Source organism: Pseudomonas atagonensis, assembly GCF_011369485.1.
GTDB classification, from domain to species: Bacteria; Pseudomonadota; Gammaproteobacteria; order Pseudomonadales; family Pseudomonadaceae; genus Aquipseudomonas; species Aquipseudomonas atagonensis.
This window is the reverse complement of record NZ_VXCA01000009.1, coordinates 114,089-171,759: the sequence shown is the minus strand read 5'-3', so window position 1 is coordinate 171,759 and position 57,671 is coordinate 114,089. Positions and strand designations below refer to the sequence as shown.

The following is a 57,671-nucleotide window of genomic DNA, read 5'->3' as shown; positions in this document are numbered from 1 at the left end:
AAAAGCACTGGGCCGACCGCGAAGAACGCGGCAGTTTCCTGCTGATGAAATTCACTGCGCTCGCTGCCAAAATCCTTGGCCGACGCCTGTTGAGTCCGTTGCTGTACGGCATCGTCCTGTACTTTTTTCTGTTCGGCCGCACCGCCCGACGCAGTGCCTGGCAGTACCAGCAACGGCTGGCAGAGTGGAGCAAGCGTGACGATCTGCGCCCGAGTCACTGGCGGGTATTTCGTCAGTTCATGGCGTTCGCCGATTCGATGCTCGACAAGCTCGACGTGTGGAACGGCAAGATCCGCATCGAACAGATCGAAATCATCGACCCGGCCCTGCTGCGCAATCAGTTGCGTGGCACTCGCGGGCAACTGCTGGTCGGCGCGCATCTGGGCAACCTTGAGGTGTGCCGGGCGCTGGCGGAGATCGGCGAAAAGGTCACCATGAACGTGCTGGTGCACACCAAGCACGCCGAGCAGTTCAACCGTTTGTTGGGTGAGGCCGGGGCGACCAATCTGCGCCTGATTCAGGTCAGCGAACTCGACCCGGTGATCATGCTGCAACTGCACGAACGCCTGGAGCGCGGCGAGTGGCTGGCGATTGCCGGCGACCGTGTACCGCTGCATGGCGGACGCAGCGTGACCGTGGACTTTCTCGGCCATCCGGCGCCGTTCCCGCAAGGGCCATGGCTGCTGGCAGGTTTGCTGAAATGCCCGGTCAACCTGCTGATGTGCCTGAAACAACCCGACGGCCACTATCGCCTGACCCTCGAGCCTTTCGCCGATGCCGTGACGTGGACACGCCGCGAGCGCGAGCAGGTCATTCATCAGTGGGCCACCCGCTATGCGCAGCGCCTGAGTCACTATTGCCTCGAAGCCCCGCACCAATGGTTCAACTTTTACCCTTTCTGGAAGACCGATGACGACGCCAACCCATGAGCCGGTAACCTTCGGCGAACGCCCTTTGCGCATCGAAGACGTGCTGGCCCTGGCCAACCGTCAGGCGCCCGTGCAGTTGCAAAGCGACGCGGCTTACCGCGAACGCATCGCCAAGGGCGCGCGGTTCCTCGATTCGCTGCTGGACAAGGAAGGCGTGATCTACGGCGTGACCACCGGTTACGGTGATTCCTGCGTGGTCGCGGTGCCGCTGCATCACGTCGAAGCGTTGCCGCGTCACCTCTACACCTTTCACGGTTGCGGACTGGGCAAACTGCTCGATGCGCAAGCCACCCGCGCAGTGCTGGCGGCACGTTTGCAGTCGCTGTGCCACGGCGTGTCCGGGGTGCGAATTGAACTGCTGGAGCGTCTGCACGGGTTTCTCGAACGCGACATCCTGCCGCTGATTCCGGAAGAAGGTTCAGTCGGCGCCAGTGGCGATCTGACGCCGCTGTCCTACGTCGCCGCGACCCTGTCCGGTGAGCGCGAAGTGATGTTCCGTGGCGAACGCCGCCAGTCCGCCGACGTGCACCGCGAGCTGGGCTGGACACCGTTGGTGCTACGCCCGAAAGAAGCGCTGGCATTGATGAACGGCACGGCGGTGATGACCGGCCTCGCCTGCCTCGCCTACGCCCGCGCCGATTATCTGTTGCAACTGGCCACGCGCATCACTGCGCTGAACGTGGTGGCGTTGCAGGGTAATCCGGAGCATTTCGACGAGCGCCTGTTCGCTGCAAAACCGCATCCGGGACAGATGCAGGTCGCCGCATGGCTGCGCAAGGATCTGGCAATCGATGCACCAACTGCACCGCTGCATCGCTTGCAGGATCGTTACTCGCTGCGCTGCGCACCACACGTGCTCGGCGTACTGGCCGACAGCCTGAACTGGCTGCGTTGCTTCATCGAGACCGAACTGAACAGCGCCAACGACAACCCGATCATCGACGCCGAAGCCGAGCGCGTATTGCACGGCGGGCACTTCTATGGCGGTCACATCGCCTTCGCCATGGACAGCCTGAAAAACCTTGTGGCCAACGTCGCCGACCTGCTCGATCGTCAGCTCGCGCTGCTGGTCGACGAGCGCTACAACCACGGCCTGCCGAGCAACCTGTCCGGCGCCCCGGCGGATCGCGCGATGATCAACCACGGCTTTAAGGCCGTGCAGATCGGCACCAGTGCGTGGACCGCCGAAGCGCTGAAAAACACCATGCCGGCCAGCGTCTTCTCGCGCTCTACCGAGTGCCACAATCAGGACAAGGTGAGCATGGGCACCATCGCCGCCCGCGACGCCATTCGTGTGCTGGAGCTGACCGAACAGGTCGCCGCCGCCACGCTGCTCGCGGCCAATCAGGGCGTGTGGCTGCGCGGTCGCGATGCAGACGCGCGTCCGCTGCCACCGTCGCTGGCCGCCATGCACGAACAACTGGCCCAGGACTTCCCGCCGGTGATCGAAGACCGCGCCCTGGAAGATGAATTGCGCCTGTGTCTGCAACGCATCGCCGAGCAACACTGGAGGCTGCATGCGTAGTGCCGGAGTGATTCACGCCGACACGGAAGTTCTCGTGCCGTTTTTCGACGTCGACACCATGCACGTCGTCTGGCACGGCCACTACGTCAAATATCTCGAAGTCGCACGCTGCGCGCTGCTCGACAAGATCGGCCACAACTACAACCAGATGGTCGACTCGGGTTACGCCTGGCCGGTGATCGACCTGCAACTGCGTTACGTGCGCGGCGCGGTGTTCGGCCAGCGTCTGAACGTTCGCGCCAGCCTGGTGGAATGGGAAAACCGCCTGAAGATTCATTACCTGATCACCGATGCGCAAACCGGCGAACGCCTGACCCGCGCCAGCTCCGTGCAAGTGGCGGTCGAGGTCAGCAGTCGCGAGATGCAACTGGCCTCGCCGAAAGTCTTCACCGAAGCCGTGGAAAGGATGCTGCGATGAACCTGATCTCCAGAAGTCTTGCTGCTTTGGCCCTGCTGGCCGTATCGACGCTGGCCAACGCCTTTGACCTGCAACAACTCAGCGAGCAACTGGCGAAACCGGACGTGATCCACGGCCAGTTCATCCAGGAAAAACACCTGCGCGCCCTGCCCCAACCGCTGGTCAGCAAGGGAAGCTTCGTCCTCGCGAAAAATCACGGCCTGCTCTGGCTGCTGAAAACCCCGTTGCAGCAGGATTACCGCATCACCGCCAAAGGCATCGCCCGGCGTGACGGCGATGCCTGGCAACTGTTGCCGAGCAAGAGCGCCGGAGCCGAGCAGAACCGCTTGTTCCTCGCCGTGCTGCAAGGTGACAGCAGCGGTTTGCAACGGGATTTCGAACTGGCCCTGCGTGGCGATGCGCAGAAATGGCAACTGACCCTGACCCCACGCTCGCTGCTGCTCAAGCAAGTGTTCAAGCAGATCAACATTGACGGCGGCGCGCTGGTGCAAACCATCCAGTTGCTGGAAACCCAGGGCGACAGCACGTTGCTGCGCATGCAGGACAGCCACGCTGACCAACCGTTGAGCGACGCGGAGCAACATGACTTTGCCGAGTGAACGCAGGCTGCCCTGGCTGTTTCTGATTCTGCTGCTAGCCGTTATTGCTTTGGCTGGCTGGCAATGGCGCGACGGCGCGCCGCTGTCAGCCAACCTGATGGAACTGGTACCCGGAACCCATCCTGACGCCCTCGAACTGCGCGCCGAACAACGCATGCAGGAACCGCTCAATCGCGAAATGCTGGTGCTGGTCGGCCACACCGATCGTCAGCAAGCGGTGGCCATGGCGCAAACCCTGGGCGAGCAATGGCAGGCCAGCGGACTGTTCGAAAAAGTCCAATGGAACCTGCAAGCGGACTTGCCCGCCCTGCGCACGCAGTTGCTGCAGGGGCGACTGGCGATGCTCGCGGCGGATGATCGACAATTGCTGATCGAGCACCCCGATGCGTTTATTCAACAACGGGTGCAGGCACTGTTCGATCCCTTTACCGGTTTCAGTCTGGTGCCGAGCCAGGACGACTGGCTGGGCCTGACCGGACGCATCCAGAACAGCCAGCCGAAACACGGCGCGGTGCAACTGGACATCGGCAGCGGCGCCTTGGTCGCCGATGCCGACGGCAAGAGCTGGGTGATGCTGCGGGCGCGCACCACGGGCAACGCGTTCGACATGAACCTGCCGCTGCAAGTCGCCACCCTGCTACAACACAGCCGTGAGCAAGCGGCGAAATCAGACGTGCAATTGCTCGCGGCCAGCGGTTTGCTGTACGCGGCCAACGGTCAGCAGCAAGCAACCCGGGAAATGACCTGGGTAGGTGGCGGCGCGACGCTCGGCATCTTGTTGCTGCTGTTGCTTGCCTTCCGCCGTTGGCGCGTGTTGCTGGCGTTTGTGCCGGTGCTGGTCGGCATGTTGTTCGGCGCGGTCGCATGCGTGGCGTTGTTTGGTCACATGCACGTAATGACGCTGGTGCTCGGTTCCAGCCTGATCGGCGTGGCGGTGGATTACCCGCTGCATTACCTGTCGAAGAGCTGGAGCCTCAAACCGTGGCGCAGTTGGCCGGCGTTGCGCCTGACGCTGCCCGGGCTGACCCTGAGCCTGCTCACCAGCACCATCGGTTATCTGGCGCTGGCGTGGACGCCGTTTCCGGCACTGACGCAAATCGCCGTGTTCTCCGCCGCCGGGTTGCTCGGCGCCTATCTGTCGGCCGTGTGCTTGCTGCCGGCGCTGCTGAAAAACGTCGAACTGCGCCCCGCGCAATGGCCACTGCAAGTGGCCGAGCGTCTGGTCAACCTGCGCGAAAAACTGCTCGAACGCGTTCGCACGCCGGTGTTGCTGGCGCTGTTGATCGCCTTCTGCGCTGGCGGTCTGGTGCAACTGCAAAGCAAAAACGACATTCGTCAGTGGGTCGGTGCGCCGCAACAACTGACCGATGAAGCGCAGACCATCGCGCGGATCACCGGTTATCAGCCGACCAGTCAGTTTTTCCTCGTCCGTGCGGCCAATCAGCAAGAGCTGCTGGCGCGACAAGCAGCGCTGAGCGAGCGTCTGGAACAACTGGTCAATCTCGACAAACTGCAGGGCTATCTGGCCCTCGATCAACTGGTCAGCCCTCCTGGCCAGCAACAGCAAGTGCGCGACGCACTGAACAAACTGCCGCAGTTCTGGCAGCCGTTGCTTGACCTCGGCGTGCCATTAGCCGCGCTGCAAAACGAGCTGCAACAGCTGCAGACGCTGCCGCTTGAGGACATCGACGCCGCGTTGGCCGGCCCGCTCGGTGAACCGTATCGCCCGTTGTGGCTCGGCCCGACCGAAGATGGCGTGGCGGCGATGACCAGTCTGCAAGGTCTGAATAATCCGTCGTTGCTGCGGGTGCAGGCGCTGGATCTGCCGGGCGTGGAGCTGGTGGACCGGCTCGGTGATCTGAACAATGTTTTCGCCGCAACGCAGATCAGCGCCGCCGAACTGAAACTCGCTTCCTGCGTGTTGATCGTGCTGGTGCTGATCCTGCCATTCGGTTTCGGCGGCGCTCTGCGCATTGTGGCGCTGCCGCTGCTGGCGGCGCTGTGCAGTCTGGCAAGCCTTGGCTGGCTCGGTCAGCCCCTGACGCTGTTCAGCCTGTTCGGCCTGCTGCTGGTGACGGCGATCAGCGTCGATTACGCGATTCTCATGCGTGAGCAGGTCGGCGGTGCGGCGGTGAGCCTGCTCGGCACGCTACTTGCGGCGGTGACGACCTGGCTGTCGTTCGGTCTGCTGGCGGTGTCCAGTACCCCGGCCGTAAGCAATTTCGGCCTGTCGGTGAGCCTCGGCCTGGCGTTCAGCTTCATGCTCGCGCCGTGGGCCGGGCGACACAAACACGCCACTGCGGTCGCGGAGCCGGCAGTATGATGGTCATCGGTTTCTGGCTGCTGGCGCTGGCGTTGTTTGCTGTTGCCACGCGTGTCGGTCGACATTTCGGCCTGATTCCGATCGTCAGTCAGTTGCTGCTGGCGAGTTTTGGTTTGCCGCTGTTGATGTACTTCTGGATCGAGCCGGGCTGGCAGCTCAGCGGCGCTGAACTGATCGCGCCAGACTGGCTGAAAAACCTCTACAGCCTGAGTTTCGCCTTGCTGCTCGGGCACATTCTCAGCGACGTGATCGACCTGCGGCTGGATCGGCAGAGCGTGAAAATCGCCCTTCCGAGTTTCTTTGTGCCGTTCGCCTGCGGCCTCGCTGTCGCGTACGGGTTACTGCCGGCGCAACCGTGGCTCAACTCACTGGCCATCGGTCTGGTGTTCGCGATTACCGCCATTCCGGTGCTGTACCTGTACCTGCGCCACATCGATTACCCGCCCGCCGCCACCCGACGTCTGGTGCAGACCGCGATCCTGATCGACCTGACCTGCTGGACGCTGTTCGGCCTCGCTCAAGGCAGTCTGCAGTTGAGCAGTCTGTTGCTGCCGCTGGGCCTCGCTTGCGTGCCCGTCGTGCTGCGCTTGTTCGGCGTGCGCCGACCGCTGACCTACAGCCTCGGCTTCTTCGCCCTGCTGGTGATGGCCGAGCACTACAAACTCAATGCGCTGATTTTCGGCATCGGTTATCTGCTGTGCATGGCGGCGCTGAAAGTACCGCTGGTGCTACCGCTGCCGGCACGCTGGATGAGCCGTTTGCAGACATGGGTCGCCATCCCGTTGATCCTCACCTTCGGCATTGTTCAGATCGATGTACACAGCGCCCTCGCCAGCCTCGGCGCGGTGCAATGGGCGGCGCTGCTGCTGTTGCCGATTGTCAGTAAACTGCTCGGCAACTGGCTCGGCCTCGGCTGGGCCGGCGCCTCGTTCGAGGGCGCCAGCCGCTGGCGTGAAAGTGTGTTGCTGAACATTCGCGGCCTCAGCGAAATCGTCTTCCTCAATCTGCTCCTGCAACAACAGCTCATCACGCCGGCGCTGTACTTCGCGCTGATGCTGATGGGCCTGATCGCGACGCTCTTGCCAGCCCTGATCGGCCTGCATCGCGCGCCGCTGAATGCGAACAGTCACTTGCCCCGGAGCCCCCGTGCCCAACGTTGAAATGCAATCCCGCCAAGTGGTGATCATCGGTGCCGGCCCGTCCGGCGCCATCGCCGCCGCACTGCTCAAACGCAAGGGCCACGATGTACTGGTGATCGAGCGACAGCACTTCCCACGCTTTTCCATCGGCGAGAGCCTGCTCAGCCATTGCCTCGATTTCGTCGAAGAGGCCGGCATGCTCGACGCCGTCAACGCCGCCGGATTCCAGCGCAAGACCGGCGCCGCGTTTGCCTGGGGCGAGCGCTACAGCGCGTTCGATTTCAGCGACACCTTCAGCGACGGTAAACCGACCACGTTCCAGGTGCAGCGCGCCGACTTCGATAAATTGCTGGCCGATCAGGCCGCGTTGCAAGGCGCCGAGATTCGCTACGGCGATGCTATCGTCAGCGTCGATTTCGACCGCGCAAAACCCCAGCTCGATGTACGTCGCGAGGACGGCAGCGAATACCGCGTCGAGGCGGATTTCGTACTCGACGCCAGCGGTTACGGGCGCGTCTTGTCGCGTTTGCTCGATCTGGAAGCACCATCGAATTTCCCGGTGCGCCAAGCGGTGTTCACCCACGTCGAAGACCACATCGACAACCCGGCGTTCGACCGCGAAAAAATCCTCGTCACCACCCATCCACAGCATCGCGATATCTGGTTCTGGACGATTCCGTTCAGCAACGGTCGCTGCTCAGTGGGCGTGGTCGCTGCGGCGGAGCATTTCAACGGTCGTGATGCCGACCTCGATGCCTGTCTGCGCGGTTTTATCGCCGAGACGCCAAGTCTCGCCAACGTTCTGAACAACGCCGTTTGGGACACCCCGGCGCGTACGCTGGGCGGCTACGCGGCCAACGTGAAAACCCTGCACGGGCCGGGTTTCGCTTTGCTCGGCAACGCGGCGGAATTTCTCGATCCGGTGTTTTCCTCCGGCGTGACCATCGCCATGCGTTCGGCGAGCATGGCCGCGGCGGTTCTGCACCGTCAGTTGCAAGGCGAGAGCGTCGATTGGCAAAGCGAATTTGCCGAGCCGTTGAAACGCGGCGTCGACACCTTCCGCTGCTACGTCGAAGGCTGGTACGCCGGAACCTTCCAGGACGTGATTTTTTATGAAGACAGCCAGGTGGAGATTCGCCGGATGATCTGCTCGATCCTCGCCGGTTACGCCTGGGACGAGCGCAACCCGTTCGTCAGCGAAGCACGCCGCCGCTTGAAGATGATTTCCGAACTCTGTGCAAAGGACGCCCCATGAATTACTTGAGCGACAGCTACGTCGAGGAAACCCGCTTCGGTTTCTGGTTCCTGCGCAGCCATACCTGGCAGCACCATGTGTTGCGCGTGGCAATCAACGATCTGCGTGGCTTGTTCAGCGAATCGCTGCCGGTCAATCCGGTATTGCTCGACGCCGGTTGTGGCCAGGGCAAGTCGTTCCGGCACTTGCGCCAGATCTTCGCCCCGCAGCGTCTGATCGGCATCGACGCCGACCCGCACAGCCTCCAATTGAGCGGCGAAGAAGCGGCGCGTCAGGGTCTGCAGGTCGAGTTGATCGGCAGCGACTGCGCGACGCTCAAGGTGCCGGACGCCAGCGTCGATCTGCTGTTCTGCCACCAGACGTTTCACCATCTGGTCGAGCAGGAAAAAGCCCTCGCCGAGTTCTATCGGGTGCTCAAGCCGGGTGGTTATCTGCTGTTCGCCGAGTCCACCGAGGCCTACATTGATACGTGGGTGATTCGCTGGCTGTTCCGCCATCCGATGCATGTACAAAAGAGTGCTGCGCAGTATTTACAGATGATCCGCGAGCAGGGTTTCGAGTTCGGCGAGCGCAACGTTTCATACCCGTATCTGTGGTGGAGCCGGTCAAAGGACTTTGGCCTGCTGGAGCGGTTTGGGCTGCGCAAGCCGAAACCGTTTGGGCAGCGGGAAGAGACGTTGGTCAACGTCGTCGCGCGCAAACCGCTTGAAGGTGCCGTGTGATGTACCACTTTCGACCTGCATACATCGAGCCCTGTGGGAGCGGGCTTGCTCGCGAAAGCGGAGGGTCAGCTAGCATTGATGTCGGATGTGCCGATGCCTTCGCTGGCAAACCAGCTCCCACAGTGTCTACGGTGTGGCGATTTTTTGTGCTCGGCATGCTGCTGTTGTTGAGCGCCTGCGCTAGCCAGGCACCTTTGCCAGCGGGCAACCCGACATTGCCCCTGCCACTGCAATTGCACATTCAGCGCCAACTGGCCGATCAGCGCCAGGACTGGCTGCTGGTGATCCAGCGCGAAGGCCCCGGCATTCGCTGGTCGATGATGGACCCGTTGGGTATCCCGCAGGCCCGTCAGCAGTTGATCGACGGGCACTGGCAGGCCGACGGTCTGCTGCCGCCCAACCCGGAAGCCCGGGAGCTGTTCGCTGCGTTGCTGTTCGCTTTGACGCCGTCCGGCGAACTGTCGCGCAATTACCCGACCGCGCAACAACAGGGAGAGCACCGTTCGTTGCCCGCGCGCTGGGACATCCGTTATGCACAACCGCTGAGCTTTCAATTGAACCTGCCCCAAGGCCCGCACTATCGCGTGTCCCCTCTCGGTGAACCGACACCATGACCGCTTACCTGAATGCCCTCGGTGTGATCAGCGCCCTGGGCCGCGACAAAGCAGAAGTGGCGCGCAATCTGTTTGCCGGCGACTGCTCGAGGATGCGCCGCGAATCCGGCTGGGTGGCGGAGCGCGACCTGCCGGTGGCCGCCGTACACGGCGAGCTGGCGCCGATCCCGCTGGCGCTGGCCGACCAGAGCAGCCGCAACAACCAACTGCTGCTGGAAGCTGCGCTGCAGATTCACGACGACATCGACCTCGCGATCCAGACCTACGGCCGCGAGCGTATCGGCGTAGTGCTCGGCACCAGCACTTCCGGTATCGATGAGGCCAGTCGCGGACTGGCGCACTACCTGCGCGATCAACAGTTTCCCAGCGACTACGACTACCGCCAGCAGGAGCTCGGCGCGCCGGCAAATTTCCTCGCCGAATGGCTGCAACTGAGCGGCCCGGCCTACGTGATTTCCACGGCGTGCACCTCCAGCGCCCGGGCGCTGATGAGTGCCCAGCGCCTGCTCGACCTGGGATTGTGCGACGCGGTGCTGTGCGGCGGTGTCGACAGTTTGTGCAAACTCACCCTCAACGGTTTCACCGCGCTTGAAGCGGTCTCGGATCAGCGCTGCAATCCGTTTTCGGCCAACCGCAACGGCATCAACATCGGCGAAGCGGCGGCCCTGTTCCTGATGACCCGACAGCGTGGCGAAGGCCCGGCCATCGCCCTGCTCGGTGCGGGCGCCAGCTCCGATGCGCACCATATTTCCGCGCCGGAGCCCAGCGGGCGCGGTGCGCTGCAAGCGATGCAAAAGGCCTTGAGCCGCGCCCGACTGCAAGCGGTGCAGATCAACTATCTGAATCTGCACGGCACCGCGACCCCGCACAACGACGCCATGGAAAGCCTGGCGGTTGCCACGCTGTTCCCTGAAGGCGTTGCCTGCTCGTCGACCAAACCGATGACGGGCCACACCCTCGGTGCCGCCGGGGCGCTGGAAGCGGCGTTCTGCTGGTTGAGCCTGAGCGCTGACAACCGTGAACAGGCCTTGCCGCCGCACGTCTGGGATGGACAAGCCGATCCTGATTTGCCGGCGCTAAAGTGGGTGACCGCGAGCGAACGCCTGTCGTCCATTGCTCCCCGCTACCTGATGAGCAATTCGTTTGCCTTTGGCGGCAACAACGTCAGCCTGATTATCGGAGACGCCCCATGACCGACTGGCCGCTCGCCGAACTGTTACCCCACGCGGGTGACATGATCCTGATCGATCACATCACAAGCTTCGACGAAGAACAGATTTACACCCGCTCAACGATCAAGCCGGACGGCCTGTTCAACCTGCCGGACGGCAGCCTGCCAGCGTGGGTCGGCATCGAGCTGATGGCGCAGAGCGTCGCCGCGTTTGCCGGTTGTCACGCACGGCTGAAAGGCAATGCTGTGGAACTGGGTTTCCTGCTTGGCACGCGCAAATTCGAATGCAACGTTGCCGCGTTTCCGGCCGGCAGCGAGCTGACCATCCACGGTATTCGCTCGCTGGAAGACGACAACGGCATGGGCGTTTTCGAATGCCATATCAACGCGCCGGGCATCGAAGCCAGTGCCCGCTTGAACGTGTTTCGCCCGCCCGAAGCGGCGCAGTATCTTGAACAAACCAAGGAGTCGAACGATGACTGAATCCGTACTGGTCACCGGCTCCAGCCGTGGCATCGGCCGCGCCATTGCCCTGCGTCTGGCGCAGGCCGGCCATGACATCGTCGTGCATTGCCGCAGCGGCGTAGTTGAAGCACAAGCGGTGCAGGCCGAAATCGAAGCACTGGGGCGCAACGCGCGCGTCCTGCAATTTGACGTAGCTGACCGCGAAGCCTGCAAAAGCATTCTCGAAGCCGATGTCGAAGCCCACGGCGCCTATTACGGCGTGGTGCTCAACGCCGGCCTGACCCGCGACGGTGCATTTCCAGCGCTGAGCGACGACGATTGGGACGTGGTGCTGCGTACCAACCTCGACGGCTTCTACAACGTTTTGCACCCGGTGATGATGCCGATGATCCGCCGCCGCGCCGCTGGTCGGATTGTTTGCATCACCTCGGTGTCCGGCCTGATCGGCAACCGTGGCCAGGTCAACTACAGCGCCTCGAAAGCCGGCGTGATCGGCGCCGCGAAGGCGTTGGCGATCGAACTGGGCAAGCGCAAAATCACCGTTAACTGCGTCGCGCCGGGCCTGATCGACACGGCGATGCTCGACGAAAACGTGCCGGTGGAAGAACTGATGAAAATGATCCCCGCGCAACGCATGGGCACCCCTGAAGAGGTGGCCGGTGCGGTGAATTTCCTGATGTCGGCGGAAGCCTCGTACATCACCCGCCAGGTGCTGGCGGTCAACGGAGGCTTGTGCTGATGAAGCGCGTCGTCGTCACCGGCATGGCCGGCATCACCTCGCTGGGCAGCGACTGGGAAACCATCGCCGGCAACTTTGCGGCCAACCGCAGCGGCATTCGCCGGATGGACGAGTGGGATCGTTTCAGCGAGCTGAACACGCGTCTGGCCGGGCCCATCGATGACTTTGTCGTGCCTGCGCACTGGACCCGCAAGCAACTGCGCAGCATGGGCCGGGTGTCGCGGCTCGCTGTCGGTGCGGCTGAGCGTGCGTTGGCCGATGCCGGTTTGCTCGGTGACGAATCGATCAAAGACGGGCGCATGGGCGTGGCCTGCGGCTCGTCCACCGGCAGCACTGACGAAATCAAGGCGTTCGGCAACATGCTGCTCAACTCGGTGGCCGAGGGTCTAAACGCCAACTCCTACGTGCGGATGATGCCGCACACCACCGCGGCGAATATCAGCATCTTCTTCGGCCTCACCGGTCGCCTGATCCCGACGTCCAGCGCCTGCACTAGCGGCAGCCAGGGCATCGGCTACGCATACGAAGCCATCAAGTTCGGCCGCTTGCCGTTGATGCTCGCTGGCGGTGCCGAAGAGCTGTGCCCGACCGAAGCCATGGTCTTCGACGCGCTCTACGCCACCAGCCTGAAAAACGACGCGCCGCAGACCAGCCCGCGCCCCTACGACAAGGGCCGCGACGGTCTGGTGATCGGTGAAGGCGGCGGTATGCTGGTGCTCGAAGAACTGGAACACGCCCTCGCACGCGGGGCACACATCCATGCCGAGATCGTCGGTTTCGGCAGCAACGCCGACGGCCAGCACACCACGCGTCCCGAGCAGGTCACCATGCGCCGCGCCATGGAGCTGGCACTGGAAGACGCCGGGCTGACGCCGGATGCCATCGGTTACGTCAATGGTCACGGCACCGCTACAGAACAGGGCGACATTGCCGAAACACTGGCAACCAGCAGTCTGTTCGGCGAGCGCATGCCGATCAGCTCGCAGAAGAGTTTCCTCGGCCACACGCTCGGCGCCTGCGGAGCGCTGGAGTCGTGGTTCAGCATCGAAATGCTTAACCGCGACCTGTACGTGCACACGTTCAACCTCGATGAGGTCGATCCGCACTGCGGCAAGCTCGATTACCTGCGTGGTGAATTCCGCTCGATGCATCACGAGTACGTGATGAACAACAATTTCGCTTTTGGTGGCGTCAACACCTCGTTGATTTTCCGCCGCTGGCACTGACCGCAACACGTTTGGAGTGAAGGGAATGACTCAGTTTCACCGCATCGCCGCCCTGTTGGCCCTGGCCCTTGTGCTCGGCGGTTGCACCAGCAAACCGGTGTACAACGCCAAAGAAGAGTTTTCGCCAAACCTCGGCTTCACCGCCCCACAGATGAGCCGCGCCATCGTCACCGCCCTGAACGACCGCCAGTGGGTCGTGCAATCGGTGCGTCCGGGCATGATCAAAGCCGCGATCACCGTGCGCGGTCGCCACCACGCCGAAGTCGATATCCCGTTCACGCCGACCTCGTTCGAAATCGACTACCGCAGCAGCTACGGCCTCGACGCCAAGGACGGCAAGATCCACGGCAACTACAACCGCTGGGTCAACCGCCTGCGCGACAACGTGCTCAAAGAGCTGTCGATCAACCCGGACATCGAAGCGGTGAACAACCTGGGCATTATCAAACAGGGTGCGGACGAACCGACTTACCTGAGCTTTCGCGAGGGCGTCAAACGCGCCACCGATGCCGGCCTGCTCGACGGCAGCGTGAAGTTCTACCTGGCCGGCGAAACCCTGCCAAAACAGGTGCGCAAGCTCGACACCGTGAGCAGCAGCCGCAAGACCAACGGCTCGAACAAGTCCGACGAAGACGCCTGCTTCTGGGCTTTGCAATCGGCCCTCGCGACCCTGCAGAACGCCGCGAAAAAAGCTGATGCCAACGCCGTGATCAACATCGCCAGCGTCGACCAGCGTGACCTCTACAAAGACACCGAAAAATTCCAGTGCCGTGCGGGGTTGGTGGTGTCGAGTGTGGCGTTGCGTGGAGACCTTGCGCACGTCGACTGACTGACTGAGTGAATCCAATCCTGTGGCGAGGGGATTCATCCCCCATGGACTGCGCAGCAGTCCCCATCTGGACAATAAGGGGGCGCCATTGGGCGCCCCCTTCATTTTCAGCATCTACACTCGCTCCATAACGCCTGCCGGAACGGCGGCCCCATCGTTCGAACAATCGCGGTTCTCTTTCATCGTCAAGGAGATGACCATGCACCTGAAAGCTCTGATAGCTGCCACGCTTTTTGGCCTGCTGCCCACCGCCAGCCACGCCACCAACCTTATGTATATGCCCTTCGAGACAGTGCTGTCGGATGCAATTCGTGCCGGGCGGCTGGATGGCAGTGTGAAGTTTTACCTGATCGGCAATGGGCCGCAGGGCACCCAGCAGCTGTTGCGCCGAGGTGTGGTGAGTGATTTGCGCACCAACGGGTTCAACAAGAGCGACCACGATTCCTGCGAATGGGTGTTGCAGTCAAACCTGATCAAGTTGCAGGCCGATGCCAAGCGGGTCGGGGCGAATGCGGTGGTCAATATCGTCAGTTATTACGACCAGCATGTGCGCAAGGATCTGAATACCTATGAGTGTCGCGCAGGTGTGTTCGCGACGCGGGTGGCATTGCGCGGGGACTTGGTGCGATTGCCTTAGACATTCTGCAAAAGTGCGGGCGTCGCTGCCGGCGCTTTCGCGGGCAAGCCCGCTCCCACAGGGGAAATGCATTCCAATGTGGGAGCGGGCTTGCTCGCGAAGGGGCCCGCAGCCGTCACGCAGTCAACGGTTCAACCTTGCGCGTGAGCAATTCGACAAATGCCTTGGCCATCGGCGATTTCTGATCCTTGCGTTGTACCAGCCACACCGCAGTGACCGCTTCAGGGTCGAGCAGCCGGCGATAGACCACGCCGTCGATGCGCATCCGCTGGTACGAGGCCGGCATCACCGACACGCCCAACCCTGCCGCCACCAGGCCGATGATGGTCATCGCTTCACCCGCTTCCTGGGCAAAGTGCGGGCTGAAACCGGCGTCGCGGGCCAGGCTGATCAATTGCGCGTACAGCCCGCTGCCGTAGCTGCGCGGAAAAAAAACGAAGGGTTCGTGGGCCAGCGTCGAGAGCAACAGGCCTTCCTCGGAGCCCTGCGCCAACGGGTGTTTGGCGCTGAGCACCGCCACCAGAGGCTCGCGCATCAACTCCACCACACTCAATGAGTCCGGCAGCCCGAGCGGGCGCATGATCCCGACCTCGATCGACTCATCGATCAGCGCATCGGCGACCTGGGTACTGCTCATTTCCCGAAGGTTCAGGTGCACCGCCGCAAAGCGCTGACGAAACGAAAAGATTGCCTGAGGGATGGTCGAATTGAACGGTGCCGACGATGTGAAGCCGATTTTCAATTCGCCCAGCTCACCCAACTGCGCCCGTCGCGCGACATCTGCAGCCTTGTCGACCTGCGCCAGCACCAGCCGCGCCTCTTCCAGAAACAATCGGCCGGCCTCGCTCAGCTCGACCCGACGATTGGTTCGCTCGAACAAACGCGCACCGACCTCCTGCTCCAGCGCTTGAATCTGCTGGCTCAGCGGTGGTTGAGAGATGCCCAGCGCCAGTGCGGCGCGGCCGAAATGCAGCTCTTCGGCGACGGCGATGAAGTAGCGCAAATGACGCAATTCCATGGAAACCCCATTAGGTCGTTAAAGCTATCAAACAGGTCGAACAATATATTGGATAGAAACATTAGCCAGCTATATGATTTTTTCATTGCCTGCCTGGCCGTGCCCTCCGAGGTCTGAAGTGAAAACTGCTGTCGCGCCCCTTGCCCATGAAGTCCCGCCTGCTGCGGCAGATGATGTCATCGCCGAGCTGCAGGAAATCTACATCGAAAAAGGCACGCCGGCGTTCATGCGCACGGTATTGGCGCTGTTCTGTGGCGGCTTCGCGACGTTTGCCCTGCTGTACTGCGTGCAGCCGATGATGCCGCTGCTGTCCCACGAATATTCGATCAACGCGGCGCAAAGCAGCCTGATCCTGTCGGTGGCCACAGGCATGCTAGCGTTCGGTCTGCTGATCACCGGCCCGATTTCCGATCGGGTCGGGCGCAAACCGGTGATGGTCGCCGCGCTGTTTGCCGCAGCCCTGTGCACCATCGCCAGTTCGATGATGCCGAGCTGGCACGGCGTGCTGATCATGCGCGCGCTGATCGGGCTGTCGTTGAGCGGTCTGGCGGCGGTGGCAATGACTTACCTGAGCGAAGAGATTCACCCGCAACATATCGGTCTGGCGATGGGGCTGTACATCGGCGGTAACGCGATTGGCGGGATGAGCGGGCGGCTGATCACCGGTGTGCTGATCGATTTCGTCAGCTGGCACACGGCGATGCTGGTGATTGGCGGTCTGGCGCTGATCGCCGCGGCGGTGTTCTGGAAAATTCTCCCCGAATCGCGCAACTTCCGTTCCCGCTCGCTGCACCCACGCAGCCTGCTCGACGGCTTCACCATGCATTTTCGCGATGCCGGGTTGCCGCTGCTGTTTCTGGAAGCCTTCGTGTTGATGGGCGCGTTCGTCACCCTGTTCAACTACATCGGCTACCGCTTGCTGGCCGCGCCGTATCAACTGGATCAAGTGTTCGTCGGCCTGCTGTCGGTGGTGTATCTGTCGGGCATCTACAGCTCGGCGAAAATCGGGTCACTGGCGGACAAACTGGGGCGACGCAAAGTGCTCTGGGCGACGATTGCGCTGATGTTCGCCGGCCTCGCACTGACGATGTTCACGCCGCTGCCACTGGTGATCATCGGCATGCTGATTTTCACCTTCGGCTTCTTCGGCGCACATTCGGTGGCGAGTAGCTGGATCGGCCGCCGTGCGCTCAAAGCCAAGGGGCAGGCGTCGTCGCTGTATCTGTTCAGCTACTACGCCGGGTCGAGTATTGCCGGTACGGCGGGCGGGGTGTTCTGGCATTTGGGCGGGTGGAACGGGATCGGGCTGTTTATCGGCGCGCTGCTGCTGGTGGCACTGTTGGTGGCTTTGAAGCTGGCGAAGTTGCCGCCTCTGGGCGGCGTCAAAGCCTGACAGAAATACCCTGTGGGAGAAATACTCTGTGGGAGAGGGCTCGCTCCCGAATGCGGTGGATCAGCCGATGTAGATGTTGGCTGACCCAAAGCCTTCGGGAGCAAGCCCCCCTCCCACAATTGATCTCTGTCTGCCATTGAATTGTGCAAACAAAAACGCCCGGTATAAGCCGGGCGTTTTTGTTTTCTACCATTAGAGCTGAGCGCCGATCACTCGTGATACTGCGCCGACAACTCGTGCACCGCACGCAGGAAGGCCCCAGCGTGTTCCGGATCAACTTCAGGCGTGATGCCGTGGCCGAGGTTGAACACGTGACCGTTGCCCTTGCCGTAGCTGGCGAGAATACGCCCGACTTCGGTGCGGATCGCTTCCGGTTTTGCGTAGAGCACGGTCGGGTCCATGTTGCCTTGCAGCGCAACCTTGTCGCCAACGCGGGCACGGGCGTTGCCGATGTCGCACGTCCAGTCCAGGCCCAGCGCGTCGGCGCCGGCCTCGGCGATGCTTTCCAGCCACAGGCCGCCGTTTTTGGTGAAGAGGATCACCGGCACTTTGCGACCGTCGTGTTCGCGGATCAGGCCGCTGACGATTTTCTTCATGTAGGCCAGCGAGAACTCCTGATACGCCGCCGCCGACAGGTTGCCGCCCCAGGTATCGAAGATCTGCACCGCTTGCGCCCCGGCCTGGATCTGGCCGTTGAGGTACGAAGTCACCGACTGCGCCAGCTTGTCCAGCAGCAGGTGCATGGCTTGCGGATTGTCGTAGAGCATCGCTTTGGTCTTGCGGAAGTCTTTCGACGAACCGCCTTCGACCATGTAAGTGGCGAGAGTCCACGGGCTGCCGGAGAAACCGATCAGCGGCACACGGCCGTTCAGTTCGTGGCGGATGGTGCTGACAGCGTCCATCACGTAACCGAGGTCTTTGTGTGGATCGGGGATTGGCAGGGCTTCGATGTCGGCCAGGGTGCTGACGACTTTCTTGAAGCGCGGACCTTCACCGGTCTCGAAGTACAGGCCTTGGCCCATCGCGTCGGGGATGGTGAGGATGTCGGAAAACAGGATCGCCGCGTCCAGTTGCGGATAGCGGTCGAGCGGTTGCAGCGTGACTTCGCAGGCGAATTCCGGATTCATGCACAGGCTCATGAAATCACCGGCCTGGGCGCGGCTGGCGCGGTACTCCGGCAAGTAGCGGCCGGCCTGGCGCATCATCCACACAGGGGTGACGTCTACGGGTTGCTTGAGCAGGGCGCGGAGGAAACGGTCGTTCTTCAGGGCAGTCATGTCGGCATCCGGAAAAAAAGTGCGGGCATTTTCTCAGAGCGCGACGCAAAAGGCACGGTTACAGGTCAGCCTTTTGTCTATCGGGTCAATTTGTCGCGGAAATGAAAGCGCCGCAAAACAAATGTGGGAGGGGGCGTGCTCCCGAAAGCGGTGGGTCAGTCGATACATCTGGCGACTGGTAAACCGCATTCGGGAGCAAGCCCCCTCCCACATTTTGATCCCATTTCAACCCGGGATCAGGATCAGACCTGAAGGTAATCCAGGATCCCTTCGGCGGCATTGCGGCCTTCGAAGATTGCCGTCACCACCAGGTCGGAACCGCGCACCATGTCGCCACCGGCAAAGATTTTCGGGTTGCTGGTCTGGTGCTTGTACTGACCTTGCTCAGGCGCAACGACGCGGCCCTGGCTGTCGGTCTGGATCTCGAACTGTTCGAACCACGGCGCCGGGCTCGGGCGGAAACCGAAAGCGATGACCACGGCGTCGGCCGGGATGATCTCTTCGGAACCCGGGATCGGCTCGGGGCTGCGACGGCCACGGGCGTCCGGTTCGCCGAGACGGGTCTCGACCACCTTCACGCCTTCGACCTTGTCCTCGCCAACGATGGCGATCGGCTGGCGGTTGTAGAGGAATTTCACGCCTTCTTCCTTGGCGTTCTTCACCTCTTTGCGCGAGCCGGGCATGTTCGCTTCGTCACGGCGATAAGCGCAGGTCACCGACTTGGCGCCTTGGCGGATCGAGGTTCGGTTGCAGTCCATCGCCGTGTCGCCGCCACCCAGCACCACGACCTTCTTGCCTTTCATGTCGACGAAATCTTCCGGCGATTTTTCAAAGCCCAGGTTGCGGTTGACGTTGGCGATCAGGAAGTCCAGTGCGTCGTAAACGCCCGGCAGATCCTCACCGGCAAAGCCGCCCTTCATGTAGGTGTAAGTGCCCATGCCCATGAACACGGCATCGTATTCGGCGAGCAGTTGCTCCATGGTCACGTCTTTGCCGACTTCGGTATTGAGACGGAACTCGATGCCCATGCCGGTGAAGACTTCGCGGCGATTGCTCAGCACGCTCTTCTCAAGCTTGAACTCAGGGATGCCGAAGGTCAGCAGACCGCCGATTTCCGGGTTCTTGTCGAACACCACCGGGGTCACGCCGCCGCGCACCAGCACGTCGGCACAACCGAGGCCCGCCGGGCCTGCGCCGATGATCGCGACACGCTTGCCGGTCGGTTTGACCTTGGACATGTCCGGGCGCCAGCCCATGGCGAACGCGGTGTCGGTGATGTACTTCTCGACCGAACCGATGGTCACCGCGCCGAAGCCGTCGTTGAGGGTGCAAGCACCCTCGCAAAGACGATCCTGCGGGCACACCCGGCCGCAGACTTCCGGCAGGGTGTTGGTCTGGTGCGACAGCTCGGCGGCCTGAAGGATGTTGCCCTCGGCCACCAGTTTCAGCCAGTTCGGAATGAAGTTGTGCACCGGGCACTTCCATTCGCAGTACGGGTTGCCACAACCCAGACAGCGGTGGGCCTGATCGGCCGACTGCTGGGGTTTGAACGGTTCGTAGATTTCGACGAACTCTTTCTTGCGTTGACGCAACAGTTTCTTCTTCGGATCTTTGCGCCCGACGTCGATGAACTGGAAGTCGTTATTCAGACGTTCAGCCATTGTTAAAACCTCATCAAACTCTTCAGGCGCATATCACTGCGGGTTGGCACGGGTGCTGGAAAGCAACGACTTCAGGTTGGCAGCCTTCGGCTTGACCAGCCAGAAACGACGCAAGTAGTCATCGAGGTTCTCGGCGAGTTCACGACCCCACTCGCTGTCGGTTTCCGCGACGTACTCGTTCAGCACGTTTTGCAGGTGGCTGCGATAGGCTTCCATCGCCTCGCCGCTGATCCGCTGGATTTCCACCAGTTCGTGGTTGACCCGGTCAACGAAGGTGTTGTCCTGGTCGAGCACGTAGGCGAAACCGCCGGTCATGCCAGAGCCGAAGTTGTAACCGGTCTTGCCCAGAACGCAGACAAAACCACCGGTCATGTACTCACAGCAGTGATCGCCAGTGCCTTCCACAACCGTGTGGGCACCGGAGTTGCGCACGGCAAAACGCTCGCCTGCGGTGCCGGCGGCGAACAGCTTGCCGCCAGTGGCGCCGTACAGGCAGGTGTTGCCGATAATGGCGCTTTCCTGAGTCTTATAAACGCTGCCCTTCGGCGGCACGATGGTCAACTTGCCGCCGGTCATGCCTTTGCCGACATAATCGTTGGCGTCGCCTTCCAGGTACATGTTCAGACCGCCGGCGTTCCACACGCCGAAGCTCTGACCGGCAGTGCCCTTGAAGCGGAAGGTGATCGGCGCTTTCGCCATGCCCTGGTTGCCATGCTTACGGGCGATTTCGCCGGAGATCCGTGCGCCGATCGAACGGTCGCAGTTGCAGATATCCAGTTCGAACTCGGCGCCGCTGAGGTCGTTGATCGCCGACGTCGCCATCTCGACCATTTTCTCGGCCAGCAGGCCTTGGTCGAACGGCGGGTTGCGCTCAACACCGCAGAACTGAGGTTTGTCCGCCGGGATGTGATCGCTGCCCAGCAGCGGGGTCAGATCCAGGTGGTGTTGCTTGGCGGTCTGGCCTTCGAGGATTTCCAGCAGATCGGTACGACCGATCAGCTCTTCGAGGGAACGCACGCCCAGCTTGGCCAGCCACTCACGGGTTTCTTCGGCGACGTAGGTGAAGAAGTTCACCACCATGTCGACGGTGCCGATGTAGTGATCCTTGCGCAGCTTCTCGTTCTGAGTCGCAACGCCGGTGGCGCAGTTGTTCAGGTGGCAGATGCGCAGGTATTTGCAGCCCAGCGCGATCATCGGCGCAGTGCCGAAACCGAAGCTTTCGGCGCCAAGGATCGCAGCCTTGATCACGTCGAGGCCGGTTTTCAGGCCGCCGTCGGTCTGCACCCGGACTTTGCCGCGCAGGTCGTTGCCGCGCAGGGTCTGGTGGGTTTCAGCGAGGCCGAGTTCCCACGGTGCGCCGGCGTATTTGATCGAGGTCAGTGGCGATGCACCGGTACCACCGTCGTAGCCGGAGATGGTGATCAAGTCCGCGTAGGCCTTGGCTACACCGGCGGCGATGGTGCCGACGCCCGCTTCAGCCACGAGTTTCACCGAAACCAGCGCCTTCGGGTTGACCTGTTTCAGGTCGAAGATCAGCTGCGACAAGTCTTCGATGGAATAGATGTCGTGGTGCGGCGGTGGCGAAATCAGGGTCACGCCCGGCACTGCGTAACGCAGCTTGGCGATCAGACCGTTGACCTTCCCGCCCGGCAGTTGACCACCTTCGCCAGGCTTGGCGCCCTGGGCGACCTTGATCTGCAGCACTTCGGCGTTGACCAGGTATTCCGGGGTCACGCCGAAACGGCCAGTCGCGACCTGCTTGATTTTCGAACTCTTGATGGTGCCGTAACGCGCCGGGTCTTCGCCGCCTTCGCCGGAATTGGAACGCGCACCGAGGCGGTTCATGGCTTCGGCCAGGGCTTCGTGAGCTTCCGGCGACAGTGCGCCCAAAGAGATACCGGCGGAGTCGAAGCGCTTGAGCACCGATTCCAGCGGCTCGATTTCACTGATGTCCAACGGCGTATCGAGGGTCTTGACCTTGAACAGGTCGCGGATCATCGACACCGGACGGTTGTCCACCAGCGAGGTGTATTCCTTGAATTTGGCGTAGTCGCCCTGCTGCACGGCGGCTTGCAGGGTGTTGACCACGTCCGGGTTGTACGCGTGATATTCGCCACCGTGGACGAACTTCAGCAGACCGCCCTGCTGGATCGGCTTGCGCGGACTCCAGGCTTCGGTGGCCAGTGCTTTCTGTTCGGCTTCGATGTCGACGAAACGCGCACCCTTGATGCGGCTCGGCACGCCACGGAAGCTCAGGTCGCAGACTTCCTCGGACAGGCCGATGGCTTCGAACAACTGCGCACCGCGATAGGACGCGATGGTCGAGATGCCCATCTTCGACAGGATCTTCAACAGGCCTTTGGTGATGCCTTTGCGGTAGTTCTTGAACACCTCGTAGAGGTCGCCCAGCACTTCACCGGTACGGATCAGGTCGCCCAGTACTTCGTACGCGAGGAACGGATAGACCGCCGAGGCGCCGAAACCGATCAACACTGCGAAATGGTGCGGATCGCGTGCGGTTGCGGTTTCAACGAGGATGTTGGAATCGCAGCGCAGGCCTTTCTCGGTCAGGCGATGGTGCACGGCACCGGTCGCCAGCGAGGCGTGGATCGGCAGTTTGCCCGGGGCGATATGGCGGTCGCTCAGAACGATCTGCGTGCGACCGGCGCGCACGGCTTCTTCAGCCTGATCGGCGACGTTGCGGATCGCCGCTTCGAGGCCGAGGCTTTCGTCGTAGTTGAGGTCGATGATCTGCCGCTCGAAACCCGGGCGGTCGAGGTTCATCAGCGAACGCCACTTGGCCGGGGAAATGACCGGCGAGCTGAGGATCACGCGCGAAGCATGCTCCGGCGATTCCTGGAAGATGTTGCGCTCGGCACCGAGGCAGATTTCCAGCGACATCACGATTGCTTCACGCAGAGGGTCGATCGGCGGGTTGGTGACCTGCGCGAACTGCTGGCGGAAGTAGTCGTACGGCGTGCGCACGCGCTGGGACAGCACGGCCATCGGCGTGTCGTCGCCCATCGAGCCAACGGCTTCGTAGCCCTGCTCGCCGAGCGGGCGCAGTACCTGATCGCGCTCTTCGAACGTGACCTGATACATCTTCATGTATTGCTTGAGCTGATCGACGTCGTAAAACGCCGAACCGTGGTCGTTGTCTTCCATGGTCGCCTGAATGCGCAGGGCATTCTTGCGCAGCCATTGCTTGTACGGATGACGGGATTTCAGACGGTTGTCAATCGCATCGGTGTCGAGGATCTGCCCGGTTTCGGTGTCCACGGCGAAGATCTGGCCCGGGCCGACACGGCCTTTGGCGATCACGTCTTCAGGCTTGTAGTCCCACACGCCGATTTCCGACGCGAGGGTGATGAAACCGTTGGTGGTGGTGACCCAGCGCGCCGGGCGCAGACCGTTACGGTCGAGCAGGCACACCGCGTAGCGACCGTCGGTCATTACCACGCCGGCCGGGCCGTCCCACGGCTCCATGTGCATCGAGTTGTACTCGTAGAACGCACGCAGATCCGGGTCCATGGTTTCGACGTTCTGCCACGCTGGCGGAATGATCATCCGCACGCCACGGAACAGGTCGATGCCGCCGGTGACCATCAGCTCAAGCATGTTGTCCATGCTCGAGGAGTCGGAACCGACACGGTTGACCAGCGGGCCGAGTTCTTCCAGATCCATCAGATCGTTGGTGAACTTGGTGCGACGGGCCTGCGCCCAGTTGCGGTTACCGGTGATGGTGTTGATCTCGCCGTTGTGGGCGAGGAAGCGGAATGGCTGGGCCAGCGGCCATTTCGGCAGGGTGTTGGTGGAGAAGCGCTGGTGGAACACGCAGATCGCGGTTTGCAGGCGCTCGTCGCTCAGGTCCGGATAAAACGCGGCCAGATCGGCCGGCATCATCAGGCCTTTATAGATGATGGTCTTGTGGGAAAAGCTGCAGATGTAGTGGTCGGTGTCGGCGGCGTTGGCCACCGACGAGCGACGACGGGCGCTGAACAGCTTGACCGCCATGTCCTGATCGCTCAGGCCTTCGCCGCCGATGTACACCTGCTCGATCTGCGGCAGGCGCTCAAGGGCCAGGCGGCCGAGGACGCTGGTGTCGATTGGCACTTTGCGCCAGCCGATCAGTTGCAGGCCTTCGGCCAGGATCTCGCGGTTCATGTTCTCGCGAGCAGCTTCGGCCTTGGCCGGATCCTGATTGAAGAAGACCATGCCCACCGCGTATTGCTTGGGCAACTCGACGCTGAAGGTTTCCTGGGCAATCGCACGCAGGAACGCATCAGGCTTTTGAATCAGCAGACCGCAACCGTCACCGGTCTTGCCGTCGGCATTAATCCCACCGCGGTGGGTCATGCAGGTCAGGGCCTCAATGGCCGTTTGCAATAGGGTATGACTGGGCTCGCCCTGCATATGGGCTATCAGGCCGAAACCGCAGTTATCCTTGAATTCATCTGGTTGGTACAGACCTGCTTTCATAGACACTTTCTCACCAGGCTGCCTCTTTTCGAGGCAAATTTCTTTTCAATTCAACCACTTGCGATCCGCGCCGAACGTACGCCGGCTTAGCGGGGGCAAAAGGGTGGTCATTGTACACAGCGACACAGACGCTCACAAATTTGACGACGAACTGTCGCAAATCTATGTCGCATTTGTGAAAGGTTTAAAGCGATATGCTGTGCTAGTCAAAACTTTTTTAATTTTGACCGCAACGACTCAAAGACTACTGTAACGCAGACACCACAAGGCACGCGGTCGCAGGGACGGCGCGCACTTGTAGAAATTTTGAGGTGCTTGGAGAGGCGGCCTGGGTAAGGCCGCCGAATCTTCAGCGAGTTGTTGCCAGTTCCTGTTGGACGCTGGCGACAGTGCGAGGCCAAGGTTTACCAGCCTGAACCTTCGCTGGCAAGGCCTTGATGGCAGAAACGGCTGCATCACGATTGGCAAAGTTGCCGTAGGTGATCACGTAGAGAGGCTTGCCGTTGAGCACTTTCTTGAAATAACGGTACTCGCCGCCCTGCTCCTTGACGAAGTTTTGTGCGGTCGCTTCGGAGCTGGTGCCGAGAATCTGCACCACGTAGTTGCTGGTCGGCTGACCGGCGTACCAGCTGCCACCGGCGGCTTTGGCGACGGTAACCGGCTTCTCGGCCGGTTTGGCAGCGGCAACCGGTTTGGCTGGCGCTGGAGCCGGTTTTGCCGCTGGCGCTACCGGAGCAGGCTTGGCGCTGGCGATTTGCGTGGGTGCCGGGGTCGGCTTGGCAGCCGGAACCGGAACCGGCGTCGGTGCAGGACCTGCCGGAACACCCGCTGGAGGCGCAGATGTGGTCACGGTTGGCGGGGTAGCGCTGGAGCCTTCCAGCGGCACACCGTCGTCGCCTTCAGTAATGCCACCGGCCGCTTCAGCCAGAGGGCCACGCATGACCGGCTGCGAGTTGCCGACCAGCGGCAGCGGCATCGGTTGTGTGTTACCGGCGAATTCTACGTTCGGCGCGCCGCCATTGGCTGCGCCCTGGCCCAGTGGCAGTTGTGCCTGTTCGTTGGCCGGCGCGCCGGTGGTTGGCGTCTTGTTGCGACCCGGCATCAGCCAGGCGGCGGCGACCGCGACCACAACGACGGCGGAAATCGCCAATACGTGTTTCTTCGGCATGTTGAACCCCATACTTGGACGCTTGACCGCAGAGCGGCTGGCAATCATGACTTCGATCAGTGCATCGCGGGCAACCTGGTTGATATTGCCAGGCCAACCCTCGGCGCTTTCGTGAATATCAGAGATCTGATCGGCGGTGAAAAGTTCGACACCCCGGCCAGCGCCCTCGAGCCGCTGATCGAGATATTCGCGGGTTTCTTCTTCGGTGTACGGCTGCAGTTCGATGACGTGGAAGCGCTCTTCCTCAAGGTGCAAAGCCTCGAGTTGCGCGATCAGCGACGACTCGCCAAACAGGAACACATGCGGGCGACCTTCCGGCGCGCCGGCACCCAGCGCCATCAGCGCTTCGAGCGCGGACTCGTCGAGCTGCTCGGCATCGTCCACCAGCAAATAGACTTCCTGACCGGTCAGCGCCAGTTGCACCACCTGCTCGAGAATCGCCCCGACTTCGGCCTGCGCCACGTTCAGCGCCTGCGCTACCTGACGCAGCACGCCAGCCGCATCGCCGGCGCCACGAGCCGAGACCACGACGCTCTGCACAGACTGTTTGTTGGTGCTGGCAACCAGCGCCTGACGCAGCAACGTCTTGCCGCTGCCTTGCGGGCCAGTCACCACCAGCAACAACTGGCTGTAACGCGCAAGGTGATGCAGTTGACCGAGCACTGGTTTGCGCTGGGCCGGGAAGAATTTGAAGCCCGGCACCCGCGGCGCGAAGGGGTCGTGACTTAACTGGAAATGGCCGAGGAACGCCTCGTCGGCATGCAAACTAGTCATCGGAATCTTATTAACCTTTAAGCTGAGCCAGGGCGCGGTAATCCGCTCCCAGCGTGGCCTGTAGAACCTCTTTCGGATAATCGGCGGTCACTACCGCTTCGCCCATCCGGCGCAGCAGCACCAGGCGCAGACGACCGTCGATCACTTTTTTGTCGATTGCCATGTGTTCGAGAAAATCGGCTTCAGTCATCTCTTCAGGCGGAATCACCGGCAGACCGGCGCGCTGGAACAGACGAATGCCGCGATCACGCTCCTGCTCGCTGATCCAGCCGAGACGCGCAGACATCTCCAGCGCCATCACGGTGCCAGCCGCCACTGCCTCACCATGCAACCAGACACCATAGCCCATGTGAGTCTCGATGGCGTGACCGAAGGTGTGGCCGAGATTGAGCGTGGCGCGTACGCCGGTTTCCTTTTCATCGGCGCCAACCACAGCAGCCTTGGCCGCGCAGGAGCGCTCGATGGCGTAAGTCAGGGCCTTTTGATCCAGTGCACGCAAGGCGTCGACGTTGTCTTCAAGCCAGGTCAGGAACGGCTCGTCGCAGATCAGCCCGTACTTGATGACTTCCGCCAGACCGGCCGACAGCTCGCGCTCTGGCAGGGTTTTCAGGGACGCGGTATCGATCAGCACGACGTTCGGCTGATAGAACGCACCGACCATGTTCTTGCCCAGCGGATGGTTGATCCCGGTCTTGCCACCTACCGACGAATCGACCTGGGACAACAAGGTGGTAGGAATCTGGATGAAATCGACGCCGCGCTGGTAGCAAGCCGCAGCAAAACCGGCCATGTCGCCGATCACACCGCCGCCGAGGGCGATTACCGTGGTGCGGCGGTCATGACGAGCGGTCAGCAAGCCGTCAAAGATCAGTTGCAGGGTTTCCCAGTTCTTGAAGGCTTCGCCATCGGGCAGCACCACGGAAATTACCGAGAACTGCGCAAGACTGCGGGTCAGACGTTCGAGATAGAGCGGCGCAACGGTCTCGTTGGAGATGATTGCCACCTGCCGCCCGTGGATATGCGGAGCCAGAAGCTCAGGCTGATCCAACAAACCTTCGCCAATATGAATCGGGTAGCTGCGCTCGCCTAGATCGACCTTGAGTGTCTGCATGTGTCCCCACAGTGAAGATGGAAGCAGGCGTCCTGCCCTGAATTATTGGTTGTCTGCGGCCTGTAGCGGGTATGACGCCGCTCGCACGCCATCCGCCACAACCTCGGCGGGCTGTGACAGGACGCCGAGGATAGCGCATTTCGAGCGATGCTTTAACGGGGTGGAAGCTGCGCCAGACGGTCGAGAATGTCGAGCACTACCATGCGCGGCGGCCGTTCGTCGGTTTCCACCACCAGATCGGCGATTTCCCGATAAAGCGGATCACGGATCGCGAGCAAGTCACGCAGGGTTTTTTCCGGGTTGGCGGTGCGCAGCAACGGCCGGTTGCGATCGCGGGAGGTGCGACCGACCTGCTGTTCGACCGAGGCGTGCAGATAGACCACTCGCCCGCCCTCATACAGAGCCTTGCGATTGGCATCGCGCATCACCGCGCCGCCACCGGTGGCCAGGACCACGCCGTCGAACGCGCACAGCTCGGCGATCATCGCCTGCTCACGGTCACGAAAGCCGGGCTCGCCTTCCTTGTCGAAGATCCACGGGATATTGGCGCCCGTGCGCAGTTCAATTTCCTTGTCGGAATCTTTGAACGGCAGGCGCAGCTCTTTGGCCAGCAACCGGCCGATGGTGCTTTTTCCAGCGCCCATCGGTCCTACAAGAATCAAATTTCGCACAGAATCAACGACTCACAGCAATCGCCTGGTTATTCATGATACGCGGAGTGAGAAATACCAGCAGCTCGGATTTTTTCTCCGAAACCACATCACGCCGGAAAAGGCGGCCAAGATACGGCACATCGCCAAGAAATGGCACCTTATCTACGACCTTGCTTTGAGTATTTGAGAAAACACCCCCAATCACGATGGTCTCGCCGTCGTTTACCAGCACTTTGGCGTTGACCTCGTTCTTCTTGATCGGCGGCACATCCTGCACTTTGTTCAGGTAGTCTGGTTCGTCCTTGGTGACCTTGACCTCCATGATGATGCGGTTGTCGGGAGTGATTTGCGGCGTCACCTCCAGCGACAGCGAAGCTTCCTTGAACGACACCGAGGTGGCGCCACTGGAGCTGGCTTCCTGATAGGGAATCTCGGTGCCCTTGAGGATCTTCGCGGTCTCTTTGTCGGAAGTCACCACCTTGGGCTGCGAGACGATTTCACCATTGCCGGTCTTTTCCATGGCGGTCAGCTCAAGATCGAGCAAAACGTTATCGGTGATGAAGGCAATGCCGATCCCCGAGGTATTGTTGACGGTGCCCATGTCGACGAACGGCGAGTTGGTGCTGGTGCTGCCCGGAGTACCGATGGTGGTCGACGAGCCGTTACTGACGCCGGACGTGTTCCAGTTGCCCTTGTTCTGAATCGAACCACCCCAGCGCACGCCCAGGCTCTTGTCGTAATCGACGTTGGCTTCGACGATCCGCGCCTCGATCATTACCTGCCGCACGGGAATGTCCAGTTGCGCCACGATTCGCCGCAGTTCGTCGAGCCGGTCCTGAGTCTGGTAGGCAATGATGTTGTTGGTCCGCTCATCGACGGTAATCGAACCGCGCTCGTCGATTTTCGCTTCAGCACTGGTCACCGACTGGAACAGCTTGGCGATGTCGGCAGCCTTGGCATAGTTCACCTGCAACAATTCACGACGCAGCGGCGCCAGTTCGGCGATCTGTTTTTGCGACTCCAGTTCCTGGCGCTCGCGGGCGGCGATTTCGTCCGCCGGGGCGACCAGCAACACATTGCCGATCTTGCGCTTGTCCAGCCCCTTGGTTTTCAGCACCAGATCCAGCGCTTGATCCCATGGCACGTTTTGCAGGCGCAAAGTGATGCCGCCCTGCACGGTGTCGCTGGCGACCAGGTTGAGGTTGGTGAAGTCGGCGATCAACTGCAGCACCGAACGCACGTCGATGTCCTGAAAATTCAGTGAGAGCTTTTCGCCGACGTAACTGTTGCGATCGGCATTGCGCTTTTGCAGGTCATCGACCGTCATTGGGCGGATGCTGACGGTCAGTTTGTTGTCGGTCTGGAAGGTGGAGTAGTCGAAGGTGCCGCTCGGCTCGACGGTAATCACCGTGCGATCACCGCTCACGCCGGCATTGACGAATTGCACCGGAGTGGCGAAATCCTTGACGTCGAGGCGTACCCGCAGTTTTTCCGGCAATTGCGTACGGGCAAAGCTGAGGACGATTTTGCCGTCATGCTCCTGTATTTCTGGGGCAATGGTCGGGTCGGAAAGGTCAATGACCACATTGCCCTCGCCCGCCGTGCCCCGCTGGAAGTCCACACCACGAATGGCGCGGGTTTTCACCACGAACGGCCTGGCCGGCGCTGCGGAGGTTGTGGCTGCACGCGGCGCTGCTGCTGCCGGTCGTGCAGTGGTCGCCGGTGCGCCCTGGCCGACCACCACGAACAGATTGTTACCTTCGACGCGCGTGTTGTACGGCGCCAATTGCGTAAGGCTGACGATCAGCCGCGTCCGCTCCTTGGCCTCAACCACCGTCGCCGTACGTGCATTACCGCTGCCCAGATCGAAATTCTTGCTGGCCAACTGACTGGCGACACCGGGCAAATCCAGCGCGATGCGCGCCGGCGAATCAGTGGTATAGCCCTTGGCTTGCGGTGGCGGGCCGTCGAACGACAGCTTCAGTTCGACACGGTCACCGGGCAACGCCGCGACATCCAGCGCCTTCAGGTTGGCCGCGAGTACCATCGGCGACATCAGCGCTATCCATAGCGAAAAACCGAGGGTGGAGAAAATCCTGTTCATTGTTCGACTTCCACTATGAGTGCTCTTTCAAAGGAATGGTGCGCGGACGTTCCAGCCAGGCGCCTTCGCCGTCGGGCACGATTTCGACCACATCGACCTGGGTCGCGCTGATGGCGACGATCCGTCCGTCGTTGCGCCCCAGATAATCGCCAACCTTCAACCGATGCACCCCGCCGGCGCCGCGCAGCAGTGCGAAGGAGCCAGAAGCATTGGCGATCGTCCCGACCATTTCGAACTGCTCGATATTGAAACCTTCGAGGTATTGCTTGACCCGGCTGGGGTCGGGTTTGACGTTGCGCGAGCCATGCCGCTGCCCGGCCAGGTCAACTCGCACCTGACGCGAGAACGGGCTGCGCAGGTTGGCGGCGCTGTAGGTGAAGGTCGGATAGGAGTGAAAGGTGGGCGTCGGCTCGATCCTGCCCGCCGGGCGCAGACGCACTTCATTCAGATAGGCATCGAGGTCGCTGAAATCGTCGCTGCCACCACAACCGCTCAGCGTCAGCAGGATCATCGACAGCGCGCAATAACGAACCGGGGTCATTTATCCAGCCCCTTGTCGTTGTAACGGTAAGTCTTGGCGAGGATGCTCATGCGCAACTTCGGCCCGCCCTCCTTATTGGCGGGCGCCAGTTCAAAGTCGTGCAAGGTGACGATGCGCGGCAACCCGGCCACACCGCTGACGAAGGTCGCGAGGTCGTGATAGGCACCGGTCACGGTAATCTGGATCGGCAGCTCGATGTAGAACGGCTGGGTGACTTCCGGCAGCAGTTTGATCTCTTCGAACTCCAGACCACTGCCGAGACCGGTGCGGGTGATGTCTTCGAGCAAGCCGGGCACTTCGGTGTCGCTGGGCAATTGCCGCAGCAACACGCCGAAGGAGTTTTCCATCTCCTTCATTTGCTGGGTGTACAGCTCCAGATTGGCCGACAAGTGCGCTTTGCTGGCGAACTGTTCTTTAAGCGTGGCTTCCTCTTCACGCTTGGCTTCGAGCTGGTTTTCCATGTCGCTGATGTAGAAGTTGTAGCCAAGCGCCAGCACCAAAACCATCAACAGCGCACCGGCAATGGCTTTGACGGCTGCCGGCCAGGAACCGATGTTGCTGGTGTCCAGATCGTTGAAGTCGATATTGCGCAGACTCTCCAGCCATTCGGACGGTTTCATTGGGCGTCCTCCATGATCTTGGGCTGGGTCTGACGAACGGTCAGCTGGAAAACGTTGGCCTGTTCCAGTTGGTCAGCACTGGTGGCTTTCACTTCGTTCAGGCTCGGGGCGTCGAACCAGTCAGAGGCATCGAGATTGCGCATCAGCTCGGAAACGCGGTTGTTCGACTCCGCCGCGCCACTGATCGACAGGGTTTTGCCGACCATTTTCACGTCGGTGAAATACACCCCGGCCGGTAACGTGCGCGCCAGTTGGTCGAAGATCCTGCCGCTGATCTGCCGGTTGCCTTGCAAGTCCTGGATGATGCGCATGCGCTCGACCAGTTGCTGGCGTCGGGCCTTGAGCTCGCTGATCTGCTTGATCCGCTCGTCGACCACGGCGATCTGTTTGCCGATGTAGTCGTTGCGCGCGACCTGCCGTTCGATGGCGGCGCTGATGATCTGATCGGCAATGAACACCGCACCGATCGAGCCGACCACAACACCGGTCAACGCCAACAGAAAGCGTTTGCGTCGTTCTTCGCGGCGCTCCTCGCGCCAGGGTAAAAGGTTGATCCGCGCCATCAGTCGAAACTCCTGAGCGCGAGCCCGCAGGCAATCATCAGGGCCGGTGCATCGCTGGCCAGCGCTCCGGCGTTGACCTTGCTGCTCAAGGCCATGCTGGAGAACGGGTTGGCGACCTGGGTCGGCGTGTTCAAGCGCTGCTCGATCAAGCGATCCAGCCCCGGCACCGATGCCGTGCCGCCGGCCAGCAGAATGTGATCGACGGCGTTGTATTGGCCGGACGCGAAGAAAAATTGCAGTGAACGCGAGACTTGCTGCACCAGTGCCTCGCGAAACGGCTGCAAGACCTCGCTGATGTAATCGTCAGGCAAACCGCCCTGCTTTTTCGCCAGCCCGGCCTGCTCCACCGTCAGGCCATAACGACGCTGAATCTCCTCGGTCAGTTGCCGGCCACCGAACAGTTGCTCGCGGGTATAGATGATGCGGCCATTGTGCAGCACGCTGAGGGTGGTCATGGTCGCGCCGATGTCCACCACCGCGACAGTCAGGCGCTCCTGAGACGCGGCCAGTTGCGTGGCCAGCAGACCGAACGAGCGCTCCAGCGCATAGGCTTCGACATCGACCACTCGCGCTGTCAGACCGGCGAGGGCCAACGCTGCTTCGCGCACTTCGACGTTTTCCTTGCGACACGCGGCCAACAACACGTTGACCCGCTCGGGATTGCGCGGCGAGGCGCCCTGGACTTCGAAGTCGATGGCGACTTCATCCAGCGGATAGGGAATGTATTGGTCGGCTTCGAGCTTGAGCTGGTTTTCCAGTTCTTCGTCGGAAAGTCCGGCGTCCATCTCGATGATCTTGGTGATCACCGCAGAACCGGCCACCGCCACAGCCACGCTCTTCAGCCCTGTGCGAGCCTTGATCAGCACCCGTGACAGCGCCTGACCCACGCCTTCGAGTTCGGCGATGTTTTTCTCGACCACGGCGTTCGCCGGCAACGGCTCCACCGCGTACGCCTCGACCCGGTAGCGGTCACCCTGACGGCTCAGTTCCAGCAGCTTCACCGAGGTGGAGCTGATGTCGATTCCCAGCAACGTATTGGATTTTTTATTGAAGAGTCCTAGCACTACCAATTCCCTATGACTTTCCGTGAGTTACGGACTCTGTAATACGCATTGCGTTCCCTGGCTCCGTCTTGACAGAAGGGCAAATGACGCCCCCGGCGGAAAAGTGCTTATAATGCCCAGCGTTTTTTTCCGCTTTTTACTGCCAGCGCGGGCCGTTCTGTGTGTAGCCGGAACCCTGTCGCCAAATTCATTCTTTGCCCTGGATGTCCAAAAGCCTTGATTCGTCTGCTGAAATTTTTCGGTTGGTCCATCGTCGCCGTTTTCTGCGGACTGCTTTTAGGTCTCAGCGGCGCGTTTCTTTACCTTAGTCCGGGTTTGCCGTCTGTGGAGGCCCTGAGAAGCATTCAGTTGCAGATTCCGCTGCGGGTCTACAGCAGCGACAACAAGTTGATCGCGGAATTTGGCGAAATGCGCCGGACTCCGATCCGTTTCGCCGACATTCCCCCCAATTTCATTAATGCGTTACTAAGTGCTGAAGACGACAATTTCGCCAACCACTACGGCGTTGATCCGAGCAGCCTGATGCGCGCCGCGACCCAACTGGTCAAAAGCGGTCACATTCAGTCCGGCGGCAGCACCATTACCATGCAGGTGGCGAAGAACTTCTTCCTGACCAGCGAACGCAGCTTCTCGCGCAAAACCACGGAAATTCTTCTCGCCCTGCAGATTGAGCGGCAGCTGACCAAGGACGAGATCCTTGAGCTGTACGTGAACAAGATTTATCTGGGCAACCGTGCCTACGGCATCGAGGCGGCGGCGCAGGTGTATTACGGCAAGTCGATTCGTGATGTCAGTCTGGCGCAGATGGCGATGATCGCCGGTCTGCCGAAAGCCCCTTCACGCTTTAACCCATTGGCCAACCCGGCGCGCAGTAAAGAGCGTCGCGACTGGATCCTCGGGCGCATGTACAAGCTCGGCAAGATCAGCGAAGCGGACTACACCGCCGCGATCAATGAACCGCTGAACGCCAGCTATCACGTACCGACCCCGGAAGTGAACGCGCCGTACATCGCCGAAATGGCCCGGGCCGAGATGGTCGGCCGTTATGGCAGCGACGCTTACACCGAAGGTTTCCGCGTCACCACCACGGTGCCGAGCAACCTGCAGGAAATGGCCAACACCGCGCTGCACGAAGGTTTGATGACCTACGACCAGCGTCACGGCTACCGTGGCCCCGAGTCGCGCCTGCCGGGCAAGACCCGCGAAGCATGGGCCAATGAACTGACCAAACAACGCACCATCAGCAGCCTCGAACCGGCCATCGTGATCCAGGTCGAGAAGAATGGCCTGCAAGTGTTGACCCGCACCGGCGAAGAGCATGTGGCCTGGGACACCATGAAATGGGCGCGACCGTTCCTCAACACCAACAGCATGGGCGCTAACCCGCGCCAGCCGTCGGATGTGGCTCAGGTCGGCGATCTGGTTCGCGTGCAGCGCCAGAAGGACAACTCGCTGAAGTTCAGCCAGATTCCGCAGGCGCAAGGCGCGCTGGTCTCGCTGGATCCGCAGAACGGTGCGATCCGCTCGCTGGTCGGTGGTTTTGCATTCGAGCAGAGCAATTACAACCGCGCCATGCAGGCCAAGCGTCAACCGGGTTCGAGCTTCAAGCCGTTCGTCTACAGCGCCGCACTGGATAACGGCTACACCGCCGCCACCCTGGTCAACGACGCCCCGATCGTGTTTGTCGACGAGTATCTGGACAAGGTCTGGCGCCCGAAGAACGACACCAACACCTTCCTTGGCCCGATCCGTCTGCGCGAAGCGCTGTACAAGTCGCGCAACCTCGTTTCGATCCGCTTGTTGCAGGCGATGGGGGTTGGCAAGACCATCGACTACATCACTCGCTTCGGCTTCAACAAGCAGGACCTGCCGCCAAACCTGTCGCTGGCGCTGGGCACCGCGACCCTGACGCCAATGGAAATCGCTACCGGCTGGAGCACGTTTGCCAACGGCGGCTACAAGATCACTCCGTACATCATCGACAAGATCGAAAGTCGCAACGGTGACACGCTGTTCGTGGCCAACCCGCCGACCGTGCCGCAAGGTGGCTCGGCCACTGACGGCATCGCTGCACCGACCGCACAATCGTTCACCGTCAATGCCGCGCCGGTTGCGGGCGAAGCACCAGGCAACGCTGCGACACCGCAAGCGCCGGCCGTGGCCGAGCGGATTGTCGATGGCCGCACGACGTACATCCTCAACAGCATGTTGCAGGACGTGATCAAACTCGGCACCGGCCGTCGTGCACTGGCCATGGGCCGCAGCGACATCGCCGGCAAGACCGGTACTACCAACGAATCCAAGGATGCGTGGTTCTCCGGTTACAACGCCGATTACGTGACCACGGTCTGGACCGGTTTCGATCAGCCCGAAAGCCTCGGTCGCCGCGAGTTCGGTGGCACCGTGGCACTGCCGATCTGGATGAATTACATGTCGGCAGCGCTCAAGGACAAGCCGCCTCACGTCCAGCCTGAACCAGAAGGGTTGCTCAGCTTGCGGGTTGACCCGGTCAGCGGCCGTGCCGCGACGCCGAGTACGCCTGGCGCCTACTTCGAACTGTTCAAGTCTGAAGACACGCCACCGTCGGTGAATGAACTGGGTAACGGCACCGCACCGGGCAGCCCGCTACCGGCGGATGAGCAGGCGCCGATCGACTTGTTCTGACCCAGCGCCAATCAAAAGCCCCGCCTTCGTGAGAAGTGCGGGGCTTTTTTATGGCTGAAGATAAAGAGTCCCCTCACCCTAACCCTCTCCCGGAGGGAGAGGGGACTGACCGAGTTGTCTTGGCTCATACGCCGACCTGAAAGTATGGTGTCGATTATGGACTCAGTGCAGCACGTTCAGGTCGGCGCAACTCCCCAGCATCCCCCAATCAGTCCCCTCTCCCTCCGGGAGAGGGTTAGGGTGAGGGGTTCCTGACCTTCAGGCACAAAAAAGCCCCGACTCTCACGAGCCGGGGCTTTCTCTTGAAGCGCTACAACGGCTTAGCCGTTGAACACGTCATCCACGCTTTTCAGCGGGTAGTTCTTCGGGTACGGCAGGGTGGCCACACCGGTCTCGATGGCTGCTTTGGCCACAGCGTCGGAGATCAGGGTGATCAGACGCTTGTCCATTGGCTTCGGAATGATGTACTCACGGCCGAATTCCAGCGCAGCGCCGCCGTAGGCATCGCACACGTCCTGTGGAACCGGCAGCTTGGCCAGGTCACGCAGGGCGTTGGCAGCGGCCACTTTCATCTCTTCGTTGATGCGCTTGGCGCGAACGTCCAGGGCACCACGGAAGATGAACGGGAAACCCAGTACGTTGTTGACCTGGTTCGGGTAGTCCGAACGGCCGGTGGCCATGATCACGTCGCTGCGAGTGGCGTGAGCCAGTTCCGGGGAGATTTCCGGATCCGGGTTCGAGCAGGCGAAGACGATCGGGTTGGCCGCCATCGACAGCAGGCCTTCAGGGCTCAGCAGGTTCGGGCCGGACAGACCGACGAACACGTCAGCGCCTTGCAGAGCGTCAGCCAGGCTGCGCTTGTCGGTGGCGTGAGCGAATACCGCTTTGTACTGGTTCAGGTCGTCACGGCCGGAGTGGATCACGCCGGTACGGTCAACCATGAAAATGTTTTCGATGCGTGCACCCATGCTCACCAGCAACTTCATGCAGGAGATGGCCGCAGCGCCGGCGCCCAGGCAAACGATCTTGGCTTCTGGCAGGGTTTTGCCTGCGATTTCCAGAGCATTGATCATGCCCGCTGCGGTCACGATTGCAGTGCCGTGCTGGTCATCGTGGAACACCGGAATGTCGCACTGCTCGATCAGAGCACGTTCGATCTCAAAGCACTCTGGCGCCTTGATGTCTTCCAGGTTGATGCCACCGAAGGTGATGGAGATGCGCTTGACGGTGTCGATGAAGGCTTGCGGGCTTTCGGAGTCGACTTCGATGTCGAAAACGTCGATGCCGGCAAAGCGTTTGAACAGCACGCCCTTACCTTCCATTACCGGCTTGGAAGCCAGTGGGCCGAGGTTACCCAGACCCAGAATCGCGGTGCCATCGGAAATGACTGCAACCAGGTTGCCCTTGCCGGTGTACTTGTAGGCCAGTTCAGGATCGCGAGCGATCTCACGCACTGGTTCAGCTACGCCGGGGCTGTAGGCCAGCGACAAGTCGCGAGCGGTAGCAGTGGCCTTGGTGAGCTCGACACTCAGCTTCCCTGGACGAGGATTGGCATGATATTCGAGAGCGGCAGTTTTCAGATCAGACATTTTGGCATTCCGCTTTTTACTGTTGGACAGACTGGTCAGCGAGGATACGCGCCTCGCAAAGTCCCCACAAGACTGAGCAGTCACCCCTGTCAAGCGCCCTGTCCTACGACTTTGGGCCAAGAGCCACGGCGCACAAGGGCTTGACTGTTCACAATCGACAGAAAAAATGTCTACAATTTTATTTCAGCTCGAAGTTTTCAACATCGCCGGATCGGTCAGCGGAAGCAGCCAGCGCGACTGGCCTGATTGCAGACCTCCGCGTCGTGAGCGATCCACCACCCAGCCACGCGCCTCGACCTGCTTGCCCTTCAGCGATGGCAGCCGGGCATTGTCGAATTGTCCGACCAGATTGGGTGCAACCCGCAATACAAGCGCCCCCTCCAACTCGATCCAGATTCCGCCGCGATTGCGCTGCACGCTGGTCACACGCCCACTGACCACAGCGAAACCCGAGCGCTGAATCTGTTGCACTTTCAGTACCGGCGACTGACGCCAGACGCCCAGACTGGCGGCTCGCGCGCTGTTTTCAGCCGTCTGCTGGCAGGCCACAAGATCGACATTCGGCGCGACGGCAACCTGAAAACCGAGGCCATCGGCGAGCATTTGCGCTTCAAGATTGACGCCGCTGACGCTGTAGAGATGGGCCAGCGTACGTCCATAATGGTCTTTCGCCTGCTTGCCGGGGAGCAAACCGACTCGCCCGCCGCTGTCATCCACCAGCGTTTGCAGACGTTTGCGTGCCGCGACGGCGAACGGTTCGTCAGTGCGGCCCTGCTTGCCGAGTTCAGGCGTATTGAGGCCGATCATGCGCACACTGCGACCGTCGGTCAGGCGCACGGTATCGCCATCAACCACGCGCTGCACCGTCACCGTAGACAGTCCCGCAGGCGTCGGGCACAGGGCTTGAGCGCCGGACAGCCAAATCGCGGACACAAAAAAGGCGCCCGCAAGGGACGCCTTTTTCATCAGACCGGAAAAAACGTTGAGCTTTTCCAGAATGAAAGGCCTTAGGCCTTTTTCGCGCCGAAAGCACCGAAACGGTCGGCGAAGCGCTGAACGCGGCCACCGGTGTCCAGAGTCTTCTGCTTACCGGTGTAGAACGGGTGGCATTCGTTGCAAACGTCGATCGCCAGGGCTTTGCCGAAGGTCGAACGAGTTTCAAACTTGTTACCGCAGCTGCAGGTAACAGCGATTTCTGGGTAGTTCGGGTGGATTTCAGCTTTCATGGTGTCTTCCTCAGCTAGCGTGCCGCCACCCAACACTATTGTTGAATACCGCACGTAATTAGGCCGCGGATTCTACCAGACAATGTCAATCGCGCAAGCTGTCCCTTAGACCGACCGTCTGCTAGGCTCCCCGCCTTGAACGCATTCCCCTGTGGGAGCGGGCGCTCGCGAATGCAGTGTGTCAGGCACTGTTATTGTTGACCGATACGCCGCCTTCGCGAGCAAGCCCGCTCCCACATTAGATCTGCGCACAGTCCTTCTTTTGTGTTGATAGAGATCCCCCCGCGTGCCCGACGCCATTCTGCGCCTCGCCCTGCCTTCGCCCTTGCGCCGCCTGTTCGACTATCGGGCTCCGGCCGGCGTGCTGCGCGAACAATTGCAACCGGGCATGCGCCTGCGCGTACCGTTTGGCCGGCGCGAGATGATCGGGATCCTGGTCGAAGTCACGGACACCAGCGAGGTGCCGGTGGAGAAGCTCAAACCGGCGCTGGCCCTGCTCGACGCCACGCCGCCGCTGCCGCCAGCCCTGTTCAAGCTGTGCCTGTGGACTTCCCAGTATTACCAGCACAGCCTCGGCGATACCTTGAGCTGGGCGCTGCCGGTGCTGTTGCGCCAGGGCGAACTGGCCGAGGCCCGTCAGGAGCGATTCTGGTCAGTGGCGCCCGGCGCCAGCCTGGATGATCCACGCATCGCCCGCGCGCCGCGTCAGCGTGAGGCGCTAACCACGCTGGCCCAGCACCCGCACGGCGTCGCCCATCAGTTATTGAGCAAACTGATGCTGAGCAAGGACAGCCTCGATCTGCTGTTGGCCAAGGATCTGGTGCAGGTCGAAATCCGCCGCCATGCACCCGGCGCACGCCACGAACACTGGCTGGCGCAACCCGAGCTGCCGCTCAACAGCGAGCAGCGCGCTGCATACGAAGCCATTCGCGCCGGTTTCGAAAGTTATCACGCCTTCCTGCTGGCCGGCGTCACCGGCAGCGGCAAGACCGAAGTCTATTTGCAGTTGATCCGTGAAACCCTTGAGGCCGGCAAGCAGGCGCTGGTGCTGATTCCGGAAATCAACCTCGGCCCGCAGACCCTCGCCCGTTTCGAACAACGCTTCAACGCGCGCATCGCCCTGCTGCACTCGGCGGTCAATGATCGCGAGCGTCTCGACGCCTGGCTCGCCGCCCGCGATGGCGAGGCCGACATTATTATCGGCACCCGTTCGGCACTGTTCACCCCGATGAAGAATCCAGGGCTGATCATCATCGACGAAGAACACGACGGTTCTTATAAACAGCAGGAAGGTTTGCGCTACCACGCGCGGGATCTGGCATTGGTGCGTGCGCGTCAGGAAAACATCCCGATTGTCCTTGGCTCCGCGACGCCTTCGCTGGAAAGCCTGCACAACGCCTACACCGGACGTTATGGGCTCCTGCGCCTGAACGAGCGGGCCGGCGGCGCCAAACAGCCACGCTTCCTGCGCCTGGACGTGAAGAGTCGCCCGCTGGACAGCGGCATTTCCGGGCCGATGCAGCAAGCCATCGGCCAGACCCTCGCCGCCGGACAGCAGGTGCTGGTGTTCCTCAACCGTCGTGGTTTTGCGCCAACCCTGCTCTGTCACGATTGTGGCTGGATGTCCGAGTGCTCGCGTTGCGATGCGCGGATGACCGTGCACCAGCGTTACGGCGAACTGCGCTGCCACCACTGCGGCTACGTCGAACGCACGCCGCGCCAGTGCCCGAAGTGCAACAAGGTCGATCTGCGCCCGGTCGGTGCCGGCACCGAGCGGGCAGAGGAACGACTGGCGATTCTGTTCCCGGATTACCCGGTGCTGCGGGTGGACCGCGACAGCACGTCGCGCAAAGACGCGATGAATCAGTTGTTCGCAACGATTCAGAAAGGCCAGCCGTGCATCCTCGTCGGCACGCAGATGTTGGCCAAGGGGCATCACTTCCCGCGAGTGACGCTGGTGTCGATTCTCGATGCCGACGGCGGATTATTCTCCGGCGATTTCCGCGCCAGCGAACGCATGGCGCAATTGATCGTGCAGGTCGCCGGGCGCGCCGGGCGGGCGGAAGAACCGGGCAAAGTCATTATCCAGACCCACCTCGCCGACCATCCTTTATTAGTGCAATTGACCGAGCAGGGTTATTTCGCCTTTGCCGAACAAGCACTGAGCGAGCGCCGCGCCGCCGGGCTGCCGCCCTTTGCACATCTGGCGCTGCTACGCGCCGAAGCGCACAAGCCGGGGCAGGCTGAAGGCTTTCTCGATGAAGCGTGCAGCGAAGCCGAGCGCTTGCTGGCGGAGCAGAATTTGAGCGGCATCGAACTGCTCGGGCCAGTGCCGGCACCAATGGAGCGAAGGGCCGGGCGTTACCGTGCACAATTACTGTTGCAGGCAACGGCACGGGCACCGCTGCACCGGTTGCTGGCGAGTTGGCTGCTGGTGCTGGAGCAAATGCCGAGCGGGCGGGCGGTGCGCTGGTCGCTGGATGTCGACCCGGTCGATTTGTATTGATCTGGAGAGTGCCTTCGCGAGCAAGCCCGCTCACACAGGGTTTGTGCCAGACACAAAATGTATGAACGCCGCTGATCCAATGTGGGAACGGGCTTGCTCGCGAAGAGGCCCGAATTGTCACCACACATCCGCATCCTGCCTGCTAAGGTTGGCAAGCCCGTCTTCGCAACGGATAATGCCCAGTTTTTCCACCCGCGCATCGATGCGCCGCCGCGCTTGCGGTCGAAAGAGAAGACCATGAAAGACACCATTCGCCAGCTGATCCAACAAGCCCTCACCCAACTCGTCAACGAAGGTGTGTTGCCTGAAGGCCTGACGCCGGCGATCCAGGTGGAGAACGCCCGGGACAAGACCCACGGCGACTTCGCCAGCAACATCGCCATGATGCTGGCCAAGCCTGCGGGCATGAAGCCGCGCGATCTGGCGGAAAAAATCATCGCCGCGCTGCCGGCTGACGAAAACGTTACCAAGGCCGAAATCGCCGGTCCCGGCTTCATCAATTTCTTCCAGAATACTCAAGCGCTGGCCTCGCGCCTCGACGCCGCCCTGGCCGACGCCCACGTTGGCGTGCGCAAGGCCGGCCCGGCACAACGCACCGTGGTCGATTTGTCGGCCCCCAACCTGGCCAAAGAGATGCACGTCGGCCACTTGCGCTCGACCATCATTGGCGACGGCGTAGCCCGCGTTCTCGAATTCCTCGGCGATGAAGTGATCCGCCAGAACCACGTCGGCGACTGGGGTACCCAGTTCGGCATGCTGATGGCGTATCTGCAGGAAAACCCGATCACCAGCGACGAGCTGTCCGATCTGGAAAACTTCTACCGCGCGGCCAAGCAGCGTTTCGACGAGTCCGAAGAATTCGCCGACCGCGCCCGTGGTCTGGTGGTCAAGTTGCAGGCCGGCGACGCCGAGTGCCTGGCGCTGTGGACCAAATTCAAGGACATCTCGCTGTCGCACTGCCAGAAGATCTACGAACTGCTTAACGTCAAACTGACCATGGCCGACGTGATGGGCGAAAGCGCCTACAACGACGACCTGATCAACGTGGTCAACGACCTGAAAGCCGCCGGCATGCTGGTCGAAAGCAACGGCGCCCAGTGCGTGTTCCTCGACGAGTTCAAGAACGCCGACGGCGACCCGCTGCCGGTGATCATCGTCAAGGCTGACGGCGGCTACCTGTACGCCACCACCGACCTGGCAGCCGTGCGTTATCGCAGTGGCAAGCTCAAGGCCGACCGCGCGCTGTACTTCGTCGATCAGCGTCAGGCGCTGCACTTCCAGCAAGTGTTCGCGGTGGCGCGCAAGGCCGGTTTCGTGACCCATCCGATGGAGATGGAGCACATGGGCTTCGGCACCATGAACGGCGCCGATGGCCGTCCGTTCAAGACCCGTGACGGCGGCACCGTGAAGCTGATCGACCTGCTGACCGAAGCGCAGGAACGTGCTTACAACCTGGTGAAAGAGAAGAACCCGGAGCTGGCCGAAGACGAACTGCGCAATATCGCCAAAGTCGTCGGCATCGGCGCGGTGAAATACGCCGACCTGTCCAAGCATCGCACCAGCGACTACAGCTTCAACTTCGACCTGATGCTCAACTTCGAAGGCAACACCGCGCCGTATCTGCTGTACGCCTACACTCGCGTCGCCGGTGTGTTCCGCAAACTGGGCAAAGACTTCAGTGAAGTCGACGGTCAGATCGTTCTTGAAGCGGCGCACGAGCAAGAGCTCGCGGCAAAACTGGCGCAGTTCGGCGAAGTGCTGAACAACGTGTCCGACAAAGGCACGCCGCACATCCTTTGCACGTACCTGTACGACGTTGCCGGTCTGTTCTCCAGCTTCTACGAGAACTGCCCGATCCTCGCCGCCGAAACCCCGACCCAGATGCAGAGCCGTCTGCGTCTGGCCGCGCTGACCGGCCGCACCCTCAAGCAAGGCCTGGAGCTGTTGGGTCTGGAAACTCTGGAGCGTATGTAAGTTGGCTGCCAAGAAAAAACCTGCACCCAAGCGTGGCGCCAGCCGTTACCAAGCTCCTGCGAAGCAACCGATTCCGGGTTGGCTGTGGATGGCCATCGGCCTGACGGTCGGTGCGTTCATCGTATTTCTGATGAAACTGGAGCCGGGCAAGGGCAGCGACACGGTCAAGCGTGAAAAGGTCGAACAGGCGCAGCAGCAGAAAGCGTCGAAGATTGCCGAGGCCAACAAGACCCCGCCGAGCCCGACGCAACCGGTGAAGCCGAAGTACGACTTCTACACGCTGCTGCCGGAATCGGAAGTGATTGTGCCGCCGGACGCCGTGCCTGAAAAAACCCTGCCGACGCCGCAAGTGCCGACGACTCCGGTCACTCCGGCGGAAGCGGCAAAAATCGACACCGCACGCGCTCAAGCGGCACTGGCCGGGAATACCCCGCCGCCAGCGCCACCCGTGGCTAAAGCGGCGCCGGTGACCAAGTTCTTCCTTCAGGCCGGCTCGTTCCGCAAGGAAACCGATGCCGACAAAGTCCGTGCGCAGATCATTCTGCTCGGCCAGGCCGTGGCGGTTGAATCCGGCACGGTGAAGGATGAAACCTGGTACCGCGTGCTGGTCGGCCCGTTCAGCAACCGCGAACAACTGACCACGGCACAGAAACAACTGTCCGGCGCCGGTTTCAGCAACCTGTTGTTACAACAACGTCAAAGCCGCTGATTGTCTCCCGTGGGCACCTCACTCTGAGGCTGCCCACAATCACTGTGGTGAGGGGATTTTTTTCCGTTGGGTCGCGAAGCGGCCCTGAAATCAGCAGTTGCGCTGCATCAGGCACACCGCAAATGGTGGTTTGGCGACTGCTGCGCAGCCGAACGGGGATGAATCCCCTCGCCACAGTCATCACAACACCATTCGTCTGCCATTGCCCTCCCCGGTTGAAATCCTCTCCACCACCCCCATATGAATGGGCATAAGGCATTTTCGCCCCGCAGTGTGGAGACTCTTCCCTTGACCACCATCGTTTCAGTCCGCCGCCACGGCAAAGTCGTCATGGGCGGCGACGGCCAGGTTTCTCTCGGCAACACCGTGATGAAAGGCAACGCGAAGAAAGTGCGTCGCCTGTACCACGGCCAGGTCATCGCCGGTTTCGCCGGTGCCACCGCCGACGCCTTCACCCTGTTCGAACGTTTCGAAGGCCAGCTCGAAAAGCATCAAGGCCACCTGATCCGCGCCGCCGTCGAACTCGCCAAAGAATGGCGCACCGACCGCTCCCTGAGCCGCCTCGAAGCCATGCTCGCGGTCGCCAACAAGGACGCCTCCCTGATCATCACCGGCAATGGTGACGTGGTCGAACCCGAAGACGGCCTGATCGCCATGGGTTCCGGCGGCGCCTATGCGCAAGCCGCCGCCAGCGCGCTGCTGAAAAAGACCGACCTGTCGGCCCGTGAAATCGTCGAAACCGCCCTCGGTATCGCTGGCGACATCTGTGTATTCACCAACCACACTCAGACCATTGAGGAGCAGGATCTCGCTGAATAAGCCTGACGCGGCCCCTGTGCCACGGCTTGTTTCTGCTTGAGGACCGTCAATTATTATGTCCATGACTCCCCGCGAAATCGTCCACGAACTCAACCGCCACATCATCGGCCAGGACGATGCCAAGCGCGCCGTCGCGATTGCCCTGCGCAACCGCTGGCGCCGCATGCAGCTGCCTGAAGAGCTGCGCGTTGAAGTGACCCCGAAGAACATCCTGATGATCGGCCCGACCGGTGTCGGTAAAACCGAAATCGCCCGTCGTCTGGCAAAACTGGCCAATGCACCGTTCATCAAGGTCGAAGCGACCAAATTCACCGAAGTCGGTTACGTCGGTCGTGATGTCGAATCGATCATCCGTGACCTGGCCGATGCCGCGATCAAGATGCTGCGCGAGCAGGAAATGACCCGCGTACGCCACCGCGCTGAAGACGCCGCCGAGGACCGTATCCTTGACGCGCTGCTGCCGCCGGCACGCATGGGCTTCAGCAACGAAGAGACCCCGAGCAGCGACTCCAACACTCGTCAGCTGTTCCGCAAGCGTCTGCGTGAAGGTCAGCTGGACGACAAGGAAATCGAAATCGAAGTCGCCGAAGTCGCCGGCATCGAGATCGCCACGCCGCCAGGCATGGAAGAGATGACCAACCAGTTGCAGAGCCTGTTTGCCAACATGGGCAAAGGCAAGAAGAAGGCCCGCAAGCTCAAGGTCAAAGAAGCACTGAAGCTGGTGCGTGACGAAGAGGCCGGGCGTCTGGTCAACGAAGAAGAGCTGAAGGCCAAGGCGCTGGAAGCAGTCGAGCAGCACGGCATCGTGTTCATCGACGAGATCGATAAAGTCGCCAAACGCGGTAACGTCGGCGGCGCTGACGTGTCCCGTGAAGGCGTACAACGCGACCTGCTGCCGCTGATCGAAGGCTGCACCGTCAACACCAAGCTGGGCATGGTCAAGACCGACCACATCCTGTTCATCGCTTCCGGTGCGTTCCACCTGAGCAAGCCAAGCGATCTGGTGCCGGAGCTGCAAGGTCGTCTGCCGATCCGCGTCGAACTCAAGGCCCTGAGCCCGGAAGACTTCGAGCGCATCCTCAGCGAACCGCACGCTTCGCTGACCGAGCAATACTGCGCACTGCTGAAAACCGAAGGCCTGAATATCCAGTTCCAGCCTGAAGGCATCAAGCGTCTGGCGGAGATCGCCTGGCAGGTCAACGAGAAAACCGAGAACATCGGTGCCCGTCGTCTGCATACCCTGCTTGAGCGTCTGCTCGAAGAGGTGTCGTTCAGTGCCGGTGATCTGGCCAGCACGCACGACGAGAAGCCGATTCTGATCGACGCCGAGTACGTCAACAGCCACCTCGGTGAATTGGCGCAGAACGAAGACCTGTCCCGCTACATTCTGTAGAGCGGCAAGCTGCAAGCGACAAGCTACGGGCTGAGTTAAGCTTGCAGCTTGTTGCTTGCAGCTGAAGGCTGTTTCTATGATTCCTACCGACATCAAACTGCACAAAGCCTCGAAAACCCTGACGCTCACCTACGCGTCCGGCGAGGAATACACCCTGCCCGCCGAATTCCTGCGCGTGCATTCCCCCTCCGCCGAAGTCCAGGGCCACGGCAAACCGATCCTGCAATTCGGCAAGCTCAACGTTGGTCTGAGCAAGCTGGAACCGGCCGGTCACTACGCACTGAAATTGACCTTCGACGACGGTCACGACAGTGGCTTGTTCACCTGGGACTATCTCTACGAGCTGGGGCGACGTTATGACGCACTCTGGGCCGATTATCTGGCCGAGCTCAAAGCCGCCGGCAAAACCCGCGATCCGGACGAGTCGATCGTCAAGCTGATGCTCTAGTCCGAGACTCTTGCTCTTTAGAGGGCATTTTCTAAATTCATCTGTTTGAATGCTCCGCTGTGTAGCCGAGGATCGGCCTGCTTGCGAAAAAAATTAAACTCGGGTAACCAATGGAGCTGGCAAGTTCCCTGCAGTGCACTACGACTGTAAAGCAGCTATGCAGAATCAACGGTCACCCGAGCAGTAGTACCTGGCATTGGCTGTGGAACTGCACAGCAGAAACCGGGTACTCGTCTCAGGACAATGGAGCGTCGTAGATGAGTAACAAGAATAACGATGAGTTGAAGTACCAAGCTTCGGAGAACACCCTGGGGCTTAATCCTGTCGTTGGGCTTCGCGGAAAGGATCTGCTGGCCTCTGCTCGTATGGTGCTGAAACAGGCCATTAAACAACCGATCCATAGTGTCAAACACGTCACCCATTTCGGCCTCGAACTGAAGAACGTGTTGTTCGGCAAATCCGAATTGCAACCGGCCGGCGATGACCGTCGCTTTGCCGATCCGGCGTGGAGTCAGAACCCGCTGTACAAACGTTATCTGCAAACTTATCTGGCGTGGCGCAAGGAACTCCACGACTGGATCGACGACAGCAGCCTGTCACCCAAAGACATCGCACGCGGCCACTTCGTGATCAACCTGATGACCGAAGCCATGGCCCCGACCAACACCGCCGCCAACCCGGCGGCGGTCAAACGCTTCTTCGAAACCGGCGGCAAAAGCCTGCTCGACGGCCTCTCGCATCTGGCCAAGGATCTGGTGCACAACGGCGGCATGCCGAGCCAGGTCAACATGGGCGCATTCGAGGTCGGCAAGAGCCTTGGCGTTACTGAAGGCGCGGTGGTGTTCCGCAACGACGTGCTGGAACTCATCCAGTACAAGCCGATCACCGAGCAAGTCCACGAGCGTCCACTGCTGGTGGTGCCGCCGCAGATCAACAAGTTCTACGTATTCGACCTCAGCCCGGACAAGAGCCTGGCGCGTTTCTGCCTGCGCAATAACGTGCAGACATTCATCGTCAGCTGGCGCAACCCGACCAAGGCGCAGCGCGAGTGGGGCCTGTCGACCTACATCGATGCGCTGAAAGAAGCGGTCGACGTGGTCACCGCGATCACCGGCAGCAAAGACGTGAACATGCTCGGCGCCTGCTCCGGTGGCATCACCTGCACCGCCCTGCTCGGCCACTACGCCGCAATCGGCGAGAAGAAGGTCAATGCCCTCACCCTGCTGGTCAGCGTGCTCGACACCACACTCGACAGCGACGTCGCCCTGTTCGTCGACGAGCAGACGCTGGAGACCGCCAAACGTCATTCGTATCAGGCCGGCGTGCTCGAAGGCAAAGACATGGCCAAGGTCTTTGCGTGGATGCGCCCCAACGATCTGATCTGGAACTACTGGGTCAACAACTACCTGCTCGGCAACGAGCCGCCGGTGTTCGACATCCTGTTCTGGAACAACGACACCACACGATTGCCGGCAGCGTTCCACGGCGACCTGATCGAGATGTTCAAAAACAACCCACTGATTCGCCCGAATGCACTGGAAGTGTGCGGCACACCGATTGACCTCAAACAGGTGACCGCCGACATCTTCTCGCTGGCCGGCACCAACGATCACATCACGCCGTGGAAGTCTTGCTACAAGTCGGCGCAGCTGTTTGGTGGCAAGGTTGAATTCGTATTGTCGAGCAGCGGCCATATCCAGAGCATTCTGAACCCGCCGGGCAACCCGAAATCGCGTTACATGACCGGCGAAGAGATGGCGGCCAATGCCGATGACTGGCAAGAGAACTCGACCAAGCACACCGATTCCTGGTGGCTGTACTGGCAGGCGTGGCAGGCCGAGCGCTCGGGCAATCTGAAAAAGGCCCCACTGAAACTGGGCAACAAGGCGCATCCGGCCGGCGAAGCTTCGCCGGGCACTTACGTTCACGAGCGGTAACTGACACACCTCGATCCCCAAAATTGTGGGGTGAACTTGTGGCGAGGGGATTTATCCCCGTTGGGCAGCGAAGCGGCCCCAAAACCAGCTGACGCGGTATCTCTGAACAACCGCGTGTGAGGATTTTGCGACTGCTGCGCAGCCGAACGGGACGGTGCGATGTTTCGCTAAATCCCCTTGCCACAAGGCTCACTCCTACAAGGAATCGGGTGTACTTAAAATCCACAGGGCCTGAAGCATGCCGCAACCGTTCATATTCCGTACCGTCGATCTGGATGGTCAGACCATCCGCACGGCGGTACGCCCCGGCAAGCCTCATTTGACGCCCTTGCTGATTTTCAACGGCATCGGCGCCAACCTGGAGCTGGTGTTTCCGTTTGTCGCGGCGCTGGACCCGGATCTGGAAGTGATCGCATTCGACGTGCCCGGTGTCGGTGGCTCCTCGACGCCGAGTCGACCGTACCGCTTTCCGGGTCTGGCCAAACTGACGTCGCGGATGCTCGATTACCTCGACTATGGCCAGGTCAACGTCATCGGCGTGTCGTGGGGCGGCGCGCTGGCGCAGCAGTTCGCCTACGACTACCCCGAGCGCTGCAAGAAACTGGTGCTGGCGGCGACCGCTGCCGGTGCCGTGATGGTGCCGGGCAAGCCGAAAGTGCTGTGGATGATGGCCAGCCCCCGACGCTACATTCAGCCATCCCACGTTATCCGTATCGCGCCGCTGATCTACGGCGGCTCGTTTCGTCGCGACCCGACCCTGGCGGCCAGCCACGCAGCGAAAGTGCGTTCGGCGGGCAAGCTCGGTTACTACTGGCAACTGTTCGCAGGCCTGGGCTGGACCAGCATTCACTGGCTGCACAAGATCCATCAGCCGACGCTGGTGCTGGCCGGCGATGACGATCCGCTGATCCCATTGATCAACATGCGCATGCTCGCCTGGCGCATTCCCAACGCGCAGCTGCACATCATCGACGACGGTCATCTGTTCCTGATTACCCGTGCCGAAGCGGTGGCGCCGATCATCATGAAATTCCTCCAGGAGGAGCGTCAACGCGCCGTGATGCATCCGCATCCGACCCCGCTGGGCGGTTGACCGCAGCGGCAGGCTTTATGCAGGACTTTCTACAGAGTGCGCGGCAGGACGCCGCGCAGGCAGCAACCCGCAACAGCGTCTATGGTGTTCTGGTTCGGTGAGTTTGTTTTTGGCCTGAAGACGAAGGAGTGTTGAGTCATGCGCGACAAACCAGCGACGGGCGTAGTGCCCAGCCCCGCCGTGTTTATCAACGCACAAAGTGCGATCACCGGCCTGCGTGGCCGCGATCTGATTTCGACGCTGCGCAGCGTCGCCGCCCACGGCCTGCGCAATCCGGTTCACAGTGCGAAGCACGCCTTGAAACTCGGCGGCCAGTTGGGCCGCGTGCTGCTGGGCGAAACCCTGCACCCGACCAATCCGCAGGACACCCGTTTCGCTGATCCGGCGTGGAGCCTCAATCCGTTTTACCGGCGCAGCCTGCAGGCGTATCTGGCCTGGCAGAAACAGGTCAAGAGCTGGATCGACGAGAGCAACATGAACCCGGAGGACCGCGCCCGCGCGCACTTCGCGTTTACCTTGCTCAACGACGCCGTGGCGCCGTCCAACACCCTGCTCAACCCGCTGGCGATCAAGGAGCTGTTCAACTCCGGCGGCAACAGCCTGGTGCGCGGCCTCAGCCATTTGTTCGATGACCTGCTGCACAACGATGGCTTGCCACGCCAGGTCACCCGCCAGGCATTCGAGGTCGGCAAGACCGTCGCCACCACCACCGGCTCGGTGGTGTTTCGCAATGAAATGCTTGAACTGATCCAGTACCGGCCAATGAGCGAAAAGCAGTACGCCAAGCCGTTGCTGGTGGTGCCGCCGCAAATCAACAAGTACTACATCTTCGACCTTAGCCCGCACAACAGCTTCGTCCAGTACGCCCTGAAAAACGGCCTGCAGACCTTCATGATCAGTTGGCGCAACCCCGATGTGCGTCATCGTGAATGGGGTCTGTCAACTTACGTCGAAGCAGTGGAGGAAGCGATGAACGTGTGCCGGGCGATCACCGGCGCCCGCGAGGTCAACCTGATGGGCGCCTGCGCCGGCGGCCTGACGATTGCCGCGCTGCAAGGGCATTTACAGGCCAAGCGGCAGTTGCGACGCATCTCCAGCGCGACTTATCTGGTCAGCCTGCTCGACAGTCAGATCGAAACCCCGGCGACCCTGTTTGCCGATGAACAAACCCTCGAAGCGGCCAAACGTCGCTCCTATCAGAAAGGCGTGCTCGACGGTCGCGACATGGCCAAGGTCTTCGCCTGGATGCGCCCCAATGATTTGATCTGGAGCTACTTCGTCAACAACTACCTGCTGGGCAAGGAACCACCGGCCTTCGACATCCTTTACTGGAACAACGACAACACCCGTCTGCCCGCCGCGTTTCACGGTGACTTGCTGGACTTCTTCAAACACAACCCGCTGACCCATCCAGGCGGACTCGAAGTCTGCGGCACGCCCATCGACCTGCAGAAAGTCACCGTCGACAGCTTCAGCGTCGCCGGCATGAACGACCACATCACGCCGTGGGACGCGGTGTATCGCTCGACTCTGTTGTTGGGTGGCGAACGCCGCTTCGTGCTGTCCAACAGCGGCCACGTGCAAAGCATCCTCAACCCGCCAAGCAATCCGAAAGCCGCTTACGTCGAGAACGGCAAGCTGAGCAGCGACCCGCGCGCCTGGTACTACGACGCCAAACACGTCGACGGCAGTTGGTGGCCGCAGTGGCTGGAATGGATTCAGCAACGCTCGGGCGCCCAACACGAAACCTCGATGACCCTCGGCAACCCGAACTATCCACCGATGGAGGCAGCACCCGGTACTTACGTGCGCGTGCGCTGACGCTTAACCGAACTTTTCTAAGAAGACTGGATGAAAACCCGCGACCGGATTCTCGAATGTGCTTTGCAACTGTTCAACGAAAAGGGCGAGCCGAACGTCTCCACCATGGAGGTTGCCAACGAAATGGGCATCAGCCCGGGCAACCTCTACTACCACTTTCACGGCAAGGAGCCGCTGATCCTCGGGTTGTTCGAACGCTTCCACAATGAGCTGGCGCCGCTGCTCGATCCGCCCTCGGATGCCGAGTTGGCGCCGGAGGACTACTGGCTGTTTTTGCATTTGATCGTCGAGCGGCTGGCGCAATACCGGTTCCTGTTTCAGGATCTGTCGAACCTCGCCGGGCGACTGCCAAAACTGGCGAAGGGTATTCGCAATCTGCTCAATGCGTTGAAGCGTACGCTGGCGTCGTTGTTGGCGCGGCTTAAGGCGTCGGGGCAGTTGGTCAGTGACACGCAGGCGTTGGGGCAACTGGTGGAGCAGATCACCATGACGCTGCTGTTTTCCCTGGACTATCAGCGGATTCTCGATCGTGAGGGTGAGGTGAGGCTGGTGGTTTATCAGATCATGATGCTGGTGGCGCCACATCTGTTGCCGCCGGTGAAAGCCGCTACCGAACGAATGGCCCTGCAGTACCTCGAAGATCACGAGTGAATCAAAAGCCCCTCACCCTAGCCCTCTCCCTGAGGGAGAGGGGACTGATTGGGGGATGCTGACGAGTTACACCGACCTGAAAGGACTTTGTTGAATCCATGATCGACTCGATCGTTCAGGTCGACGTACGACGCAAGACACCTCGGTCGGCCCCCTCTCCCTCCGGGAGAGGGCTGGGGTGAGGGTAAGATTTTAAAAAGCACAAACAAAAACGCCCGACCTTCACAGGCCGGGCGTTTTATTTTGCCCTGAAAAATCAGGACTGACTGGTTGGCGTCGACGGGGTCGATGCTGCAGTCGGGGTAGCCACCGGAGTCGGTGCGGCGGCGGAGTTCGACGCGCTGACCGGAGCTGCCGGCGTGGCAGGTTTGGCGGCGGCAGGCGCTGCCGGTTTCGGCGCGGCGGCTTTCGGCGCGGCCGGTTTTTTCACTGCCGGTTTTTTCGCCGCAGCCGGTTTGGCCGCTGGCTTGGCAGCCGGTTTGGCGGCAGCGGTTTTTGCTGCAGGCTTGGCGGCTGGTTTCGCAGCCGTTTTGGCAGCCGGTTTAGCAGCGGTTTTGGCGGCGACCGGTTTGGCTGCTGCTTTGGCGGCAGGCTTGGCAGCGGCAGTTTTGGCTGCCGGCTTGGCGGCGGCTTTCGCTGCAGGTTTGGCCGCAGCTTTTGCCAATGGCTTGGCTGCGCTTTTTGCCGCGGGTTTGGCCGCAGCGGTTTTCGCGGCCGGTTTGGCTGCCGGTTTGGCTGCAGCAGTTTTTGCCGCCACAGGCTGGGCTTTCAGACCGGTGAGTTTTTCGATCTGTCTGGTCAGCGTGTCGACCTTGCTGTTGAGTGCCTTGACCTCATTGCGGCTCGGCACACCCAGGCGCGAAATCGCGCTGTTCAGGCGCTTGTCGAAAGCCCCTTCCAGCTCGTCCCACTTGCCCAGTGCGCGATCTTTCACGCCGCTGATGCGCGATTTGGCCGAGGAAGCGGAGTCCTTGGCGGCATCGACTTTTTTGCCGACTGCCGACTTGGTGAGTTTCTCGGCTTTCTCGCCGTCTTTGACCAATGCATCGAAGAGCTTGCTGCCGTCAGTGTCGATCTTCGAGTACACGCCTAAACCAGCCAGCCAGATTTTGCGGGAGTAGGATTCGACCTTCCCGACCCACGAGCTGCTTTCTTTATCGGTGTTCTTTTTGCCAGCCATCCCGTTCTCCTTAAGATTTTCGCGCGACGCGTTCGAGCAATGCCGTCAGCTCATCGAGCTTAGCAGAGAGTGCCTCAACGTCATGTTTAGACGGAATGCCGATACGATTCAAGGCGCTTGCCACACGGGTGTCGAACGCTTTCTCGACCTTGTCGAGCTGAACTTCGACGCGACCTTTGAAAGAGCTGACTTCACCCTTGGCTTCATCGATCTCGGCGTTGGCTGCTTCGAGCTTTTCGGTGACGGCTTTTTTGCCTTTCTTTTCAACAGTTTGACCAGCCTTGATCAACTCCTGAAAGTAGTCGCTGCCCTCTTGGCCGACCTTGGCGTAGGCACCCAGGCCTGCCAGCCAGATCTTGCGGGCATAGGATTTGACGTCGCTCAGAGCGGAAGTCGAAGCGTCGATTTTTTTCTTCAAAATGACTTTGGCCATGGTGCACCTCACGCGCAGAAGGTTTGAGGAACTGCCCGCAGGTTTGTCGGGCTCAGGCACAAAGTAGGCAGAAAAATTAGAAACGGCACCCTAACAACTGACATAAAAGCCCGAGTGCAGCGCAAAAAAATGTAGGAGTGAGCCTGCTCGCGATAGCGGTCTGTCAGTCACAGAAATTTGACTGACAGACCTCTATCGCGAGCAGGCTCACTCCTACACGGGAACGTGTTTCAGACCAGCGCTTTATCCAGCGCCTTCTCGATCTCGGCTTTGATCATGCCGCTCATGGCCGACATCATGATGCCCAGTTCGACATCGACCCGGATCGAATCGTCGGCCACGTGCACCGCGCCTTTCACGCCGGAGCGTTTGAGATTCAGGGTGTCGCCCGACCACTGCGGTTCGAGGCCATATTGATCGGAGAGTTTCTGCGCCAGTTTGTCGGCCTTCTCGCGGGCGGCTTCCTTGCCCAGGCTGTGAGCACGCTCAACACTGATTTTGGCCATTGAATGATTCCTGTTTTTTGAAGATGACGATGAATGCTTGTCGGTAAATCTTGACCGCATCTGCGGCAAATCGTCCCGAAGGTTGCCCATCTTACCTTTAGCCATTCCAAGACAAAGCATGGCTTGGGGATTAGAATGTCGCGCATTCTCTTTTGGTGACAGCGATATGACTGATCAGCGCAAAGGCAGCGATGCCGAACCCACCACTCACTTCGGCTTCAAAAACGTTCCGGAAAGCCAGAAAGCGGAAAAAGTCGCTGAGGTTTTCCACTCGGTAGCCGCCAAGTACGACCTGATGAACGACCTTCTGTCGGGCGGCATGCACCGTCTGTGGAAGCGTTTCGCGATCGAACTGTCGGGGGTGCGCAGCGGCAACCGCGTGCTGGACATCGCCGGCGGCACCGGCGACCTGACCAAGAAATTCTCGCACCTGGTCGGCCCGACCGGTCAGGTCGTATTGGCCGACATCAACGAATCCATGCTCAAGGTCGGTCGCGACCGCCTGCTGGATCTGGGTGTGTCGGGCAACGTCGAGTTCGTCCAGGCAGACGCAGAAAAACTGCCGTTCCCGGACAACCATTTCGACTGCGTGACCATCGCCTTCGGCCTGCGCAACGTGACGCACAAGGAAGACGCCCTGCGCTCGATGCTGCGCGTGCTCAAGCCTGGCGGTCGCCTGCTGGTGCTGGAATTCTCCAAGCCGACCAACGCGCTGATGTCCAAGGCCTACGACGCCTACTCGTTCGCCTTCATGCCGCTGATGGGCAAGCTGATCACCAACGACTCGGAAAGCTATCGTTACCTGGCCGAATCGATCCGCATGCACCCGAATCAGGAAACCCTGAAGTCGATGATGGTCGACGCCGGTTTTGACCGCGTGACCTATCACAACATGACTGCAGGCATCGTCGCCCTGCACCGCGGCATCAAGCCCTGATGCTGCTGACCGGGCTGCTCGCCAGCGTCGAACTCGGCCTGAACCGCGTGCTGCGTCTCGACAGCACGGCGCTGCCGCGTCTGGCGCATCTGACCGGCAAGGTGATTGCCGTCGACTGCCGCAGCCCGGCGCTGCAACTGTTCATCCTGCCCAGCGATGAAGGCCTGATGCTGGCTTCGCACTGGGAAACCGGCGTCGACTGCACCTTGCGCGCTCCGGCTTCCAGCCTGATCAAACTGGCCGTGAGCAAGGACAAGACCGCCGTGCTGCACGCACCGGAAGTCGAACTCGACGGCGACAGCGGCGTGCTGCTGGAGCTGGCCGGCGTGCTGCAGGATCTCGAGCTGGACTGGGAGTACGAACTCTCGCGCTGGCTGGGACCGGTCGCCACGCAACTGGTCGGTGGTCATCTGCGCAGCCGCGCGCGCTGGTATCAACAAGGATTTGCCAGCCTCAACCAGAATCTCGCCGAATACCTCGCCGAAGAATCGCGCACCCTCGTCGGGCAGCGCGAAGCAGAAGCGCGATTCAGCGAGCTGGACCGGATCAAACTTGATCTGGAACGTCTCGAGGCGCGCTTCGAGCGCCTTTCCCGATCCCTCGACCCAAGCGATAACGCATGAAGCTGCTCGCCGTCCGCCGTCTGTTGCGCATCCAGCGCGTCGTGATCCGCTACCGCCTCGATGATCTGCTGTTCGATCTGCCCTTGCCGTGGTTCCTGCTGGCGCTACGCTATGTCCTGCCGTGGCGCTGGTTCCCGCGCAAGCCGCTGGACCTGAGCCGTGGCGCACGCCTGCGCCTGGCGTTGCAGGACCTGGGGCCGATCTTCATCAAGTTCGGGCAGATCCTCTCGACCCGCCGCGACCTGCTGCCGGAAGACATCGCCGATGAGCTGATGCTGTTGCAGGACCGCGTGCCGCCGTTCGATTCGCAGCTGTCGGTCAAACTGATCGAAGAACAGCTGGGCAAGAAGATCAGCGAAGTGTTCAGCCGCTTCGACGTTGAACCACTGGCCTCGGCCTCAGTGGCGCAGGTACACGCTGCACAGCTGAAAACTGGCGAAGAAGTGGTGGTCAAGGTGATCCGCCCGGGCCTGAAACCGGTGATCGCCCAGGATCTGGCGTGGCTGTTCATCCTCGCCCGCGCGGCCGAAAAGGTCTCCGCCGACGCTCGTCTGCTGCACCCGGTGGACGTGGTGCAGGACTACGAAAAAACCATCTACGACGAACTCGATCTGCTGCGCGAGGCGGCGAATGCCAGCCAGTTGAAGCGCAACTTCGAAGGTTCGCCGCTGCTCTATGTGCCGCAAGTCTATTGGGACTGGTGCCGGCCGAAAGTGCTGGTGATGGAACGGATCTACGGGATTCAGGTGACCGACCTGGCGACCCTCGCCGACCAGCGCACCGACATGAAAATGCTCGCCGAGCGTGGCGTGGAGATCTTCTTCACCCAAGTGTTCCGAGACAGTTTCTTCCACGCCGACATGCACCCGGGCAACATCTTCGTCAGCACCGTCAACCCGTGGAGTCCGCAGTACATCGCAATCGACTGCGGCATCGTCGGCAGCCTGACCCCGGAAGACCAGGATTACCTGGCGCGCAACCTGTTCGCCTTCTTCAAGCGTGACTATCGTCGCGTGGCGCAATTGCACATCGATTCGGGCTGGGTACCGGCGGAAACCAAGCTCAACGAATTCGAGGCAGCGATCCGTACCGTGTGCGAACCGATCTTCGAAAAACCGTTAAAAGATATTTCATTTGGCCAGGTGCTGATGCGTCTGTTCCAGACCGCACGCCGCTTCAACATGGAAGTGCAGCCGCAACTTGTTTTGCTGCAAAAGACCCTTCTGAACATCGAAGGTCTCGGTCGTCAGCTCTATCCGGATCTGGATCTGTGGAACACTGCGCAGCCGTTCCTCGAACGCTGGATGCGCGAGCGCGTCAGCCCGAAAGCCTTGATAGGCAACGTGCAGAGCCAGTTCGAACAACTGCCGCACCTGGCCAACATGGCCCGCGATCTGCTCGAACGCATGTCGCAACCGCACGCCAACGACCCGCCGCCACCTTGGCACAAACGCAAGGACGACTGGTTCCTGCGCCTGCTCGGCAGCGCTCATCTGGCGGGCGGCACCATCCTCGCCGCCGGTGGCCCGCTGAACGAATTGGGGCATTGGCCGGCGGGTATCATGGTGGCAGTCGGCTTGTATCTGGTCGTTCGCCGATAGCCAGTTCCGTGATCGGCTGGCACACTGTTTCAACGCCTGAACCCGACTATTGAAGTGTGGGTTCGCTGTCGGAGTCGAAGATGAAAAACTGGCTGGACGAGATCAAGTGGGACGCCGATGGCCTGGTACCGGCGATTGCCCAGGATCACAAGACCGGACGCGTGCTGATGATGGCCTGGATGAACCGCGAAGCGCTCGAACTGACCGCTGCGGAAAACCGTGCCATCTACTGGTCACGTTCCCGTGGCAAGCTGTGGCGCAAGGGCGAAGAGTCCGGCCACGTACAGACTCTGCATGAAATGCGTCTGGACTGTGACGCCGACGTGATCATCCTGATGGTTGAACAGATCGGCGACATCGCTTGCCATACCGGCCGTCAGAGCTGCTTTTACCGCGTCTTCGAAAACGGCGACTGGAAAACCGTCGATCCGGTGCTGAAAGACCCGCACGCTATTTATTCCGCAGGACACAAACATGAGTGACACCCTGACCCGTCTGGCCGAAGTGCTCGAGGAGCGCAAAGGCGCAGCCGCCGACAGCTCGT

50 protein-coding genes (2 of these 50 running past the window's edge) are annotated in these 57,671 nt (G+C 61.0%); 32 read left to right on the top strand and 18 right to left on the bottom strand.

The genetic code is table 11. From position 1 onward, the window contains the following. The 15 genes from F2P67_RS06320 to F2P67_RS06250 form a co-directional block, all read left to right on the top strand. A protein-coding gene (locus F2P67_RS06320) for a lysophospholipid acyltransferase family protein (protein ID WP_166218625.1) crosses the window boundary here: on the top strand, positions 1 to 929 show its 3' portion. Its footprint begins 19 nt before the window's first position; only the last 929 of its 948 coding nucleotides appear in the window; the start codon falls outside the window, past its left edge; the stop codon is at positions 927 to 929. Next, entirely contained in the window at positions 910 to 2,454 is a 1,545-nt protein-coding gene (locus F2P67_RS06315; RefSeq protein ID WP_166218623.1) for an HAL/PAL/TAL family ammonia-lyase, read from the top strand. Before F2P67_RS06320 ends, F2P67_RS06315 begins: the two co-directional genes overlap by 20 nt. Further along, entirely contained in the window at positions 2,447 to 2,872 is a 426-nt protein-coding gene (locus F2P67_RS06310; RefSeq protein ID WP_166218621.1) for an acyl-CoA thioesterase, read from the top strand. Before F2P67_RS06315 ends, F2P67_RS06310 begins: the two co-directional genes overlap by 8 nt. Next, positions 2,869 to 3,471, top strand: coding sequence for an outer membrane lipoprotein carrier protein LolA (locus F2P67_RS06305; RefSeq protein WP_166218619.1), 603 nt, complete (start codon positions 2,869 to 2,871; stop codon positions 3,469 to 3,471). The genes F2P67_RS06310 and F2P67_RS06305 overlap by 4 nt, the downstream gene beginning before the upstream one ends. Beyond that, complete coding sequence (locus F2P67_RS06300) at positions 3,455 to 5,794, top strand: MMPL family transporter (RefSeq protein ID WP_166218617.1); 2,340 nt, start codon at positions 3,455 to 3,457, stop codon at positions 5,792 to 5,794. The genes F2P67_RS06305 and F2P67_RS06300 overlap by 17 nt, the downstream gene beginning before the upstream one ends. Beyond that, positions 5,791 to 6,954 carry a cation:proton antiporter gene (locus tag F2P67_RS06295; RefSeq protein ID WP_166218615.1) on the top strand — a complete coding sequence of 388 codons (1,164 nt, stop codon included), beginning with the start codon at positions 5,791 to 5,793 and terminating at the stop codon, positions 6,952 to 6,954. The genes F2P67_RS06300 and F2P67_RS06295 overlap by 4 nt, the downstream gene beginning before the upstream one ends. After that, positions 6,941 to 8,188, top strand: a complete 1,248-nt coding sequence (locus F2P67_RS06290; RefSeq protein WP_166218613.1) for a tryptophan 7-halogenase — start codon at positions 6,941 to 6,943, stop codon at positions 8,186 to 8,188. The genes F2P67_RS06295 and F2P67_RS06290 overlap by 14 nt, the downstream gene beginning before the upstream one ends. Then, a complete protein-coding gene (locus F2P67_RS06285) occupies positions 8,185 to 8,910 on the top strand; it encodes a class I SAM-dependent methyltransferase (RefSeq protein WP_166218611.1) in 726 nt (241 codons plus the stop codon). Before F2P67_RS06290 ends, F2P67_RS06285 begins: the two co-directional genes overlap by 4 nt. 131 nt (positions 8,911 to 9,041) lie before the next feature. Then, a complete protein-coding gene (locus F2P67_RS06280) occupies positions 9,042 to 9,524 on the top strand; it encodes a hypothetical protein (RefSeq protein ID WP_343045146.1) in 483 nt (160 codons plus the stop codon). After that, a complete protein-coding gene (locus tag F2P67_RS06275; protein WP_166218609.1) occupies positions 9,521 to 10,717 on the top strand; it encodes a beta-ketoacyl-[acyl-carrier-protein] synthase family protein in 1,197 nt (398 codons plus the stop codon). Before F2P67_RS06280 ends, F2P67_RS06275 begins: the two co-directional genes overlap by 4 nt. Then, entirely contained in the window at positions 10,714 to 11,178 is a 465-nt protein-coding gene (locus tag F2P67_RS06270) for a hotdog family protein (RefSeq protein ID WP_166218607.1), read from the top strand. Before F2P67_RS06275 ends, F2P67_RS06270 begins: the two co-directional genes overlap by 4 nt. Beyond that, positions 11,171 to 11,899, top strand: coding sequence for a 3-oxoacyl-ACP reductase FabG (fabG, locus tag F2P67_RS06265; protein WP_166218605.1), 729 nt, complete (start codon positions 11,171 to 11,173; stop codon positions 11,897 to 11,899). The genes F2P67_RS06270 and fabG overlap by 8 nt, the downstream gene beginning before the upstream one ends. Then, positions 11,899 to 13,125: a beta-ketoacyl-ACP synthase gene (locus tag F2P67_RS06260; RefSeq protein WP_166218603.1), complete on the top strand. Its 1,227-nt coding sequence runs from the start codon at positions 11,899 to 11,901 to the stop codon at positions 13,123 to 13,125. Before fabG ends, F2P67_RS06260 begins: the two co-directional genes overlap by 1 nt. Positions 13,126 to 13,150: 25 nt before the next feature. Next, a complete protein-coding gene (locus F2P67_RS06255) occupies positions 13,151 to 13,954 on the top strand; it encodes a hypothetical protein (RefSeq protein ID WP_166218601.1) in 804 nt (267 codons plus the stop codon). Between the two features lie 199 nt (positions 13,955 to 14,153). Beyond that, positions 14,154 to 14,591: an excinuclease gene (locus F2P67_RS06250; RefSeq protein WP_166218599.1), complete on the top strand. Its 438-nt coding sequence runs from the start codon at positions 14,154 to 14,156 to the stop codon at positions 14,589 to 14,591. A 115-nt stretch (positions 14,592 to 14,706) separates the two neighbouring features. Here the strand turns inward: F2P67_RS06250 and F2P67_RS06245 are convergent, their stop codons facing one another. Then, positions 14,707 to 15,609: a LysR family transcriptional regulator gene (locus F2P67_RS06245; protein ID WP_166218597.1), complete on the bottom strand. Its 903-nt coding sequence runs from the start codon at positions 15,607 to 15,609 to the stop codon at positions 14,707 to 14,709. Positions 15,610 to 15,727: 118 nt separating this feature from the next. On the opposite strand from F2P67_RS06245, the gene F2P67_RS06240 reads away from it, so the two are divergent. Then, positions 15,728 to 17,002, top strand: a complete 1,275-nt coding sequence (locus F2P67_RS06240) for an MFS transporter (RefSeq protein WP_166218595.1) — start codon at positions 15,728 to 15,730, stop codon at positions 17,000 to 17,002. Positions 17,003 to 17,211: 209 nt separating this feature from the next. On the opposite strand, the gene hemE is transcribed toward F2P67_RS06240, so the two are convergent. The 11 genes from hemE to F2P67_RS06185 all read right to left on the bottom strand — a co-directional run bounded on the left by hemE (position 17,212) and on the right by F2P67_RS06185 (position 33,017). Further along, positions 17,212 to 18,279, bottom strand: a complete 1,068-nt coding sequence (gene hemE / locus F2P67_RS06235) for a uroporphyrinogen decarboxylase (RefSeq protein ID WP_166218593.1) — start codon at positions 18,277 to 18,279, stop codon at positions 17,212 to 17,214. Between the two features lie 242 nt (positions 18,280 to 18,521). Beyond that, on the bottom strand, positions 18,522 to 19,940 hold the full coding sequence (locus F2P67_RS06230; RefSeq protein WP_166218591.1) for an FAD-dependent oxidoreductase: 1,419 nt from the start codon (positions 19,938 to 19,940) through the stop codon (positions 18,522 to 18,524). 33 nt (positions 19,941 to 19,973) lie between these two features. Beyond that, complete coding sequence (gene gltB, locus F2P67_RS06225; protein ID WP_166218589.1) at positions 19,974 to 24,419, bottom strand: glutamate synthase large subunit; 4,446 nt, start codon at positions 24,417 to 24,419, stop codon at positions 19,974 to 19,976. A gap of 349 nt (positions 24,420 to 24,768) precedes the next feature. Further along, complete coding sequence (locus F2P67_RS06220; RefSeq protein ID WP_166218587.1) at positions 24,769 to 26,361, bottom strand: AAA family ATPase; 1,593 nt, start codon at positions 26,359 to 26,361, stop codon at positions 24,769 to 24,771. Between the two features lie 10 nt (positions 26,362 to 26,371). After that, positions 26,372 to 27,472, bottom strand: a complete 1,101-nt coding sequence (aroB, locus tag F2P67_RS06215; protein WP_095138011.1) for a 3-dehydroquinate synthase — start codon at positions 27,470 to 27,472, stop codon at positions 26,372 to 26,374. A 152-nt stretch (positions 27,473 to 27,624) separates the two neighbouring features. Further along, positions 27,625 to 28,143 carry a shikimate kinase AroK gene (gene aroK, locus F2P67_RS06210; RefSeq protein WP_045122915.1) on the bottom strand — a complete coding sequence of 173 codons (519 nt, stop codon included), beginning with the start codon at positions 28,141 to 28,143 and terminating at the stop codon, positions 27,625 to 27,627. A gap of 4 nt (positions 28,144 to 28,147) precedes the next feature. Further along, on the bottom strand, positions 28,148 to 30,229 hold the full coding sequence (locus F2P67_RS06205) for a type IV pilus secretin PilQ (protein WP_166218585.1): 2,082 nt from the start codon (positions 30,227 to 30,229) through the stop codon (positions 28,148 to 28,150). Positions 30,230 to 30,242: 13 nt separating this feature from the next. Next, a complete protein-coding gene (locus F2P67_RS06200; protein ID WP_166218583.1) occupies positions 30,243 to 30,770 on the bottom strand; it encodes a pilus assembly protein PilP in 528 nt (175 codons plus the stop codon). Further along, positions 30,767 to 31,390, bottom strand: coding sequence for a type 4a pilus biogenesis protein PilO (pilO, locus tag F2P67_RS06195; protein ID WP_166218581.1), 624 nt, complete (start codon positions 31,388 to 31,390; stop codon positions 30,767 to 30,769). The genes F2P67_RS06200 and pilO overlap by 4 nt, the downstream gene beginning before the upstream one ends. Beyond that, positions 31,387 to 31,953, bottom strand: a complete 567-nt coding sequence (locus tag F2P67_RS06190) for a PilN domain-containing protein (RefSeq protein ID WP_166218579.1) — start codon at positions 31,951 to 31,953, stop codon at positions 31,387 to 31,389. Before F2P67_RS06190 ends, pilO begins: the two co-directional genes overlap by 4 nt. Further along, positions 31,953 to 33,017: a type IV pilus assembly protein PilM gene (locus tag F2P67_RS06185; RefSeq protein WP_166218577.1), complete on the bottom strand. Its 1,065-nt coding sequence runs from the start codon at positions 33,015 to 33,017 to the stop codon at positions 31,953 to 31,955. The genes F2P67_RS06190 and F2P67_RS06185 overlap by 1 nt, the downstream gene beginning before the upstream one ends. A gap of 219 nt (positions 33,018 to 33,236) precedes the next feature. Between F2P67_RS06185 and F2P67_RS06180 the strand changes: the two genes are divergently transcribed. Further along, positions 33,237 to 35,681, top strand: coding sequence for a penicillin-binding protein 1A (locus F2P67_RS06180; RefSeq protein ID WP_425511017.1), 2,445 nt, complete (start codon positions 33,237 to 33,239; stop codon positions 35,679 to 35,681). 320 nt (positions 35,682 to 36,001) lie between these two features. Here the strand turns inward: F2P67_RS06180 and F2P67_RS06175 are convergent, their stop codons facing one another. From F2P67_RS06175 to rpmE, 3 genes are all read right to left on the bottom strand, one after another. Beyond that, positions 36,002 to 37,270 (bottom strand): malic enzyme-like NAD(P)-binding protein, encoded by a 1,269-nt coding sequence (locus tag F2P67_RS06175; RefSeq protein WP_166218573.1) that lies wholly within the window; start codon positions 37,268 to 37,270, stop codon positions 36,002 to 36,004. A gap of 183 nt (positions 37,271 to 37,453) precedes the next feature. Further along, on the bottom strand, positions 37,454 to 38,236 hold the full coding sequence (locus tag F2P67_RS06170; protein WP_166218571.1) for a thermonuclease family protein: 783 nt from the start codon (positions 38,234 to 38,236) through the stop codon (positions 37,454 to 37,456). Positions 38,237 to 38,277: 41 nt separating this feature from the next. After that, positions 38,278 to 38,496: a 50S ribosomal protein L31 gene (rpmE, locus tag F2P67_RS06165; protein ID WP_166218569.1), complete on the bottom strand. Its 219-nt coding sequence runs from the start codon at positions 38,494 to 38,496 to the stop codon at positions 38,278 to 38,280. A gap of 286 nt (positions 38,497 to 38,782) precedes the next feature. Here rpmE and F2P67_RS06160 point away from each other — a divergent pair, with 286 nt between their 5' ends. The 10 genes from F2P67_RS06160 to F2P67_RS06115 all read left to right on the top strand — a co-directional run bounded on the left by F2P67_RS06160 (position 38,783) and on the right by F2P67_RS06115 (position 51,847). After that, the gene (locus F2P67_RS06160) at positions 38,783 to 41,002 is read left to right on the top strand and encodes a primosomal protein N' (RefSeq protein WP_166218567.1); all 2,220 of its coding nucleotides are present in this window, start codon (positions 38,783 to 38,785) and stop codon (positions 41,000 to 41,002) included. A 237-nt stretch (positions 41,003 to 41,239) separates the two neighbouring features. After that, on the top strand, positions 41,240 to 42,976 hold the full coding sequence (gene argS, locus F2P67_RS06155) for an arginine--tRNA ligase (RefSeq protein ID WP_166218565.1): 1,737 nt from the start codon (positions 41,240 to 41,242) through the stop codon (positions 42,974 to 42,976). A gap of 1 nt (position 42,977) precedes the next feature. Beyond that, a complete protein-coding gene (locus F2P67_RS06150) occupies positions 42,978 to 43,685 on the top strand; it encodes an SPOR domain-containing protein (protein WP_166218563.1) in 708 nt (235 codons plus the stop codon). A gap of 288 nt (positions 43,686 to 43,973) precedes the next feature. After that, a complete protein-coding gene (gene hslV / locus F2P67_RS06145; RefSeq protein WP_007968352.1) occupies positions 43,974 to 44,504 on the top strand; it encodes an ATP-dependent protease subunit HslV in 531 nt (176 codons plus the stop codon). A 55-nt stretch (positions 44,505 to 44,559) separates the two neighbouring features. Continuing rightward, positions 44,560 to 45,897 carry an ATP-dependent protease ATPase subunit HslU gene (gene hslU / locus F2P67_RS06140; protein ID WP_095047201.1) on the top strand — a complete coding sequence of 446 codons (1,338 nt, stop codon included), beginning with the start codon at positions 44,560 to 44,562 and terminating at the stop codon, positions 45,895 to 45,897. Between the two features lie 76 nt (positions 45,898 to 45,973). Continuing rightward, positions 45,974 to 46,345: a gamma-butyrobetaine hydroxylase family protein gene (locus F2P67_RS06135; RefSeq protein WP_029977569.1), complete on the top strand. Its 372-nt coding sequence runs from the start codon at positions 45,974 to 45,976 to the stop codon at positions 46,343 to 46,345. 257 nt (positions 46,346 to 46,602) lie between these two features. After that, positions 46,603 to 48,282 carry a class II poly(R)-hydroxyalkanoic acid synthase gene (gene phaC, locus F2P67_RS06130; protein WP_166218561.1) on the top strand — a complete coding sequence of 560 codons (1,680 nt, stop codon included), beginning with the start codon at positions 46,603 to 46,605 and terminating at the stop codon, positions 48,280 to 48,282. Between the two features lie 238 nt (positions 48,283 to 48,520). Continuing rightward, positions 48,521 to 49,375: a poly(3-hydroxyalkanoate) depolymerase gene (gene phaZ / locus F2P67_RS06125; protein ID WP_166218559.1), complete on the top strand. Its 855-nt coding sequence runs from the start codon at positions 48,521 to 48,523 to the stop codon at positions 49,373 to 49,375. 138 nt (positions 49,376 to 49,513) lie between these two features. Next, positions 49,514 to 51,196, top strand: a complete 1,683-nt coding sequence (gene phaC, locus F2P67_RS06120) for a class II poly(R)-hydroxyalkanoic acid synthase (RefSeq protein WP_166218557.1) — start codon at positions 49,514 to 49,516, stop codon at positions 51,194 to 51,196. 30 nt (positions 51,197 to 51,226) lie between these two features. Continuing rightward, positions 51,227 to 51,847 (top strand): TetR/AcrR family transcriptional regulator, encoded by a 621-nt coding sequence (locus F2P67_RS06115; RefSeq protein ID WP_166218555.1) that lies wholly within the window; start codon positions 51,227 to 51,229, stop codon positions 51,845 to 51,847. A 256-nt stretch (positions 51,848 to 52,103) separates the two neighbouring features. On the opposite strand, the gene F2P67_RS06110 is transcribed toward F2P67_RS06115, so the two are convergent. The 3 genes from F2P67_RS06110 to F2P67_RS06100 all read right to left on the bottom strand — a co-directional run bounded on the left by F2P67_RS06110 (position 52,104) and on the right by F2P67_RS06100 (position 53,966). Beyond that, entirely contained in the window at positions 52,104 to 53,027 is a 924-nt protein-coding gene (locus tag F2P67_RS06110) for a phasin family protein (protein WP_166218553.1), read from the bottom strand. Between the two features lie 10 nt (positions 53,028 to 53,037). Further along, positions 53,038 to 53,460 (bottom strand): phasin family protein, encoded by a 423-nt coding sequence (locus tag F2P67_RS06105; RefSeq protein WP_166218551.1) that lies wholly within the window; start codon positions 53,458 to 53,460, stop codon positions 53,038 to 53,040. A 230-nt stretch (positions 53,461 to 53,690) separates the two neighbouring features. Continuing rightward, the gene (locus tag F2P67_RS06100; protein ID WP_003220859.1) at positions 53,691 to 53,966 is read right to left on the bottom strand and encodes a polyhydroxyalkanoic acid system family protein; all 276 of its coding nucleotides are present in this window, start codon (positions 53,964 to 53,966) and stop codon (positions 53,691 to 53,693) included. A gap of 166 nt (positions 53,967 to 54,132) precedes the next feature. Here F2P67_RS06100 and ubiE point away from each other — a divergent pair, with 166 nt between their 5' ends. The 5 genes from ubiE to F2P67_RS06075 all read left to right on the top strand — a co-directional run. Further along, a complete protein-coding gene (gene ubiE, locus F2P67_RS06095) occupies positions 54,133 to 54,903 on the top strand; it encodes a bifunctional demethylmenaquinone methyltransferase/2-methoxy-6-polyprenyl-1,4-benzoquinol methylase UbiE (protein ID WP_003220857.1) in 771 nt (256 codons plus the stop codon). Next, a complete protein-coding gene (locus F2P67_RS06090; protein ID WP_007909360.1) occupies positions 54,903 to 55,526 on the top strand; it encodes a ubiquinone biosynthesis accessory factor UbiJ in 624 nt (207 codons plus the stop codon). Before ubiE ends, F2P67_RS06090 begins: the two co-directional genes overlap by 1 nt. Next, positions 55,523 to 57,127 carry a ubiquinone biosynthesis regulatory protein kinase UbiB gene (ubiB, locus tag F2P67_RS06085; RefSeq protein ID WP_166218549.1) on the top strand — a complete coding sequence of 535 codons (1,605 nt, stop codon included), beginning with the start codon at positions 55,523 to 55,525 and terminating at the stop codon, positions 57,125 to 57,127. The genes F2P67_RS06090 and ubiB overlap by 4 nt, the downstream gene beginning before the upstream one ends. 80 nt (positions 57,128 to 57,207) lie before the next feature. Then, positions 57,208 to 57,609: a phosphoribosyl-AMP cyclohydrolase gene (hisI, locus tag F2P67_RS06080; protein ID WP_007909357.1), complete on the top strand. Its 402-nt coding sequence runs from the start codon at positions 57,208 to 57,210 to the stop codon at positions 57,607 to 57,609. Next, on the top strand, positions 57,602 to 57,671 hold the beginning of the coding sequence (locus F2P67_RS06075; protein ID WP_007909355.1) for a phosphoribosyl-ATP diphosphatase. It continues 263 nt past the right edge of the window; only the first 70 of its 333 coding nucleotides appear in the window; the start codon lies at positions 57,602 to 57,604; the stop codon falls past the right edge of the window. The genes hisI and F2P67_RS06075 overlap by 8 nt, the downstream gene beginning before the upstream one ends.

Coding starts and splice junctions, on each gene's coding strand:
- F2P67_RS06285 (WP_166218611.1), top strand. CDS start 8,185: ATGAATTACTTGAGCGACAGCTACGTCGAGGAAACCCGCTTCGGTTTC.
- F2P67_RS06090 (WP_007909360.1), top strand. CDS start 54,903: ATGCTGCTGACCGGGCTGCTCGCCAGCGTCGAACTCGGCCTGAACCGC.
- fabG (WP_166218605.1), top strand. CDS start 11,171: ATGACTGAATCCGTACTGGTCACCGGCTCCAGCCGTGGCATCGGCCGC.
- F2P67_RS06315 (WP_166218623.1), top strand. CDS start 910: ATGACGACGCCAACCCATGAGCCGGTAACCTTCGGCGAACGCCCTTTG.
- F2P67_RS06295 (WP_166218615.1), top strand. CDS start 5,791: ATGATGGTCATCGGTTTCTGGCTGCTGGCGCTGGCGTTGTTTGCTGTT.
- F2P67_RS06300 (WP_166218617.1), top strand. CDS start 3,455: ATGACTTTGCCGAGTGAACGCAGGCTGCCCTGGCTGTTTCTGATTCTG.
- F2P67_RS06310 (WP_166218621.1), top strand. CDS start 2,447: ATGCGTAGTGCCGGAGTGATTCACGCCGACACGGAAGTTCTCGTGCCG.
- pilO (WP_166218581.1), bottom strand. CDS start 31,390: ATGAAACCGTCCGAATGGCTGGAGAGTCTGCGCAATATCGACTTCAAC.
- phaC (WP_166218557.1), top strand. CDS start 49,514: ATGCGCGACAAACCAGCGACGGGCGTAGTGCCCAGCCCCGCCGTGTTT.
- hemE (WP_166218593.1), bottom strand. CDS start 18,279: ATGACTGCCCTGAAGAACGACCGTTTCCTCCGCGCCCTGCTCAAGCAA.
- F2P67_RS06220 (WP_166218587.1), bottom strand. CDS start 26,361: ATGACTAGTTTGCATGCCGACGAGGCGTTCCTCGGCCATTTCCAGTTA.
- ubiB (WP_166218549.1), top strand. CDS start 55,523: ATGAAGCTGCTCGCCGTCCGCCGTCTGTTGCGCATCCAGCGCGTCGTG.
- F2P67_RS06175 (WP_166218573.1), bottom strand. CDS start 37,270: ATGTCTGATCTGAAAACTGCCGCTCTCGAATATCATGCCAATCCTCGT.
- hisI (WP_007909357.1), top strand. CDS start 57,208: ATGAAAAACTGGCTGGACGAGATCAAGTGGGACGCCGATGGCCTGGTA.
- phaC (WP_166218561.1), top strand. CDS start 46,603: ATGAGTAACAAGAATAACGATGAGTTGAAGTACCAAGCTTCGGAGAAC.
- F2P67_RS06260 (WP_166218603.1), top strand. CDS start 11,899: ATGAAGCGCGTCGTCGTCACCGGCATGGCCGGCATCACCTCGCTGGGC.
- rpmE (WP_166218569.1), bottom strand. CDS start 38,496: ATGAAAGCTGAAATCCACCCGAACTACCCAGAAATCGCTGTTACCTGC.
- F2P67_RS06230 (WP_166218591.1), bottom strand. CDS start 19,940: ATGGCTGAACGTCTGAATAACGACTTCCAGTTCATCGACGTCGGGCGC.
- ubiE (WP_003220857.1), top strand. CDS start 54,133: ATGACTGATCAGCGCAAAGGCAGCGATGCCGAACCCACCACTCACTTC.
- F2P67_RS06115 (WP_166218555.1), top strand. CDS start 51,227: ATGAAAACCCGCGACCGGATTCTCGAATGTGCTTTGCAACTGTTCAAC.
- F2P67_RS06255 (WP_166218601.1), top strand. CDS start 13,151: ATGACTCAGTTTCACCGCATCGCCGCCCTGTTGGCCCTGGCCCTTGTG.
- aroB (WP_095138011.1), bottom strand. CDS start 27,472: ATGCAGACACTCAAGGTCGATCTAGGCGAGCGCAGCTACCCGATTCAT.
- F2P67_RS06250 (WP_166218599.1), top strand. CDS start 14,154: ATGCACCTGAAAGCTCTGATAGCTGCCACGCTTTTTGGCCTGCTGCCC.
- F2P67_RS06190 (WP_166218579.1), bottom strand. CDS start 31,953: ATGGCGCGGATCAACCTTTTACCCTGGCGCGAGGAGCGCCGCGAAGAA.
- F2P67_RS06135 (WP_029977569.1), top strand. CDS start 45,974: ATGATTCCTACCGACATCAAACTGCACAAAGCCTCGAAAACCCTGACG.
- F2P67_RS06245 (WP_166218597.1), bottom strand. CDS start 15,609: ATGGAATTGCGTCATTTGCGCTACTTCATCGCCGTCGCCGAAGAGCTG.
- F2P67_RS06110 (WP_166218553.1), bottom strand. CDS start 53,027: ATGGCTGGCAAAAAGAACACCGATAAAGAAAGCAGCTCGTGGGTCGGG.
- F2P67_RS06305 (WP_166218619.1), top strand. CDS start 2,869: ATGAACCTGATCTCCAGAAGTCTTGCTGCTTTGGCCCTGCTGGCCGTA.
- F2P67_RS06100 (WP_003220859.1), bottom strand. CDS start 53,966: ATGGCCAAAATCAGTGTTGAGCGTGCTCACAGCCTGGGCAAGGAAGCC.
- F2P67_RS06270 (WP_166218607.1), top strand. CDS start 10,714: ATGACCGACTGGCCGCTCGCCGAACTGTTACCCCACGCGGGTGACATG.
- F2P67_RS06275 (WP_166218609.1), top strand. CDS start 9,521: ATGACCGCTTACCTGAATGCCCTCGGTGTGATCAGCGCCCTGGGCCGC.
- F2P67_RS06170 (WP_166218571.1), bottom strand. CDS start 38,236: ATGAAAAAGGCGTCCCTTGCGGGCGCCTTTTTTGTGTCCGCGATTTGG.
- F2P67_RS06105 (WP_166218551.1), bottom strand. CDS start 53,460: ATGGCCAAAGTCATTTTGAAGAAAAAAATCGACGCTTCGACTTCCGCT.
- hslU (WP_095047201.1), top strand. CDS start 44,560: ATGTCCATGACTCCCCGCGAAATCGTCCACGAACTCAACCGCCACATC.
- F2P67_RS06205 (WP_166218585.1), bottom strand. CDS start 30,229: ATGAACAGGATTTTCTCCACCCTCGGTTTTTCGCTATGGATAGCGCTG.
- gltB (WP_166218589.1), bottom strand. CDS start 24,419: ATGAAAGCAGGTCTGTACCAACCAGATGAATTCAAGGATAACTGCGGT.
- argS (WP_166218565.1), top strand. CDS start 41,240: ATGAAAGACACCATTCGCCAGCTGATCCAACAAGCCCTCACCCAACTC.
- phaZ (WP_166218559.1), top strand. CDS start 48,521: ATGCCGCAACCGTTCATATTCCGTACCGTCGATCTGGATGGTCAGACC.
- F2P67_RS06200 (WP_166218583.1), bottom strand. CDS start 30,770: ATGACCCCGGTTCGTTATTGCGCGCTGTCGATGATCCTGCTGACGCTG.